Consider the following 55,509-nt stretch of genomic DNA (forward strand, 5'->3'; position numbering starts at 1 on the left):
GCGCGGCCGCGCGGCCATCGTGGGCGAAGCCGATGCCGCGCTCGAGGGCGTGGTGCCGAACAACCCGCCGGTGCTGCTGAACGCCCTGCACTACCAGCGCGGCTTCAAGACCGCCTACGAACTCGACCGCATGCGCCGCGCCCAGCGCCGGGCGGTGAAGGGCCACCGCGCCGCCGAGGCCGCGTTCCGCGCCGGCGGTTCGGAGCGGGAGATCCACCGCGCCTACCTCGAGGCCACCGGGCACAGCGATCTTGATCTGCCTTACACCAACATCATCGGTCTTAACCAGCATGCCGCGGTGCTGCACTACCAGTACCAGTCGCCCGAGCGCCCGGCAACGCCGCTCAGCTTCCTGATCGATGCCGGCGCGGAGGTGGACGGCTACGCCTCCGACATCACCCGCACCTACGCCATGCACGAAGGCGCCTTCGCCGACCTGATCGCCGCCGTGGATGCCGAGCAGCAGGCCCTGTGCCGCCGGGTGCGCAGCGGCGTCGATTACCGCGACCTGCACCTCGAATGCCACCTCCGGCTGGGCGGCGTGCTGCGCAGCGCCGGCATCGTGGACATGGACCCCGGCGAGATGGTGGCCGAAGGCGTGACCAGCGCGTTCTTCCCGCACGGCCTCGGCCACCCCATCGGCCTGCAGGTGCACGACGTGGCCGGCCGCCACGACGAGGAGGGCAACGAGATCCCGCGCCCCGCCGGCCACCCCTACCTGCGCACCACCCGCCCCCTGGCCCCGGGCATGGTCGTCACCATCGAACCCGGCCTGTACTTCATTCCCCTGCTGCTGGAGCGGCTGAAGGCCGGCCCGCAGGCGAAACACGTGGACTGGGCCGCCATCGAGGCCCTGCTGCCCTACGGCGGCATCCGCATCGAGGACGAAGTGGCCTGCACCGACGGCGAGCCGGAGAACCTGACGCGGGAGGCGTTCGCGCAAGCATGAAACCACAGCGCAAGAACAGGCGCGGCGAAACCCCGCAGGGCAGTGCCCTTGGCTTCGAGGCCGAGCTCTTCAAAGCCGCCGACAAACTGCGCGGCAACATGGAGCCCTCCGACTACAAGCATGTCGTGCTGGGACTGATCTTCCTGAAATACATCTCCGATGCCTTCGAAACGAAGCATCGGTCTTTGCTGGCCGAGGCCCCCGAGGCCGCGGAAGACCGCGACGAATACCTCGCCGACAATGTGTTCTGGGTACCGAAAGAAGCACGCTGGTCGCAGCTGCAGGCCAATGCCCGGCTACCCAGCATCGGCAGCCTGATCGATGACGCCATGCGCGCCATCGAAAAAGAGAACGAAGCACTCAAAGGCGTGCTGCCCAAGGACTACGCCCGCCCCGCGCTCAACAAGGTGATGCTGGGCGAACTGATCGACCTGATCTCGGGCATCGCCATTGGCGAGGCCGAGGCACGCTCGAAAGACATCCTGGGCCGGGTATACGAGTATTTCCTGAGCGAGTTCGCCGGAGCGGAAGGCAAGCGCGGCGGTGAGTTCTATACCCCCCGCTGTGTCGTGCGGGTGCTGGTGGAAATGCTTGAGCCCTACTCAGGGCGCGTCTACGACCCCTGCTGCGGCTCGGGCGGCATGTTCGTGCAGAGCGAAAAGTTCGTCGAGGAACACGGCGGGCGCATCGGCGACATCGCCATCTACGGGCAGGAGAGCAACTACACCACCTGGCGGCTGTGCAAGATGAACCTTGCCGTGCGCGGCATCGACGCCGACATCCGCTGGAACAACGAAGGCAGCTTCCACAAGGACGAGCTGCGCGACCTCAAGGCCGACTACATCCTCGCCAACCCACCGTTCAACATCTCCGACTGGGGCGGCGAGCGCCTGCGCGAAGACGCGCGCTGGAAGTTCGGCGTGCCGCCCGTGGGCAATGCCAACTACGCCTGGCTGCAACACATCTATCACCACCTCGCCCCCAACGGCACCGCGGGCGTGGTGCTGGCCAACGGCTCGATGTCCTCGCAGCAGTCCGGCGAGGGCGAGATCCGCAAAGCCATGCTGGAAGCCGACGTGGTGGACTGCATGGTGGCGCTGCCCGGGCAGCTCTTCTACTCCACGCAGATCCCCGCCTGCCTGTGGTTTCTGGCCCGCAACAAGAACCCCGGCAAGGGCTGGCGCGACCGTAGAGGTCAGGTGCTCTTCATCGACGCGCGCAAGCTGGGCGTGCTGGTGGACCGCACCCGGCGCGAACTCACCGACGAGGAAATCCAGAAGATCGCCGACACCTACCACGCCTGGCGCGGCGAACCCGGTGCGGGCGAGTACACCGACGTGGCGGGTTTCTGCAAATCCGCCACGCTGGAGGAAATCCGCAAGCACGGCTACGTGCTCACCCCCGGCCGCTACGTGGGCGCGGCGGAACAGGAGGATGACGGCGAACCGTTCGAGGAGAAGATGGCGCGGCTTGCGGCCCAGTGGCGCGAACAACGCGCGGAAGCGGCGCGGCTGGATGCGGCGATCGAGGCCAACCTGAAAACGCTCGGGTTTTAACGCTGCGTTGCACACAGCAGGGAGTGCTGCTTCATAATAAACGAAGCGTTTAGCAAGGGAAGGAGAAGCCGCTGTAATGAACGCAGATGAAAACAAGCCCACCCGTGCCGGGCGGTATTTGCGCCAGCCCACGGGCTACCGCGCCTTCATCCCCGCGCCCTTGCCGCCCAACCCGCCGCTGGACCTGAGCGGCCCCCTGCGCGAGAAGCTCTCGCAGGCCGATTACGCGCTCGGCCGCCTCGACGGCGCGGTGCTGACGCTACCCAACCCCGACCTCTTCGTCTTCATGTACGTGCGCAAGGAGGCGGTGCTCTCCAGCCAGATCGAGGGCACGCAGTCCTCGCTGCAAAACCTGCTCGCGGCCGAAGCGCAACTGTTCGACCCCGACACCCCCAGGGACGTGAACGAGGTCGCCAACTATGTACGGGCCATGAACCATGGCCTGGCGCGGCTCGCGGAACTCCCCGTCTCGGTGCGCCTGATCCGCGAAATCCATGCGGAGCTGATGCAGGGCGTACGCGGCGGCCGGCTCACGCCGGGCGAGCTGCGCACCAGCCAGAACTGGATCGGCCCCGCCGGCTGCACGCTCGCCACGGCAACCTTCGTGCCCCCGCCGCCCCATGAAGTGTCGCAGGCGCTCTCCGACCTGGAGCGCTTCCTCCACGACGGTGCCGGCCTGCCGCCGCTCGTCCAGGTGGGGCTCGCGCACGCCCAGTTCGAGACCATCCACCCCTTCCTCGACGGCAACGGCCGCATCGGCCGGCTGCTGATTGCCTTCCTGCTCACCGAAAAGCGGCTCCTGTCCAGGCCGGTGCTGTATCTGTCGTACTATTTCAGACAGCGCCGCAGCGAATACTACGAACGCCTGCAAGCCGTGCGCGACGCGGACGACTGGGAAGGCTGGCTCGCCTTCTTCCTCGACGGCGTGATAGAGGTGAGCCAGCAGGCCACGCACACCGCCGCCGCCATCCTGCGGATGCGCGAAGACTACCGCGCCAAGATCACCGAGCACCTCGGCCGCGCCGCCGCCAACGGCCAGCGCGTGATGGATCGGCTCTTCGACCACCCCATCGTCAGCGTCGCCACCGTGCGCGAGTGGCTCGGCATCACCCCGGCGGGCGCCAACCAGATCGTCGGGCGGCTCGAAGGCGTGGGGCTCTTGCGCGAGATCACCGGCTATGCCAGGAACCGGCGCTTTCGTTTCGAGCCCTACCTGCGGCTGTTCGAGGAGGGCGGCGAATGAGAAAGTCCTTCGAGAAAACGACAGCGCGACTGGCGCAGTGGCGCGAGCTACCTTTCAGTCAAGCCGTGACAGTGAACCCGCGGGTCCAGCTTACCCGTGGCGCGGCTTACCCGTTTGTCGACATGGGAGCGGTTAGCTCAGGCTCGCGTTCAGCATACGCAAGCGAGCATCGGCAGTTCGACGGTGGCGGTTCTCGCTTTGCGGTCGGCGACACGCTAATGGCGCGGATTACGCCATGTCTCGAGAACGGGAAGATCGCCCGTTTCGCTGGACGTTCGGGCGAGATCGGCCACGGGTCGACCGAGTTCATCGTAATTCGTGGCCGAGAGGGTGTTAGTGATACGGACTACGCCTACTACCTGACGAAGTGGGAAGGCGTCAGCGGGTATGCGATCAGCCAGATGACGGGTACGTCCGGCCGCCAGCGCGTGCCGTCTGAAGCGTTCGACCATCTGAAAGTGTCGCTTCCACCCTTGCCCGAACAACGAGCCATCGCCCACATCCTCGGCACGCTGGACGACAAGATCGAACTCAACCGCCGCCAGAACGAAACGCTGGAGGCGATGGCCCGCGCGCTGTTCCGCGCGTGGTTCGTAGACTTCGAGCCGGTGCGAGCCAAGAAGGAGGGCCGCTGGCGGCGCGGCGAATCCCTGCCGGGCCTGCCCGCCGACCTCTACGACCTCTTCCCCGAGCGCCTCGTTGAATCGGAATGGGGGGAGATTCCGGAGGGGTGGCGTGCGTTCTCTTTGGACGATGTGGCACAACAAGAAAAGGGGTGCATAACCCCAGGAAACTCACCCGAGGAAACGTTTACACATTACAGTCTGCCCGCTTTCGATTCTTCGAAAATTCCGGTCATCGAGCCAGGAGCAGAAATAAAGAGCAACAAAACACCCGTGCCTGATGGCTCAGTGCTGGTTTCGAAGCTCAATCCTCACATTCCACGCATATGGCACGTCGGCAAGGCCGGTTCAAATGCCGTATGCTCAACCGAATTCATCGTATTCACGCCCAAAGCACCAGCAAACGGCGCTTTTCTTTATTGCTTAACATCTTCAACAGAATTCAATGGCGCGATGCGTCAACTCGTGACAGGCACTTCGAATAGTCATCAACGTGTCAAGCCGGATCAACTACGTGGCATTCGTGTATTTTGCGCCAGCGAGGTAGCAATCGGAGAATCTTCAAAGCAGCTCGAGGAATTGATTGAGCAGGTTCTGCAAAACGCGCAGCAATCCCGCACCCTCGCCCAACTGCGCGACACCCTGCTGCCCAGGCTGATCTCCGGCGAACTGCGCATACCGGATGTCGAAGCGTTTTTCAGGGAGAGAAAACCATGACCACGCCAACCTCGCTCGTCATCTTCGAGTCGAGCGGACAGCCGGTGCAGGTGCGATTGGCGGGCGAATCCGTCTGGATGACGCAACGCCAGATGGCCGAAGTGTTTGCCACCACAACCGAAAACGTGCTCATGCACCTGAAGAACATCTTCCGCGATGGCGAGCTGGAGGAGACGGCAACCACTAAGGATTTCTTAGCAGTTCAAACCGAAGGCCGGCGGCAGGTTCAGCGACGGCTCAAGCACTACAACCTCGATGCCATCATCTCCGTCGGCTACCGGGTGAACTCCGCCCGCGCCACGCGCTTTCGCCAGTGGGCCACGCGGGTGCTGCGCGAGCACCTGACGCGGGGGTTCACGCTGGACCGCCAGCGCTTCGAGCAGAACGCCGCCGAGCTGGAGGCGGCGCTCTCCCTGGTGAGAAAGGCCGCCGCGGGCGAGGCGCTCACCGCCGAGGTGGGCCGCGGGCTGGTAGACGTGATCGCCCGTTACACCCAGACCTTCCTCTGGCTGCAACGCTACGACGAGGGGCGGCTCGCCGCCCCGGTGGGCAGCCCGGGCGGGGTGCTGCCCACGCTCACCGAGGCACGCGCGGCCATCGCGCGCCTGAAGGCCGATCTGATGGCGCGCGGCGAGGCGTCCGACCTCTTCGGCCGCGAGCGCGGCGAGGCCTTCGCGGCGATTCTGGGCAACCTGGAGCAAACCGTCTTCGGCGAGCCGGCCTACCCGACGGTGGAGACCAGGGCCGCGCACCTGTTGTACTTCGTCATCAAGAACCATCCCTTCGCCGACGGCAACAAGCGCAGCGGGGCGTTCCTGTTCGTGGACTTCCTCGCCCGCAACGGCCGCCTGCTACGCGATGGTGAGCCGGTCATCAACGACGTGGGGCTCGCGGCACTCGCCCTGCTCGTGGCCGAGTCGGATGCCAAGAACAAGGACGTGATGATCCGCTTGATCGAGAACATGCTGGCCCTTCCGGGGGCGAACAGGGAGGGATGAGGCATGGCGTTTCTGTCGGAGGCCGAAGTCGAGCGCGCCCTCTTGGACCAGCTTCACGCGCTCGGTTATCGCATCGAGCGCGAGGAGGACATCGGCCCCGATGGCCACCGACCTGAGCGCGAGAGCCACGATGAGGTGGTGCTGAAAAAGCGGCTTGAGGACGCCGTGGCACGCCTGAACCCCACCCTGCCCGTGGAGGCCCGCCAGGATGCCATCCGCAGGGTGACGCAGTCGGAACTGCCCGTCTTGCTCGAAGAAAACCGGCGGCTGCACAAGCTGCTGACGGAAGGCGTGGATGTCGAGTATTTCGCCGCCGATGGCACGCTCACCGCAGGCAAGGTGCGGCTGATCGATTTCGAGGACCCTGCGCAGAACGACTGGCTGGCGGTGGGCCAGTTCGTGGTGATCAACGGCCAGAACAAGCGCCGGCCCGATGTGGTGCTGTTCGTCAACGGCCTGCCGCTGGCGGTGATCGAGCTGAAAGCGCCGGGCAGCGCGGGGGCGCATTTGGCGGGCGCATTCAACCAGCTGCAGACCTACAAGCGGGAGATCGCCCCGCTTTTTCGCACCAACGCGCTGCTGGTGACTTCCGATGGCATCACCGCCCGGGTGGGGTCGCTCTCGGCCGACCTGGAGCGCTTCATGCCCTGGCGCACCACCGACGGCAAGCAGGTGGCGCCGAAAGGCGCGCCGGAACTCTCAACGCTGATCGAGGGCGTGTTCGAGCAGCAGCGGCTGCTGGAGCTGCTCGCACACTTCACGGTGTTTGGCGAGACCGGCTCGGGGCTCGTCAAGATCATCGCCGGCTACCACCAGTTCCATGCCGTGCGGCACGCGGTCACCTCGACGATCCGCGCGGCAAGTCCGCATCCGGAGGCGGGAGAAGAACCCGCGGCCTACGGCCTGCCCAGCGTGAAAAGCCAGCGCGCGGGCGACCGGCGCGCGGGCGTGATCTGGCACACCCAGGGCTCGGGCAAGAGCCTCTTGATGGCGTTCTATGCCGGTCTTCTGGTCAAGCACCCGGCCATGGCCAACCCGACGCTGGTGGTGCTGACCGACCGCAACGACCTGGACGACCAGCTCTTTGCCACCTTCTCGATGTGCCAAGACCTGATCCGCCAGACGCCGGTGCAGGCGGAAAGCCGCGAGCATTTGCAGGCGCTGCTCAACCGGGCATCGGGCGGGGTGATCTTCACGACCTTGCAGAAGTTCGGCGAGAGTGCAGAGCCACTCACGACCCGACGCAACGTGGTGGTCATCGCCGACGAGGCGCACCGCAGCCAGTACGGCTTCAAGGCCAAGGTGGATGCCAAGACCGGCGAGATTTCCTACGGCTTTGCCAAGTACCTGCGCGATGCGCTGCCGAACGCCTCGTTCATCGGCTTTACCGGCACGCCCATCGAGGCCGACGACGTCAACACCCCGGCGGTGTTCGGCCACTACATCGACATCTACGACATCAGCCGCGCGGTGGAGGATGGCGCGACGGTGCCGATCTACTACGAATCCCGGCTCGCGCGCATCGAACTGGATGAAAACGAAAAGCCGAAGATCGACGCCGAGATCGAGGCGATGCTGGAGGACGAGGAGGAGCCCACCCGCGAGCGCGTGAAGCAGAAGTGGGCGACGGTGGAGGCGCTGGTGGGCAGCGACAGGCGCCTCAGGCAGGTGGCAGAGGACATCGTGCAGCACTTCGAGGCGCGTGTGCAGGCGCTCTCGGGCAAGGCGATGGTCGTCTGCATGAGCCGGCGCATCTGCGTGGCGCTCTACGACGAAATCGTCCGGCTTCGCCCCGACTGGCACAGCGACGACGACACCCAGGGCGCGATCAAGATCGTGATGACCGGCGCCGCTTCCGACCCACCCGAGTGGCAGCCGCACATCGGCAACAAGGCGCGGCGCGATCTGCTCGCCAAACGCGCCCGCGACCCGAATGACCCCTTGAAGCTCGTGATCGTGCGCGACATGTGGCTCACGGGCTTTGATGCGCCGTGCATGCACACCATGTACGTGGACAAGCCCATGCGCGGCCACGGCCTCATGCAGGCCATCGCGCGGGTGAACCGCGTGTTCCGCGACAAGCCGGCGGGGCTGATCGTGGACTACATCGGCATCGCGCAGAACCTGAAAAACGCACTCGCCCAGTACTCGCCGCGCGACCGCGAGCAGACCGGCATCGATGAGGCCGAAGCCATCGCGGTGATGCTGGAAAAACTCGAGATCGTGCGCGATATGTTCCACGGCTTCGATTACCGCGGCGCGCTCCATGGCTCGCCCCAGGAGCGGCTCTCGATGATGGCCGGCGCCATCGAGTGGATTCTGGAGCGGCAACAGCAATGGGCGGCGCAGGAGTCAAGCCCGGAGGGCAGGAAGGCCGCGCACCGGCGCTTTCCCGATGCGGTGCTGGCCTTGTCCAAGGCGTTCGCGCTGGCCTCGGCGTCCGACGAGGCACGCGCCGTGCGTGAGGAAATCGGCTTCTTCCAGGCCATCCGGGCCGCACTCATCAAGAGCGGCACGGGCTCGGGTCTGCCCCGGCAGGAGCGCGAGCTGGCGATCCAGCAGATCGTCAGCCGCGCGGTGGTCTCCACCGAGATCGTGGACATTCTCAAGGCGGCAGGCATCCAGAGCCCGGACATCTCCATCCTCTCCGACGAGTTCCTTGCCGAAGTGCAGCAGATGGAGAAGAAGAACCTGGCGCTGGAAGCCTTGAGAAAGCTCTTGGGCGACGGGATTCGCTCGCGAGCCAAGGCCAACATCGTCGAGACGCGGGCGTTTTCCGAACGGCTGGAAGCTGCCGTGGCGCGCTACCACGCCAACGCCATCACCACCGCCGAGGTGCTGCAGGAGCTGATCCAGCTGGCCCGCGACATCCGAGCCGCCCGCCAGCGCGGCGAGGAATCGGGCCTGTCAGACGAGGAAATTGCCTTCTACGATGCGCTCGCCGAGAACGAAAGCGCGGTGCAGGTGATGGGCGACGACAAGCTGCGCGTCATCGCCCACGAACTGCTGATGAGCCTGCGCGAGAATGTGACCGTAGACTGGGCACACCGTGAATCGGCCCGCGCCCGGATGCGGGTGCTGGTCAAGCGCATCCTGCGCAAGTACGGCTACCCGCCCGATCTCCAGGATGCGGCCGTGCAGACCGTCCTGGCCCAGGCCGAGGCGCTTTCCGCCAGCTGGTCGCTGCCAGGGCCTCCGGCCTCAATCCTCGCCTAGCGCCGCGAGCACTGCGGCCACCGAGGCCTCGACACTGGTGGCATCGGTGCTGACATGCACCTCGGGCGCCAGCGGCGGCTCGTAGCCGGTGCCGATGCCGATGGCATGCCCGAGCTCTCCGGCGCGGGCGCGGGCGTAGAGGCCCTTGGGGTCGCGGGCGGCGCAGGTCTCGGGCGAGGCATCGACGAAGACCTCGATGAACTCGCCGGGGGCGAAGCGGGCGCGCACGGCCTCGCGGTCGGCGCGGTAGGGCGAGATGGCGCTGACGATCACGATGAGGCCGGCCTCCACCATCAGCCGCGCCACTTCGCCCAGCCGGCGCACGTGCTCGCGGCGATCCCCGGGCGCGAAGCCGAGGTCTTTCGACAGCCCGGTGCGGGTGTTGTCGCCATCGAGCAGCATGGTGTGGCGGCCGCGGGCGGCGAGGTGGCGTTCCAGCGCATCGGCGAGCGTGCTCTTGCCGGCCCCGGACAGGCCGGTGAGCCAGAGGCAGCGGGCCTGCTGGCCCTTGGCGGCGGCGCGTTCGGCAGGCCCCAGGCTGAAGGCCTGGGCATAGGCGCGCCCACTGCCCTCGGCGATCGCCTCCACCACGGTGCCGGCACCGGCCGTGGCATGGCTGGCGCGGTCGATGAGGATGAAGGCGCCCAGCGCCCGCTCGTCCTCGAAGCGTGCCAGCGGCAGGCGCTCCTCCAGTTCGAGCTCGACGCGGCCGATGGCATTGAGCGGCAGCGCGCCGGCGGCATGCGTGGCGCCGGTATGGATGTCGCATTGATGCTCGATGGCCACCACCTGTGCCGGCACGGTCTTCGGCCCCACGCGCAGCAGGTAGCGTCGGCCCGGAACGAGGGGCGCCTCGTCGAGCCAGACGAGGTCGGCGCGCAGGCGGCGGGCCAGCACGGGCGCGCTGCCGGGGGCCACCACGAGATCGCCGCGCGAGACATCGAGATCCTCGTGGAAGACCAGGGTCACTGGCTGGCCGGCCTCGGCGGCGGCGAGCTCGCGCCCCGGGCCGATCACCCGGGCCACGGTGGCGCGGGTGCCGGCGGGCAGCACCTGCACGGTATCGCCCACCGCCACGCGGCCGGCGGCCACGGTGCCGGCCACGCCGCGGAAGTCCTGGTGCGGGCGGTTGATCCACTGCACCGGCAGGCGGAAGGCCGCCGCGGCCGGGGGCTCGAGCGCCGGCAGCGCCTCCAGGGTGGGCAGCAGGGGCTGGCCTGTGAACCAGGGGCTGTGTTCCGAAGCCACGAGCAGGTTGTCGCCATGCAGGGCGGAGAGCGGGATGGCATGCACCTCCTCGATGCCGAGCGCCTGCGCCAGCGCGCGGTAATCGTCGTGGATGGCGCGGAAGCGGGCCTCGCTCCAGCCCACGAGGTCCATCTTGTTCACCGCCAGCACCACCCGCTTCAGGCCCAGCAGGCGCACGATGCGGCTGTGGCGGCGGGTCTGCGGCAGCACGCCCTTGCGGGCGTCCACCAGCACCACGGCGAGATCGGCGCCCGAGGCGCCGGTGGCCATGTTGCGGGTGTACTGCTCGTGGCCCGGGCAGTCGGCCACGATGAAGCGGCGGCGCGCGGTGCCGAAGTAGCGGTAGGCCACGTCGATGGTGATGCCCTGCTCGCGCTCGGCCTCGAGGCCGTCCACCAGCAGGGCGAAATCCAGCGCGCCGCCCTGGGTGCCGAGCCGGGCGCTGTCGCGGGCCAGGGCCTCGCGCTGATCCAGCGCGAGGCTGCCGCTGTCGTGCAGCAGGCGGCCGATCAGGGTGCTCTTGCCGTCGTCCACGCTGCCGCAGGTGATGAAGCGCAGCAGCGGCAGGGCCTCGTGGTGGCGCAGGGCACGGTGGGCGCCGTGGCGCGACGCGCCCTCGTCGTCGGGAAGGCGGTAGGCGGGGGTGCCGTCCATCAGAAATAGCCCTCGAGTTTCTTCAGTTCCATCGAGCTTGCGGGGTCGTGGTCGATCACCCGGCCCTGGCGCTCGGAGACGGTGGCCACCAGCAGTTCCTCGACGATGGCCTCCACCGTATCGGCGGTGGATTCGATACCGCCGGTGAGCGGGTAGCAGCCCAGGGTGCGGAAGCGCACCGGGCGCCATGCGGGCTGCTCGCCAGGCTTCAACGGCAGGCGCTCGTCGTCGACCATGATCAGGGTGCCCTCGCGCTCCACCACCGGACGGGGGGCGGCGAAATAGAGCGCCGGCAGTTCGATGCCCTCGCGCAGGATGTACAGCCACACGTCCAGCTCGGTCCAGTTCGAGAGCGGGAACACGCGCACGCTCTCGCCGCGGTGGATGCGGCCGTTGTAGAGGTTCCAGAACTCCGGGCGCTGGCGCTTGGGGTCCCAGCGCTGGTGGGCGTCGCGGAAGGAGAACAGGCGCTCCTTGGCCCGCGATTTCTCCTCGTCGCGGCGCGCCCCGCCGATGGCGCAGTCGTAGCCGCCGCGGGCCAGGGCCTGCTTGAGGCCCTGGGTGCGCATCACGTCGGTATGCACCGCCGCCCCATGCACGAAAGGATCGATGCCGGCTGCCAGCCCCTCCTCGTTCACATGCACCCGCAGTTCCACGCCATGCTTCGCCGGCACGGCATCGCGGAAGGCATAGGCCTCGCGGAACTCGAAGGTGCTGTCGATGTGCAGCAGCGGGATCGGCGGCGGCGCCGGGTAGAAGGCCTTCTTCATCAGGTGCAGCAGCACCGTGCTGTCCTTGCCGATGGAATAAAGCAGCACCGGGTTGCGGAACTGCGCGGCGACCTCGCGCAGCAGGTACAGGCTCTCGGCTTCGAGGCGGTCGAGGTGGGACAGGGCCATGGCGGTCAACGGGAGAGGTTGTAGAGGCTGAGCAGCACCACCAGCACGCCGACCGCGGCCATCAGCGGGCGGGCCGGCAGGCGGCGGGTGAGCCAGGCGGCGAAGGGCGCGGCCACCACGCCGCCCACCAGCAGGCCGGCCACCACGTGCACATGGCTGATGCCCAAGGTGGCGACGAAGACCGCCGAGATGGCGGCGCTGACGAAGAACTCGGCGGCATTGGCGGTGCCGATGGCGAAGCGCGGCTCGATGTGCCGGGCCATCAGGTGCGGGGTGATCATCGAGCCCCAGCCGCCGCCGCCCACGGCATCGAGGAAGCCGGCGCCGAAGCCCAGCGGCAGGGCCGTGCCGCGCCGCGCCTCGGCGCGCCGGCCGCGGAAGGCGCGCAGCACCAGCAGCAGGCCCAGCAGCAGCAGGTAGGCCGCCACCAACGGCCGCAGCCAGGCGAGGTCCACACTGCCGAGGAACCAGGCGCCCAGTGCCCCGCCCGCCACGCCCGGCAGAGCCAGCTGCCAGAGCAGGCCGCGGTCGATGTTGCCGAACAGGCCATGGCTCAGACCGGAGACTCCGGTGGTGGCCACCTCGGCGGCATGCACGCTGGCGCTGGCAAGGGCGGGCGGCAGGCCGAAAGCCAGCAGCAGACTGGAGCTGGTGACGCCATAGGCCATGCCCAGCGCGCCATCCACGGTCTGGGCGGCAAGGCCGATGGCAACGAAGACGAAGAACTCGGGCGGGATGTCCATGCGCGGCGGAAGCTCGGGGAGTGCGCATCCTCGGCAGCCGCCGCGCCAGCGGGAAATGCCGCCCCCGCATAGGCAGATAACCGCGGCCGGCACATTCGCCGGGGTTATCTGCCTATGCCGGCTGCTGCTTTCCGGCAGGGCCGCGGGCGGCGGGAGACTGCCCGCCTGCCCCGCCCCTGCCCGCCATGACGCTTCCCCCGCCGCTGCCCTCCGCTCCGCCGCTGCCGCTCGATGCCGAGCGCCGCACCCTGCTCGAGCGCCTCACCCGCGACCTCGATGCCGCCACGCTGTGGTGGCTCTCCGGGTTCCTCGCCGGGCTTGCCTCCCCCGCTGCCGGCGCGGCCTCGACGCCGGCGAGCAGCGCCGAAACCCCGCCCGCCCCGGCAAGGCCCGAGGCCGCGGCCGAGACCCTGACCGTGGTCTATGGCAGCCAGACCGGCAATGCCCGCCGCGTGGCCGAGGCCCTGTTCGCCGCGGCCGGCGAGCGCGGACTCAAGGCCCGCCTGCTGCGTGCCGATGCCTATCCGCTCGTGGAACTGAAACGCGAGACCCGGCTGCTCATCGTCATCAGCACCCAGGGCGATGGCGACCCGCCGGACGATGCCCGCGGCTTCGTGGAGCACCTCGGCGGCCGCCGCGCGCCGCGACTCGAGGGCCTGCACTACGCGGTGCTCGGCCTCGGCGACTCGAGCTATCCCAGGTTCTGCGAGGTCGGCCGCATGCTGGATGCGCGCCTGGCCGAGCTCGGCGGCACGCGCCTCGCGCCACTCGGCGAAGCCGATGTCGATATCGATACCGTGGCCCGGCCCTGGCAGGCCGGGGTGCTGCAGGCGCTGGAGGCGCTGCGGCCAGCACTCGCCGCGCAGGCCGGAGGCGCTGCACCGCAGGCGGGCCGGAACGCGGTGGCCGCGCCCTCCGGGACCGGCCTGGCGGCAAGCCGCGAGCACCCGGCCGGGGCCGAACTGCTCGCCAACCTGCGGCTCACCGGCCGTGGCAGCGACCGCGACATCCGCCACCTCGAGTTCGCCATCGACCCCGTCCGCCTCGACTACCTGCCGGGCGATGCCGCCGGCGTCTGGCCGCGGCAGGACCCGGCCCTGGTAGCCGCGGTGCTCGAGGCCGCCGGCCTCGATGGCGATACCGAGCTCACGCTGGACGGCGAGACCCTGCCCCTGCACCGCTGGCTTGGCGAACGCCGCGAACTCACCCGCCTGCACCGCCCGCTGCTGAAGGCCCAGGCCGAGCGCAGCGGCAGCGCAGCGCTTGCCCGCCTGCTGGCCGATGCCGATGCCAGCGCCGCCCTGCTCAGGGGCAGCTCCCTGCTCGACCTGCTGCTCGACCATCCCGCTCCCTGGTCGGCCGAGGACTTCCTGCGCCAGCTGCGGCCGCTCGCCCCACGCCTCTACTCCATTGCCTCCAGCCGCGCCGCGGTGGGGGATGAGCTGCACCTCACCGTGCGGCATGAGGTCTTCGAGCATCCCCGAGGACTTCGCCATGGCGCCGCCTCGCACCATCTCGCCACCCTGGCCGAGGGCGACAGCGCCCGGCTCTTCATCGAACGCAACGAACGCTTCCGCCTGCCTGCCGACGGCTCGCGCGACCTGGTGATGATCGGCCCTGGCACCGGCATCGCTCCCTTCCGCGCCTTCGTGCAGCACCGCGTGGCCGCCGGAGCCCGGGGTCGGCACTGGCTGTTCTTCGGCAACCCGCGCTTCCGCACCGACTTCCTCTACCAGACCGAGTGGCAGAAGGCCCTGAAGGCAGGAGCGCTGCACCGCCTCGACCTCGCCTTCTCCCGCGATGGCGCGGAGAAGGTGTACATGCAGCACCGGCTGGCCGAACAGGGCGCCGGGCTCTGGCGCTGGCTGCAGGAGGGCGCGCACCTCTATGTCTGCGGCGATGCCTCGCGCATGGCGAAGGACGTGCACGCCGCCCTGCTCGCCATCGCCCAACAGCACGGCGGGCTCGAGCCCGATGCCGCCACCGATTACCTCGCCGGCCTGGAACGCGCCGGCCGCTACGCCCGGGACGTCTACTGATGAGCAGCCATTCCGTCGAAGACATCAAGCGCCGGAGCGCCGGCCTGCGCGGCACGCTCGCGGCCAGCCTCGCCGACCCCGTGACCGGGGCGCTGCGCGAGGAGGACCAGATCCTCATCAAGTACCACGGCAGCTACCAGCAGGACGACCGCGACCTGCGCGAGGAACGCCGCCTCTCGAAGCTGGAGCCGGCCTACGGCTTCATGATCCGCACCCGCACCCCGGGCGGCGTGCTCACGCCCACGCAGTGGCTCAGGCTCGATGCCATCGCGAGCACCTATGCCGAGCGCGGGCTGCGCCTCACCACCCGCCAGGCCGTGCAGTTCCATGGCGTGATCAAGCGCGAGCTGAAGGCCACGATGCAGGCCATCAATGCCGCCCTGATCGACACCCTCGCCGCCTGCGGCGACGTGAACCGCAATGTGGCGGTGGCAGCCAACCCGCTGGTCTCGCCGGTGCATGCCATGGTCCATGCCCAGGCGGCGGCGCTCTCCGAGCACCTGCTGCCCAATACCCGCGCCTACTACGAGCTGTGGCTGGACGAGGAGCGGGTGGCCGGCGGCGATCCGGCCGAGGAGCCGATCTATGGCCCCACCTACCTGCCGCGCAAGTTCAAGATCGGCTTCGCCATCCCGCCCATCAACGATGTCGATGTCTTCTCGCAGGACCTCGGTTTCGTCGCCCAGCTCGAGGGAGGCGTGCTCACCGGCTACACCGTGCTGGTGGGCGGCGGCATGGGCAGCACCCATGGCGATGCCGAAACCTATCCGCGGCTCGCCGATCCCCTCGGCTTCATCCGACCAGAGCAGCTGATCCCGGTGGCCACCGCCGTCGTCACCGCGCAACGCGACCTCGGCAACCGCGAGGTGCGCAAGCATGCGCGGCTCAAGTACACCATCGACCGCATCGGCCTCGACGCCTTCCGCCGCGAAGTGGAAGCCCGCAGCGGCATCTCCCTCGCGCCGCCAAAGCCGCTCGCCTTCGAGCACAACGGCGACCGCTTCGGCTGGGTGCAGGGCGAGGACGGCAAGCACCATCTCACCCTGCGCATCCCCGCCGGGCGCGTGCAGGATTCGGAGGACATTCCCTGGCAGCGCGGCCTGCGCGCCGTGGCCCGGGCGCTCGAGGCCGCGGGCGAGGGGCAGTTCCGTCTCACCCCGAACCAGAACCTCGTCATCGCCGGGCTCTCCGCCCCCCTGCGCGAGGCGGTGGATGCCCTGGTGGCCGGGCACCGCCTCGATCTCTTCCGCCGCGCCTCGCCGCTCGCCCTGAATGCCCTGGCCTGCGTGGCCCTGCCCACCTGCGGGCTCGCCATGGCCGAGGCCGAACGCTACCTGCCGGCCCTGCTCGCCACGCTCGAAGCAAAGCTCGCGCAGCACGGCCTTTCGGAGGCAGACATCCACCTGCGCATCAGCGGCTGCCCGAACGGCTGCTCGCGGCCCTACCTCGGCGAGATCGCCCTCGTCGGCAAGGCCCCGGGGCGCTACAACCTGATGCTCGGCGCCGACCACCGCGGCGCGCGGCTCAATGCCCTGTACCGCGAGAACGTGGACGAGGCCCAGCTGCTGGCCGCACTCGACCCGCTGCTCGCCGACTACGCTGCCCGGCGCGGCGTGGGCGAGCGCTTCGGCGATTTCCTCGTCCGCACCGGCGTGGTGCGACCGAAGCCCGGGCCGATCCCGCTGGTGCTGGCATGAGCGCCGGCCACGCCCCCGAACGCCCCGGCGACGGCGAAGCGCCCGCCACGCTGGCCGAGGCCTGGGACGATGACGCCGCCCTCGCGGCGCTCAATGCCTGGCTCGAAGCGCAGGAGGCCGAGACCCGCCTCGACTGGGCCCTCGCCCACTGCCAGGGTCCTGCCGTGCTCTCCACCAGTTTCGGCGCCCAGTCGGCCGCCCTGCTGCACCTCGCCACCCGGCGGGCTCCGGAACTGCCGGTGGTGCTGGTGGACACCGGCTACCTCTTCCCCGAGACCTACCGCTTCGCCGACGGCCTCACGGCCCGCCTCGGCCTCAGGCTGCACGTGGCCCAGGCCGAGGAATCGGCGGCCTGGTTCGAAGCCCGGCATGGCCGGCTCTGGGAACAGGGCCTCGCAGGCATCGAGCGTTACAACCGCCTGCGCAAGATCGAGCCGATGCAGCGCGCCCTCGACGGCCTCGGGGCCCGGCTGTGGATCGCCGGGCTGCGCCGCAGCCAGTCGCCGGAGCGCGCCCGCCGCCAGGTGCTGGAGCGCGCCGGCCCACGCTGGAAGCTGCACCCTCTGCTGGACTGGAGCGACCGCCGGATCGGCGCCTACCTCGCCCGCCACGGCCTGCCCTACCACCCGCTCTGGGAGCGCGGCTATGTCTCGATCGGCGACTGGCACACCACCCGCCCGCTCGCCGAGGCCGGAGATCTTGCCGGCACCCGCTTCTTCGGCCTGAAACGCGAATGCGGCCTGCACGAGCCGGCGAGCTGAGGCCCGCCACGCGCGGGCCGCATCACGCCGGGTTCAGTTGGTGATGGCCTGGCTCAGCTCGGCCCAGCCCGGCGGCGTCGGCCAGGCCGCCTCCTGATGGCCTGCCAGCACCCGCTGCAGGTCGTGGCGGTCGAGCTGCGGGGCGATCTGGCGCAGCAGGTCGAAGGCATAGCGGCGCAGCACCCGCTCCTTCGGCACCACCGCCCAGGCCGTGCACTCGGGCAGCACGGGCGGGGCCGGCAGGGCCACCAGGTCGGCATCGGCCACCGCGCTCACCGCCATCTCGGCGAGGATGCCCACGCCGAGGCCGGCACGCACATAGGTCTTGATGAGGTCGGCGTCGTGGGCGGTCATGGCCACCTTGGGCGCCAGCCCGGCCTCGCTGAATACCCGGCGCAGCGAGCTCTCGGGATGGCTGGTGCTGTGGTAGCTCACCAGCGGATGGGCGGCGAGTTCGGCGAGTGTCGGCGCCCGGCCAAGGCCGGCCAGCGGATGCGCCTTCGGCACCAGCACCAGCCGCCGCCAGCGGTAGAGCGGGATGGCATGGCCGCCGGCCGGCACCGTGCCCACGCTGCTGACGATGGCGATGTCGGCCTCGCCGCGGGCGAGCTGCGGCAGTACCTCGTTGTCGGCCAGCGACTGCAGCTGCACGCCCACCCTCGGGTACTGGCGGTTGAGCGCGGCGATCGCGGCCGGCAGCACGAAGCGCGCCTGGGTGTGGGTGGTGGCGAGCTGCAGGGTGCCCACCGCCTCGCCGCGCTGGTTGGCGGCGAAGGCGCGGATGTTCCCGGCCTCGGCCACGGCGCGGCGGGCATGGGCCAGCACCACCGTGCCGGCCTCGGTGAGCGATTCCAGGCTGCGGCCCTTGCGCTGGAACAGCAGGAAGCCCAGCTCGTCCTCCAGTGCCTTGAGCTGCTTGGAGATGCCGGGCTGGGTGGCATGCACCTTCTCGGCCGCCTGGGTGATGTTCAGGCCGGCATCGACGATGGCGATGAAGTAGCGGAGCTGGGTGAGGGTCATGGCGGGAGAAGGGGGAAGCGGACGTAAGACCGGCGTCGCCGGCCTTGATTCATCTATTCATCTCGATGAAACGATAAATATCGCCCGGCGTCCAGTCCTTCCTGATAACCGGAGGGCATGATGAGGGGCCGAGCGGGCATTTCCGGCCCCGGCCCGCCCCGGCCTAGCGTGGAGCCCGGCCCCTTCCGCCCGTCCTGCCGCCTCATGCCCGCCCCGCTCTTCCCCGTCTTCCTCGATCTTGCCGGCCGCCGCGTACTGCTGGTGGGCGGCGGCGCGGTGGCACGGCGCAAGGCCGAGGCCCTGCTGGAGGCCGGCGCCCGGCTCGTGGTGGGCGCACCGGCCCTCGAGCCCTGGCTGGCCCGGGCCGCCGCCGAAGGCCGGCTGGAACACCGCGCCGGGCACTTCGACCCCGACTGGCTGGAGGGCGTCTGGCTCGCCATCGCCGCCACCGACGATGCCGCGGTGAATGCCGCCGTGGCCCGGGAGGCCGGGGCGCGGCGGATCTGGGTGAACGTGGTGGACGAGGCCCCGCGCTGCAGCTTCCAGGTGCCCGCGCGCATCGAGCGCGGCCCGCTGCAGATCGCCATCAGCAGCCGTGGCGAGGCGCCGATGCTGGCGCGCTGGCTGCGCGAGAAACTCGAAACCGAGCTCGATCCCGGGCTGGGTCGGTTCGCCGAATGGCTGGGCAGCAAGCGCGCGGCCCTGCGGGCCCGCTTCCCCGATCCGGTGCGCCGGCGCCAGGTACTGGAGGCCCTGCTGCGCGGCCCGGCCAGCGATGCCCTGCGCCGCGGCGATACGGCCACGGCCGAGCAGGCCCTCGACGCCGCCCTCGCCGAAGCGCCGGCGGCGCAGGGCCGGGTGATCCTGGTCGGCGCCGGCCCGGGCGATCCTGGCCTGCTCACCCTGCGCGGCCTGCGTGCGCTCAACCAGGCCGACGTGATCCTGCACGACCGCCTCGTCAGCCCCGAGGTGCTGGCCCTGGCCCGCCGCGATGCCGAGCGCATCGAAGTGGCGAAGGAGGCCGGCACCCATCACGTCACCCAGCAGCGCATCCACGAGCTGCTCGTGGAGCACGCCCGCGCCGGCCGCACCGTGGTGCGGCTCAAGGGCGGCGATCCCTTCGTGTTCGGCCGCGGCGGCGAGGAGCTGGAGGCCCTGCGTGCGGCCGGCATCCCCTACGAGGTGGTGCCCGGCATCACCGCCGCCCTCGCCTGCGGCGCCTACAGCGGCATCCCGCTCACCCACCGCGGGCACGCACAGTCGGTGCGCTTCGTCACCGCCCACTGCCGCGACTCCATCGACACCCTCGACTGGGCCGCGCTGGCGCAGGAGCGCCAGACCCTCGCCGTCTACATGGGCGTGCAGGGCCTCGCCACCCTGCGCGAACGCCTGCTGGCCCATGGCCGCGCCGCCAGCACCCCCTTCGCCCTGGTGGAGAATGGCAGCCGCCCGGAACAGCGCGTGCTGCTCGGCACCCTGGGCGAGCTGCCCGAGCGCGCCGCCGCTGCCGGAATCCGCTCGCCCGCCCTGCTGATCCTCGGCGAGGTGGCTGCCCTCGGCGCCCGCCTGCACTGGTTCGGCGCGGCACCGATCACGCACCGCCTCGCCCCCGGCGCCGAAGCCCCTGCCGCAGCGGCGCGCTCCACGCTCGCCGCCTAGGGCGCACGCGGCCCCGTTCTCCTCACTCCCGCCAATCCTTCCCCTCCGTTCCAGCGAGACCCGCCATGGCCCTCTACGACAGCCTCCTCGACACCATCGGCCGCACGCCCATCGTCCGCCTGCACCGCCTGCCGCCGAAGCACGTCGAGCTCTACGTGAAGCTGGAAGCCTTCAATCCCGGCGGCTCGGTGAAGGACCGCCTCGCGCTTGCCATCGTGCTCGATGCCGAACGGCGCGGCCTGCTGAAGCCCGGCGACACCATCGTCGAGGCCACCTCGGGCAATACCGGCGTGGCGCTTGCCATGGTGGCCGCGGCCCGCGGCTACAAGTTCGTGGCGGTGATGACCGAGACCTTCTCGGTGGAGCGCCGCAAGCTGATGCGCGCCTACGGCGCGAAAGTCATCCTCACCCCGGCCGCCGAGCGCGGCAGCGGCATGGTGCGCAAGGCCGAGGAACTGGCGAGGAAGCACGGCTGGTTCCTCGCCCGGCAGTTCGAGAACGAGGCCAACCCGGCCTGGCACCGCAGCACCACCGGGCCCGAGATCCTGCAGGACTTCGTGGGCCGGCGGCTCGACTACTTCGTCTCCGGCTGGGGCACCGGTGGCACCCTCACCGGCGTGGGCCAGACCCTCAAGCTCGCCCGCCCCGAGGTGAAGATCATCAGCAGCGAACCCGCCGGCGCCCAGCTGCTCGGCGGCAAAGACTGGCAGCCGCACAAGATCCAGGGCTGGACCCCGGACTTCGTGCCCGCCGTGCTCGACCGCTCGGTGGTGGATGCCATCAAGCCGGTGGACGACCTGCTGGCCCGCGACACTGCCCGCCGCCTCGCCACCGAGGAAGGGATCTTCGTCGGCCTCTCCGCCGGCGCCACCCTGGCCGCCGCGCTGGAAGTGGCGAAGGAAGCGAAAGAAGGCTCGGTCATCCTCGCCATGCTGCCCGACACCGGCGAGCGCTACCTCAGCACGATCCTGTTCGAGGGGATCAGCGAGGGCTCGGACGACGAGTGGCTGGCGGCGCTGGACGCCGGAACGGCCCCGGGGAAGGCAGCCTGAGCGGGGCGCGGCGTGATGCCGAAAAATCATATCTTTTCATCGCGATAAAGGGATGACACGAGGCGGCGCCAGGGCTATCGTGGCCCCACTTCCCATCCAGACCGGCTGAGGGACAGGCCCGAAGACGCCGGGGCAAGCACCGCCACCCACCGAGGCGGAACGCTGCCAATGCCTGCGGCGGGGCCCTCGGGCCATGCCGGCCGATGGGTCGCCCGGTGCCTGTCCCCCAGGCACCCGCGCGGCCCCATGCCGGCCGCCGCAGGGGATGGGCCACCGGAGCCCCGCCATGCCCCTCGCCGCCCTCGATTCCCCCGCCCAGGTTTCGCCCTCCCCGCCCGCATCGCCTCCCGACGCCCCCCGGCGCGAAGGCGTGCTCGCCACCCGACTCGCCCTGCGCCGGGCCGGCGTACAGCGCCTGCACCTGCGCTGGCGGCTCATCGGCGCCGAGGGCGCACCGGTGCATGCCGTGCTCGGCGGCATCTCGGCCACCCGCCATGTCGCCGCCGTGGCGAAGGACGAACCCGCCGGCTGGTGGCAGGCGCAGGTGGGGCCGGGCCGGCCCTTCGACCTCGCGCGCTGCCGGGTGCTCAGCTTCGACTGGGTGGGCCGCGACGGCAGCCTCGACGCCCCCATCGCCACCCAGGACCAGGCCGATGCACTGGCCGTGCTGCTCGACCACCTCGGCCTTGCCCGCCTGGCCTCCGTCGTCGGCAGCAGCTATGGGGCGATGGTGGCGCTCGCCTTCGCCGAGCGCTACCCGGCCCTGGTCGAGCGCCTGGTGCTGATCAGCGGCGGCGACCGCGCCGACCCCTATGCCGCGGCCTGGCGAGCCCTGCAGCGCAGGGTGCTGGAGCTGGGCCAGGACCGCCCCGAGGCGGTGGCGCTCGCCCGCCAGTTCGCCATGCTGAGCTACCGCACGCCGGAGGAGTTCGCCCAGCGCTTCGATGCGGAACCCCGCTGGCAGGACGGCCGCCTGCGCTGCGCCGCCGAGGACTACCTCGAGGCCGCCGGCGCGCGCTTCGCCGCGGTGTTCAGCCCGATCGCGTTGCGCCGCCTCTCCGAATCGATCGACCAGCACCGGGTCGATCCGGCGCGCATCCGCACCCCGGCCACGGTGATCGCCGTCGAGGAAGACCGGCTGGTGCCCCTGCCAAGCCTGCGCCGGCTGGCCCTTGCGCTTGGCGGCCCTGCCGAGTTCGCGGTGATCCGCTCGCTCTACGGCCACGACGCCTTCCTGAAGGAGCCCGAGCAGATCGCCCGCCTGCTTTCCCGGGCACTCGCTCCACGGGCCGGCGCGACCATGCCGCCCTCCGTTCCCCATTCTTCCCCGCTCCTCTCGCCGCCCGAGGCCTTTGCATGAGCCGCTTCGAACCCGCCACCCGCGCCGTGCGCGCCGGCATCGACACCGACACCGCCCACGGCGCGGTGGTGCCGCCGATCGTGCTGTCCTCCAACTTCAGCTTCGCGGCCTTCGGCGAGAAGCGGCGCTACGACTACACCCGCAGCGGCAACCCCACCCGCGACCTGCTGGGCGAGGCGCTCGCCGGACTCGAGGGCGGAGCGGGCGGCATCGTCACCGCCACCGGCATGGCGGCGATCACCCTGGTGCTGAGCCTGCTCGAGCCGGGCCAGCGCCTCGTCGTGCCGCACGATGCCTACGGCGGCAGCTGGCGCCTGTTCAATGCGCTGGCGAAGAAGGGCGCCTTCGAGCTCCTCACCATCGACTTCACCTGTCCGCGCCAGCTCAGCCAGGCGCTCGACCCGGCCCCGGCCCTGGTCTGGATCGAGACGCCCTCGAACCCGCTGCTGCGCATCACCGATCTGCGCTTCGTCGCCGAAGCGGCGAAGCGCGTGGGCGCCCTCGTGGTGGTCGACAACACCTTCCTCTCGCCGGCCCTGCAAACCCCCCTCGACTTCGGCGCCGACCTCGTGGTGCATTCGACCACGAAGTACATCAACGGCCACAGCGACGTGGTGGGCGGCGCGGTGGTGGCCAGAACGCCGGAACTGCACGAACGCCTCACCTGGTGGGCCAATGCCCTCGGGCTCACCGGCTCGCCCTTCGACGCCTTCCTCACCCTGCGCGGGCTGCGCACCCTCGATGCCCGCCTGCGGGTGCACCAGGAGAACGCCGGGGCGCTGGTGGTGCGGCTCGTCGGCCACGAGGCGGTGGCCGCGGTGCATTACCCGGGCCTTCCCAGCCACCCCGGGCATGCGCTGGCGGCCCGGCAGCAGCGCGGCTTCGGCGCCATGCTGAGCTTCGAGCTGCGCGGCGGCGCGGCGGCCGCCCGGGCCTTCTGCGAGGGCCTGCGCCACTTCACCCTCGCCGAATCGCTGGGCGGCGTGGAGAGCCTCGTCGCCCATCCCGCCACCATGACCCATGCCGCCATGAGCCCCGAGGCCCGCGCCGCCGCCGGCATCGGCGAGGGCCTGCTGCGGCTCTCGGTGGGCATCGAGCACCACCGCGACCTCGAGGCCGACCTCGCGGCCGGGCTGGCGCGGGCGGCCCGGGTGGCCGCGGCGGCCGGGCGCGAAGCGGCCTCGGGCTGAGGCGGCGCCACGCGGGGCCTGCGCCGCCCCCGAGCCGGGGCCCGGCGCGGATTTGCTAGGCTTGGCGCCCCTTTACGAGACCTTCCGACCGGCCCAGGGGCCGGTCGCGCGCCGCATGGACAAGAGCTTCGAGCCCAGCACCTTCGAATCGAAGTGGTACGCCCACTGGGAAGCCACCGGCCTGTTCAAGCCCTCCGGCGATGCCTCGAAGCCGGCCTACAGCATCCTGCTGCCGCCGCCGAACGTCACCGGCACCCTGCACATGGGGCATGCCTTCCAGCACACCCTGATGGACACGCTCATCCGCTACCACCGGATGCGCGGCTTCGACACCCTCTGGCAGCTCGGCACCGACCATGCCGGCATCGCCACCGAGATGGTGGTCTCGCGCAACCTGCACCTCGCGGGCAAGGGCGAGACCCGCGACGGCCTCGGCCGCGAGAAGTTCATCGAGAAGGTCTGGGAGTGGAAGCAGGAGTCCGGCGGCACCATCGAGCGGCAGATGCGCCGCCTCGGCAGCTCCGGCGACTGGTCGCGCAGCGTGTTCACCATGGACCCGATGCCCTCGAAGGCCGTAATCGAGACCTTCGTGCGCCTGTACGAGCAGGGCTACATCTACCGCGGCAAGAAGCTGGTCAACTGGGACCCGGTGCTGAAGACCGCGATCTCCGATCTCGAGGTAGTGAGCGAGGAGGAGAACGGCCACCTGTGGTCGATCCGCTACCCGCTGGTCGACGCCACCTACGAGCACGTCGAGCGCGATGCCGAGGGCAACGTGACCCTGCGCGAGACCCGCGACTACCTCGTGGTCGCTACCACCCGCCCGGAGACGATGCTCGGCGACGTCGCCGTGATGGTGCACCCCGAGGACCCGCGCTATGCCCACCTCGTCGGAAAGCAGGTGCGCCTGCCGCTCTGCGGCCGCACGATCCCGGTGATCGCCGATGCCTACGTCGACCGCGCCTTCGGCACCGGCGTGGTGAAGGTGACCCCGGCGCACGATTTCAACGACTATGCGGTGGGGCAGCGGCACGGCCTGCCGATGATCAACCTGTTCACCGACACGGCACACCTCAACGACGCTGCACCGGAACGCTTCCGAGGTCTCGACCGCTTCGAGGCGCGCAAAGCCGTGCTGGCGGAACTGGAAACCGAGGGCCTGCTGGTCGAGGCCAGGCCGCACAAGCTGATGGTGCCGCGCGGCGACCGCACCGGGCAGGTGATCGAACCCTACCTCACCGACCAGTGGTTCGTGAGGATGGACGAATTCGCGAAGAAGGGCCTCGAGGCGGTGGAAAGCGGCCGCGTGCGTTTCGTGCCCGACACCTGGACCAGCACCTACCGGCACTGGCTGGAGAACATCCAGGACTGGTGCATCAGCCGCCAGCTCTGGTGGGGCCACCGCATCCCGGCCTGGTACGACGAGGCCGGCCGGGTCTACGTCGGCCGCGACGAGGCCGAGGTGCGGGCAAAGCATGGCCTCGGAGAAAACGTGGCCCTGCGCCAGGACAGCGACGTGCTGGAGACCTGGTTCAGCTCGGCCCTCTGGCCACATGCCACCATGGGCTGGCCCGATCCCGAGGCCATGGCCGCGCGCGGCTTCGACCGCTACCTGCCCTCCTCGGTGCTGGTCACCGGCTTCGACATCATCTTCTTCTGGGTGGCCCGGATGATCATGATGACCGGGCACTTCACGGGCGAGGTGCCGTTCAAGGACGTCTACATCACCGGCCTCGTCCGCGACAAGGACGGCCAGAAGATGTCGAAGTCGAAGGGCAATGTGCTCGACCCCATCGACCTCATCGATGGCATCAGCCTCGAGGCGCTGGTCGCCAAGCGCACCAGCGGCCTGATGAAACCGAGCGACGCGCCGAAGATCGAGAAGGCCACACGCAAGGAATTCCCGAACGGCATCCCGGCCTTTGGCGCCGATGCCCTGCGCTTCACCTTCGCTTCGCTCGCCACCCATGGCCGCGACATCAAGTTCGACCTCGCCCGCTGCGAGGGCTACAAGAACTTCTGCAACAAGCTGTGGAACGCGGCGCGCTTCGTGCTGATGAACACCGAGGGCTTTACGGCCTCGGGTGTGCCCACCCCGACCACGGACGCCGAGCGCTGGATCCTCGACCGCCTGCAGCAGCTGCTGCGCGAGGTGGAGGTGCAGTTTACCGCCTACCGCTTCGACCTCGCTTCGCAGGCCATGTACGAGTTCGTGTGGAACGAGGTCTGCGACTGGTTCCTCGAGCTCGCCAAACCCGCCCTGCAAGGCGGTGATGCCGCCGCCATCGCCTCGACCCGCCATACCCTGCTCTACGTTCTCGAGCAGAGCCTGCGCGTGCTGCACCCGCTGATGCCCTTCATCACCGAGGAGATCTGGTCGCACGTCGCGCCGAAGCTCGGCCTCGGCGGCGGTTCGATCAGCGTGCAGGCCTACCCCGCCTTCGATGCCGCGCTCACCGACGCCCGTGCCGCGGCCGACATCGAGTGGCTCAAGTCCGTCATCAGCGCCCTGCGCTCGATCCGCAGCCAGCTCGGCGTGCCGCCGGGCAAGGCCGTGCCCCTGCTGCTCTCGGGCAAGGGCGATGCGGCGCAGATCGAGCGCCATTCGGGCGGTCTCAAGTTCCTCGCCCGGCTCGAGTCGATCGGCTGGGTGCAGGGCGACCCGCCGCCGGCCGCCGCCGCGGTGCTCGGCGAACTCACCCTGCTGGTGCCGCTCGAAGGCCTCGTCGATCTGGAGGCCGAGCGCGCCCGGCTCGACAAGGAGATCAGGCGCGTCGAGGGCGAGATCGCCAAGTGCCAGGGCAAGCTGGGCTCCGGGACCTTCGTGGCCAATGCGCCGGCGGCCGTGGTCGAGCAGGAGCGCCGCCGCCTCGCCGAATGGACGACGATGCTGGAGGGCCTGAAGGCCAACCGCGGGCGCCTGTAACCCCCGACGGGCGCCGGGCTGAACGGCCCCCTCCGCCGCCCCTCGGCCGCACTGGCGGACCCGCTCCGTTTCGGGCAGGGTGCGCGCCATGACCGACCTCAACCTCCATGGCCTGGCCCACGCCCTGCGCGACGAGCGCTGGAGCGCGATCACCCATGGCGCGGGAGCGGTGCTCTCGGTGGCCGGGGCGGCGGTGCTGATCACCCTCGCCGCCCTCTGGGGCGATGGCTGGCAGCTCGCCAGTGCGATCGTCTTCAGCACCACCCTGGTGCTGCTCTATACCGCCTCCACCCTGTACCACGCCGCGCCCTTCAAGACCGCGCTGAAGGCCCGCCTCAAGCTGCTGGACCACTGCGCGATCTACCTGCTGATCGCCGGCACCTACACCCCGGTCACCCTGGTCGGCCTGCGCGAGCACGGCACGGGCTGGTGGCTGTTCGGCGCGATCTGGACCCTGGCCATCGGCGGCGTGGTGTTCAAGCTGCTGACCCGGGGGCGATTCAGGCTGCTCTCCACCCTGATCTACATCGCCATGGGCTGGCTCGCCATCGTCGCCATCAAGCCGATGACCGAGCAGCTCAGCAGCTGGGCCCTGCTGTGGATCTTCTCCGGCGGCGTGGCCTACACGCTCGGCACCCTGTTCTACCTGAGCCGGCGCATCCGCTACACCCACACCATCTGGCATGGCTTCGTGCTGGCCGGCAGCGGCCTGCACTTCGCGGCGGTGGCGACGCAGGTCTGGGGGCACTGAGCCGCGCGCATATCTCGTGCAGACGGCGGTCGCGGGCGAGCCTGCCTGCCGCGTGCGGCATTTCGCTCTTCCCTCGGTCGGGGCACTCCTGCCCCGACTCGGGCGCTCGCCATCCATGGCTCGCTTGCCGCGAAACGCCACCCGCGGCGTCGCGGCTCGCGGCGGAACACCCGGAGCGCCGCGCCCGAATCCGCGCCATGCCGCCTAGCGCTCCGGCGGAAGCAGCTCCATCGCCATCACGATCGCATCCTCCCGCCCGTCCTTGGCCGGGTAGTAGCGCGGCCGCTGGCCGATCTCGTTGAAGCCCTCGCTGGCATAGAGCGCGATCGCGGCCGGGTTCGAGGGCCGCACCTCGAGGAAGACCCGGTCGGCCATGTGCCAGCGGGCAAGGTCGATCATCCGCCGGAGCAGCCGCCGGCCAAGCCCCCGGCCCTGCCAGGCCGGGTCCACGCAGAGGTTCAGCAGATGCGCCTCGTCGGCGCCGATGCTGAGCACGCCATAGCCCAGTACCCCCTCGGCCGACTCCGCCACCCAGCACTGGTAACCCGCGCCCAGGCAATCGCGGAAGATGCCCGGTGTCCAGGGGAAGGCATAGGCCCGCGCCTCGATCGCGGCCACCAGCGGCACGTCGACCTGCCGCATCGGCCGGAACTGCACCGCCTCCTGCAGCCGCGCGGCGGCCATGCGCCTTCAGCCTCCACGCCGCCAGTCGCGCACGCGGCGCCAGAGCGCCCGCTTGAAGGCAGCGTCCCGTGGCGTGCCCTCGGGCGCCGGCCACTCCTGCCAGAGAGCCCCCACCCAGCGCTCCAGCCGGGCCCGCAGGGCCGGCGGCAGCCCGCGATCGGCCAGCCGCGGGGGCGCCACGGGCGCGGCCCCGCGCCGCACCCAGAGCCGGTAGCCCATGGCCTCGAGGCTGCGGCGGGCAAGCGGCCCGGGGTTCATGGCGCGCCTGCTCCCGGCGGCGTGGCCGGGCGGCGGCGCTGCCACAGCCAGAGCGCAGGGCCGCTCAGCACATAGGCCATGGCGACCACGAACACCACCTTGGCGGCATCGATCAGCAGGGCCACCAGCACCGCCACCACCAGCAGCATGAACCAGAACGGCACCCGGTCGCCGGGCCAGGCCTTGAAGCTGAAGAAGCGGATGCGGCTGACCATCAGCAGGGCGCAGGCCACGGTGACCGCCAGCGCCACCCAGCGCATCTCGTCCCCGGTATAGCCAAGGCTGGTGAGGCACCAGACCACGCTGATCATGGCGCCGGCCGAGGCCGGACTGGCCAGGCCGATGAACCAGCGCTTGTCGGCCGAACCGGCGGAGACATTGAAGCGGGCAAGCCGCAGGGCGGCGCAGGCCACGTAGAGGAAGGCCGCGGCCCAGCCCACCTTGGCCAGGGTGCCGCCGTCGAGGGTGAACTGCACCAGGGCCCAGTGGAACATGACGAGCGCCGGGGCCATGCCGAAGCTGATGAGGTCGGAGAGCGAGTCGTACTGCACCCCGAACTCGCTGGTGGTGCCGGTCATCCGCGCCACCCGGCCATCCACGCCATCGAACAGCCCGGCCACCAGCACGGCGATGCAGGCCGCCTCGAAACGGCCATTGGCCGCGGCGAGGATGGCGTAGAAGCCGGCGAACATGTTCGCCGTGGTGAGCAGATTGGGCAGCAGGTAGATGTGCCGGCTGCGCGGCCGCCGGGCCGCGGCGTCGTGGGGCAGGTCGTCCATCCCGCGAGTGTAGCCGCTGGCGGCCGCCCCCGGCCTGCACGCCCGGCCGGGATGGCGCTACCATGCCCCCATCCCCCTTCCGGAGCCACTCCATGCGCTGCCTCGTCCTCGCCCTCGGCATGGCCCTGGCCACCCCCCTGCTGGCCCAGGACCCGGTCTACACCTGGGTCGATGCCAATGGCGTGCGCCATTACGCCCAGACCCCGCCCACCGGGGTGAAGTACGAGGTACGGGGGGTGCGCAGCCAGACGGTGGGCACCGATTCGCCCAAGCCGGCTGAAACCGCCGATGCCCAGCGCCCGGAAGACAGGGCGGCCTGTGAGCGTGCCCGGCTGGCGCTGGAGCAGCTGAACTCAGGAGCACCGCTGGAGATGGACAAGGATGGCAGCGGAAAGCTGCAGCGCCTCACCGAAGAAGACCGCGCCACCCAGCGTCGTCTCGCCGAGCAGGCCATTCGCGCCTATTGCGTTGGCGGCTGAAGCAGCGCCCCCGGGCCGGGGCTAGAATGGCGGCTTTGCTGCCTTTCGCCTGCCCATGCGCCTGTCCTGCTTCCACCTCTCCACCACCAAGGAAACCCCGGCCGACGCCGAGATCGTCAGCCACCGCCTGATGCTGCGCGCCGGCATGGTGCGCAGGCTCGGTGCCGGCCTCTACACCTGGACTCCACTGGGCCTGCGGGTGCTGCGCAAGGTGGAGGGCGTGGTGCGCGAGGAGATGGAGCGCGCCGGGGCCATCGAGGTACTGATGCCGGCGGTGCAGCCGCGCGAGCTGTGGGAGGAGACCGGGCGCTGGGCCCGCTTCGGCGGCCAGCTGCTGAAGATCACCGACCGCAAGGGGCAGGAGTACTGCTTCGGCCCCACCCATGAGGAAGTGATCACCGACTTCGCGCGCAGCGAGCTGTCCAGCTACCGTCAGCTGCCGAAGAACTTCTTCCAGATCCAGACCAAGTTCCGCGACGAGATCCGCCCGCGCTTCGGTGTGATGCGGGCCCGCGAGTTCCTGATGAAGGACGCCTACTCCTTCCACCTCACGCCGGAATGCCTGGCGAAGGAGTACGCGAACATGTACGAGGCCTACGGGCGCATCTTCACCCGGCTCGGCCTGCGCTTCCGCGCCGTGGCCGCCGACACCGGCGCCATCGGCGGCAGCGCCTCGCACGAGTTCCACGTGCTGGCCGAATCCGGCGAGGATGCCATCGCTTTCTCCGACGCGTCCGACTACGCTGCCAACGTGGAGCTGGCCGAGGCCCTGGCCCCGGCCACGCCGCGCCCGGCCCCGGCAGAGGCCCTGCGCAAGGTCGCCACGCCGACCCAGCGCACCTGCGAAGCGGTGGCGGCCCTGCTCGGCCTGCCGCTCGAGCGCACGGTGAAGTCGGTGGCCCTCATGGGCGATCCTGCCGCGCTCGGCGGCAGCGGCTTCGTGCTGGCCCTGCTGCGTGGCGACCACACGCTCAACGAAATCAAGCTCTCCAAGCTCCCTGGGCTGGCCGAGCACCGCCTGGCCACCGAGGAGGAGATCCGCGAGCACCTCGGTGCCGCCCCGGGCTTCCTCGGGCCGGTGGCCCCGCGCCGGCCACTGACGGTGATCGCCGACCGCAGCGTGGCCGTCATGGCCGATTTCGTGGTGGGCGCCAACGAGGATGGCTTCCATCTCGCCGGCGTGAACTTCGGCCGCGACCTGCCGGAGCCTGCCCTGGTGGCCGACCTGCGCAATGTGGTGGAGGGCGACCCCTCGCCCGACGGCCAGGGCCGGCTGCGCATCGCCCGCGGCATCGAGGTGGGCCACGTGTTCCAGCTCGGACGCAAATATGCCGAGGCCATGGGAGCCACCGTGCTGGATGCCGAGGGCAAGGCGCAGGTGATGTCCATGGGCTGCTATGGCATCGGCGTGTCGCGCATCGTGGCCGCTGCCATCGAGCAGAACCACGACGAAAACGGCATCCGCTGGCCGGAGGCGATGGCCCCGTGGCGGGTGGCGGTCTGCATCATCAACCCGAAGCAGGATCCGGCGGTGACCGCGGCGGCCGAGGCCCTCTATGGCGAGCTTTCGGCCCGCGGCGTGGAGGTGCTGCTCGATGACCGCGGCCTGCGGCCAGGACAGATGTTCGCCGACATCGAACTGATCGGCATCCCGCACCGGGTGGTGGTGTCGGAACGCGGGCTGGCCGCGGGCACCTTCGAATACCGCGCCCGCACGGCCGAGGCCGCGGAGAACCTCGGCCGCGAGCAGGTATTGGCCCGCCTCGGCGCCTGAAGACGGACGAAAGTCTCCGGCCCGGAGCCGGGGCCGCGGCGGCGCGCCCCGGCGAATGAATCCTTCGGGGAAACCCCGGCCATTTCCCATGCCCGGCCCGGGCGATTACCATGGGCGGAATTTCCGGATACCCCCCGGACATTCCACACCCACGAGGAGCCCGATATGCCCGTGAACCTGGAAGGACTCTCCCCGAAGGAGCTGGATGCCCTGATCTCGAAAGCCAAGCAGCGCAAGCAGAAACTGCAGAAGCGCCCACCGCTCGCCGAGGTGCGCAAGGCCCTGGCGGCGCTGGCGAAGAAGCATGGCTATACCCTGGCCGAAGTGCTCGGCGGCAAGGCCGCGGCGGGCGGCCGCAAACCCGGCAGGAAGGCAGGGGCAAAACCCCGCAAATCTCCGGCCAAGGGGAGCAAGGTGCCGCCGAAATACCGCCATCCGGAAACCGGCGAGACCTGGTCGGGCCGCGGCATCATGCCGAAGTGGCTGGCCGCGGAAATCGCACGGGGCCGCACCCGCGAGGAATTCGCGATCTGATGCCGCAACCACCGCCGTCCCGGCCCAGCGGCCGGGGCGGCGTTTTCGTTTCACGGCGCCCTACAGATGCCGCCGCGGCGGCACCAGCAGATTGCCGAACAGCAGCCCGGCCACCAGGGCGGTGAGCGCCGCGAGCACCGCCACCGCGGTATCCAGCCCCAGGGCCACGTCGCGCTCCAGCACCGAGGTGAGGCTGCGGAAGCCCACGCTGCCGGGCACCAAGAGGATGATGCCGGACACCCTGAGGAGGGCGCCGGGGCGGCGGAAAATCCGTCCGTACGCATTCGAAATCGCCGCCACGCCGAGACCGGCGAAGAACACACCGCCGGCGAAATGCCCGGAGGCAAGGCCGAGGTACTCGCCGCCGATACGGGTGAGGCCATAGCCGATCCAGGCTCCCGCCATCACCACCGGCACGTCGCGCCGGGCAGCCCCGAACAGCACGGCAAAGGCGCCGGAACCCACCAGCAGGCCCAGCCATTCCCAGTACGGGGCGAGACTGGCCCCGGTGGCGAGGCGCGGCTGCCAGCCGATGGCATGCACGAGCTGGGTGGCGGCGATGGTGCCGAAGGTGAGCTTGAGCAGCACCACGCTGGCGCCGGCGAAGCGCGCCGTGCCCGAGGCCCAGTTGCCGCTGGAAAGCTCGGCCACCGCGGTGGTCAGCATCAGGCCGGGCATCAGCACGATCAGCGAGGCGATCACCACGGTCTGCAGCGAGAGCGGGACGAGGAAGGCCGCGATCGCCGAGGCCACGAAGGTGGCGATCATCGCGGCCAGGGCCTCGCTGGCCTCGTTGAGCCGCGGGCGCTTGGCGGCCGGCACGGCGATCAGCCCGATCAGGAGGCCGATCAGGGCCGAGGCCAGCACGTCGGCCACGCTGGTGCGCAGCAGGGCGGCCACCGAGCCGGAAGCGAGGCCGAAGGCCAGCACCGTGGCCGCGAGTCGCTTCCGGGTCGGCGGGCGGTCGAGCACGGTGAGGGCCTGGAGACCGGCCTCGACCTCCAGCGTGCCGGCCATCACCCGCTCGGCGATGTCGTCGACCATGGCCATGGCCCTGAGGTCGATGTCGCCCGGCGAGAGCCGCAGCACGCGGGTGATCTCCGCGCCGTCGCTGTTCTGCGGCGTGGAGAAGGACAGGATGATGCCGGTGGGATTGCTCCAGATCTCGGTATGCACCCCGAGCCGCTGCGAGACCACGCGGATGGCGCCCTCGAGACGCGGCGTGGAAGTGCCGCAGGCGTGCAGGCGCCGCGCCAGCTCGACGATGAAGTTGCAACGGTGGCGGAACGGGCTGGCGGCGATGGTCATGGCCGGGAAAGCATGGCAGAAAGCCCCCGGCATCGCGGACAATCGCCGCCTCCCGCCGGCCGGCCCGGCATCCGTCCCGCTCCGCATGGGCCTCGGTGAACTGTTCTCCCTGCTCTCGGCGGCCGCCTGGGCCGTGGGCGTCATCCTCTACCGCCAGCTCGGCGCGAGCCTGCCGCCCCTGCAGCTCAACCTGGTGAAGAACCTGCTGGTGCTGGGCATGGTGGCGCTCGCCATCCCGCTGCTACACGGCCCGGCCCTGCCCGCCTTCGATGCCGGCTCGGTCGCCATCGCGCTCGCCAGCGGCTTTGTCGGCATCGCCGTGGCCGACACCCTGTACTTCCGCGCGCTCAACCAGCTCGGCGCCGGGCGCATGGGCATCCTCGGCAATGTCTACAGCCCGGCGGTCATCCTGCTCAGCTTCCTGTTCCTCGACGAGCGCCTGACACTGCTGCAGTTCCTCGGCTTCGGCCTGGTGAGCCTCGGCGTCTTCCTGGTGGCCGAACGCCGCGCCGGCGATGCCGGCGGCGGCCCGGCCCTGCTGCGCGGCCTCGCCATCGGCCTTGCCGCCATCCTGCTGATGGCGGTGGCCATCGTGATGGTGAAGCGCACTCTGGAATCGCAGCCCCTGCTCTGGGTCACCGGCCTGCGCATGCTCGGGGCGGTGGGCGGCCTGCTGCTGGTGGGCGGCCTCATGGCCCGGCACCGCGGCACGCCCCTGCTGCCGCCGCTGCGGGGCCTGCCTTGGCGCAAGCTGGTGCTGGCGGCCTTCGTCGGCCAGTTCCTCTCGATGGTGTTCTGGCTGGGCGGCTACAAGTTCACCTCGGCCTCGGTGGCGGCTATCCTCAACGAGAGCTCGTCGGTCTTCATCCTGCTGCTCGCCTGGGCCTGGCTGAAGGAGCCGCTCACCCGCCGCGCCATCGCCGGCGTGGTGTGCACGCTGGCCGGCGTCGGCTGCATGTTGATCCCCGCCTGAAAGGAGCCGAATGGCCGAGACGCCGCTGCTGCGCGAGGACCCGGGCCAGCCCGGCCAGTGGCTCGCCGCCGGCGACTGGACGCTCGCCCATGCCCGGCAGCTCGAGGCCTTCGCCGGATCGGGCGCGGCCGGTGCGCAGCGCCTCGACGCCCGCGGCATCGGCCAGCTCGATGCCAGCGGCGCCATGCTGCTCTGGCGCCTCGCGCGCCGCCTCGGGCTGGCGGTGGACGCCCTCGCCCTGCGCCCGGAGCATGCGCCGCTGTTCGCGGCGGTGCAGGACATCTGCACCAGCCCGGCGCGCCGGGTGGAGAAGGACTACGGCTTCCGCGCCCTGCTCGCCCGCGCCGGCTTCACGGTGGAGGACTACGCGAAGGAGGTGCTGGCGCTGGTCGCCTTCACCGGCGAGGCTCTGCTCACCGCGCTCAAGGTGGCCGGCAACCCGCGGCGCTGGCGCTTCACCGCCACCGTGGCGCACATGGAGAGCGTAGGCCTCGATGCCGTGCCCCTGGTGCTGCTGCTCAGCTTCATGGTGGGCGCGGTGGTGGCCTTCCTCGGGGCCGAGGTGCTGGCCGAGTTCGGTGCCGAGATCTTCGTCGTCGAGCTGATCGGCATCGCCTTCCTGCGCGAGTTCGGCGTGCTGCTCACCGCGGTGCTGCTGGCCGGGCGCACCGCCAGCGCCTTCACCGCACAGATCGGCGCCATGCAGAGCGGCGAGGAGATCGACGCCATCCGCACCCTCGGCCTCGACCCGATGGAACTGCTGGTGCTGCCCCGGCTGGTGGCCCTGCTGCTGATGCTGCCCCTGCTCAGCTTCCTCGCGATGCTGGCCGGCATCGGCGGCGGCATCACCATCGGCGCTTCCATGCTCGGCATCTCGCCCGACATGTTCATCGCCCGCCTGCACGAGACCATCGAGGTGCGGCATTTCCTCGTCGGCATGGCCAAGGCCCCGGTGTTCGCCCTGGTCATCGGCCTCATTGGCTGCCTCGAGGGCATGCAGGTGCAGGGCACGGCGCAGTCGGTGGGCGAGCGCACCACCTCCAGCGTGGTGCAGACCATCTCGCTGGTGATCGTGATCGACGCGCTCGCCGCGCTCTGGTTCATGGAGATGGGCTTCTAGGCATGGAGGAGCTGCGCATCCCGCCCTGCGAGCCCGACCCCGGCGCCCCGGCCATCGAGGTGCGCGGACTCACCAATGCCTTCGGCGCCCAGGTAGTGCACGAGGGCCTCGACCTCACCGTGCGGCGCGGCGAGATCGTCGGCGTGGTGGGCGGTTCCGGTTCGGGGAAATCGGTGCTGATGCGCAGCATCCTCGGCCTGCGCCGGCCCCAGGCGGGCAGCGTGCGGGTGTTCGGCATCGATGCCCTGAGCGATGATCCGGCGAAGCGGCTCGCCATCGAGCGCCAGACCGGGGTGCTGTTCCAGGGCGGCGCGCTGTTCTCCTCGCTCACCGTGCTCGAGAACATCATGGTGCCGGTGCGCGAGCACCACGGCCTGCCCGAGGACCTGATGCACGCCCTGTGCTGGATGAAGATGCGTCTTGCCGGCCTTGGGCCGGAGGCAGCGCACAAGCTGCCGGCGCAGCTCTCCGGGGGCATGCGCAAGCGCGCCGGGCTGGCGCGTGCCCTGGCACTCGATCCGCCTTTGCTGTTCCTCGACGAGCCCACCGCCGGCCTCGATCCGATCGCCGCCGCCGCCTTCGACCAGCTGATCCTCGACCTCAAGCAGGCGCTGGGGCTCACCGTCTTCCTCATCACCCACGACCTCGACACCCTGTACGCGATCTGCGACCGGGTGGCCGTGCTGGCCGACCGCAGGGTGGTCTGCTGCGCCCCGGTGGCCGAGGTCGAGGCATTCCCGCACCCCTGGGTGCAGGCGTATTTCCACGGACCGCGCGGCCGTTCCGCGCGACGCGAGGCCTGAGATGGAAACCAAAGCGCACCATGTGCTGGTCGGCGCCTTCACCCTGGCGGTGGCGGTGCTGGCCCTGCTGTTCGCCCTGTGGACGGCGAAGGTGGTCTCCGACCGCAGCTGGGACGAGTACGAAGTGGTATTCACCGAGGCGGTGACCGGTCTCAGCCGCGGCGGCGTGGTGCAGTACAACGGCATCGCCGTGGGCGAGGTGCGCGAACTGTTCCTCGACCGCAAGGACCCGAGCCGGGTGATCGCCCGCATCCGCGTGGTCGCCGACACACCGGTGAAGACCGACACCACGGCCCGGCTGGCCTTCGTCGGCCTGACCGGCGTCACCCAGATCCAGCTCTCCGGCGGCAGCCCGGGCAGCCCCATGCTGAAGGACCGCCTCGAGGGCGGAGGCCTGCCGCGCATCACCGCCCAGGAATCGGCTCTGGCCAAGCTGCTGGCCTCCTCCGAGGACATCACCACCACTGCGAGCGATGTGCTCTTGCGGATCAACCGCATGCTCGACGACCAGACGGTGGCCAATGTCTCCCGCACCATGGCCCATCTGGAGCAGGTGACGGGCACGCTGGCGGCCGAGCGGGAGGAGATCGCCGGGATGCTGCGCGACGCCCGCAGCGCGGCGGAACGGCTCGACCGCGTGCTGGCCAAGGCGGAAGGCACGCTGGGCGGGCTCGACCGCAGCGTGGCGGCGATCGACCGGGATCTCCCTGGCATCCTGCAGAAGCTGGACCGCAGTCTCGTCGAGTTCGAGGCGCTCTCGAAGAACGCCAACCTGCTGGTCGAGGAGAACCGCGGTGCGGTCGAGCAGTTCAGCCGCAGCGGGCTTACCCAGGTCGGGCCGACGCTTGCCGAGCTGCGCAGCCTACTGCGGCAGCTCAACCGCGCCACCGCCCGCATCGAGGAGAGCCCCTCGCGGGCCCTGCTGGGCGGCCCCGTCCCCGAGGAGTTCAAGCCATGAGCCCCACGACCCCTGCGTCCCGCCGCGTGGCGGCCCTCCTGCCCTGGCTGCTGGCGCCGCTGCTGGCGGGCTGCGTCTCGCTCGGCGACAAGCCGGTGCTCACGGTGTACGCACCGCAGGTGGCCCTGCCCGCCGACGAGGACCTGCCGAGGCTCGATGCCAGCCTGGCCATCGCCGAGCCGAACGCCAGCACCCTGCTCGACAGCAACCGCATCGCCGTGCGCCCGGAACCGAGCCGCCTGCAGGTCTATGCCGGCGCGGTCTGGGCCGATGCCGCCCCGGCCCTGGTGCAGGCGGTGCTGGTGGATGCCCTAGGCGAGGGGGAGCATTTCCGCGCCGTGGTGCGGCCCAGCGACAACGTGGGCACCGAGTACCTGCTGCGCCTCGATCTCCGGCACTTCGAGGTGGCCTTCCCGGAGAGCCGCAAGGCCAGTGTGGCGCAGGTGGAACTGCAGGCCACCCTGGTGGAGCAGCGGCGCCAGCGGGTGCTGGCCAGCCGCCGCTTCCGCGCCGAAGCCCCGGCCGGCCGCGGCAGGCTGCCCGAGGCCGTGCCCGCCTTCGAGGCCGCGCTCAGCGAACTGGCGGGCGAGCTACGGGTCTGGGTGCTGGAGACGGCGCAGGCCGGATCCAGCGGAAGGTGAGGTTGATCCGTTCCTCCCCCAGCCCGGCCATGCGCGGCAGGGCGTGCTGGGCGAGGCGCTGGCACTCCCCTCGCATCAGCAGAAGATCGCCGTGCCCCAGCCGCCACTCCCGCCTGGTGGCGTGATCGGCCTTCAATCGCATCAGGAAGCGGCGCGGCGCCCCGAGGCTCAGCGAGGCGATCACCGGCGCCGGGCCGAGCTCCGGCTCATCGTCGCTGTGCCAGCCCATGGCGTCGCGGCCGTCGCGGTAGCGGTTCAGGAGCACGCTGTTGAAGCGCGCTCCGCAGGCGGCCTCGAGCCGCGGCAGCAGGGCCTCGATCGCCGGGTGCCAGGGTTCGGGCTCGAACACGGCGCCGGAATAGCGGTAGCTCGCCCCTGGCTCGCCCATCCAGCAGCTGAGCCGCGGCGAATCCACCCAGCGGCCGAACATGCGGATGCGGTGCACGCTCCAAAGCACCTCGGCGCGCAGCGCATCGGCGAGCGCCGAGGCCTTGCTGGCCGGCAGCCAGCCGCGATGCCAGACCACCCAGTCCGCAAAGGGCAGGGGCTTCGCAGGATCGGCTTCGAACAGGCTGCCCTGGACCATCCCGTATTGTCGCCAGCGGCGCGGTGAATACGCCGCGAGCCGGCCCGGCGGCGGCTTGCCATGACTTTCCTCCCTCCCCCGGCCACAATACGGGGCTGCATGGCCCAGCGCCCCACGGAAATCCCAAGGTCCCGCTTATGTCCGAACGCGATGTGATGGAGTACGACGTGGTCGTCGTCGGCGCTGGCCCCGCCGGCCTCGCCTTCGCCATCCGCCTGAAGCAGAAGTCGCCCGAGACTTCGGTCTGCGTGATCGAGAAGGCCTCGACCATCGGCGCCCAGATCCTCTCCGGCGCGGTGATCGAGCCAGGACCGCTGGACGAACTGCTGCCCGGCTGGCGCGAGAACCCGCCGCCGATCTGCGTGCCGGCCACCGAGGACGAGTTCTGGTTCCTCACCAAGACCGGCGGCTTCAAGTTCCCCGTCGTGCCGCCGCAGATGGCGAACCACGGCAATTTCATCGTCTCGCTCGGCGCCACCTGCGCCTGGCTGGCGCCGCAGGCCGAGGCCCTGGGCGTCGAGCTCTACCCCGGCTTCGCCGCCGCGGAGACGCTGATCGAAGACGGCCGGGTGGTAGGGGTTCGCATCGGCGACATGGGCGTGGCAAAGGATGGCTCACCCAAACCCACCTACACCCAGGGCATCGACATCCGCGCCAGGCTCACCGTGCTGGCCGAAGGCGCGCGCGGGCATCTCGCCAAGCGCCTGATCCGGCACTACGCGCTGGACAAGGACTGCGACCCGCAGAGCTATTCCATCGGCATCAAGGAGCTCTGGCAGGTGCCGGAAGGCCGCGTCACGCCCGGCAAGATCGTGCACAGCCTCGGCTGGCCGGCCGACTCGCGTACCTATGGCGGCAGCTTCCTCTACCACCTGACGGAGAACCGCATCGCCCTCGGCTACGTCTCGGGCCTCGACTACCGCGATCCGAACTACCAGCCCTACGAAGCCTTCCAGCAGTGGAAGCACCATCCCACGGTGAAGCCCCTGCTCGAGGGTGGCAGCCTCCTCTCGGCCGGCGCGCGGGCCATCGTGACGGGCGGCTACCAGAGCCTGCCGAAGGTGGAGATGCCCGGCGCCATCCTGATCGGCTGCGATGCCGGCCTCGTCAACGTGCCGAAGATCAAGGGCGTGCACCAGGCCATCCGCAGCGGCATGCTGGCCGCCGACCACGTGGCGGCGAAGGGCCCGGTGGCGGAGGGCTTCGATGCCGCCCTGCGCGCCTCGCCGGTGGTGGCCGAACTGCGCCGGGTACGCAACTTCAAGCCGGGCTTCAAGAAGGGCCTGTGGTTCGGCCTGCTGAACTCGGGCTGGGAGACCCTCACCGGCGGCGCTTCGCCCTGGACGCTCAAGGTCTCGCCCGACTGGAGCGCGCTGACCAAACTTTCCGAGCAGGAATCGCCGAAGCGCGACTACGTCGAACGCTCCCTGCCGCCGCGCGACCGCCTCGCCGGCGTGTATTTCGCCGCCACCGAGCACGACGAGGACCAGCCGGTGCACCTGCGCGTGGCCGACACCAGCGTCTGCGTGACGAAATGCGCGGAGGAGTATGGCAATCCCTGCACCCGCTTCTGCCCTGCCGGCGTCTACGAGATCGTCAGGGACGAGGCCGGCACGCGCCTGCAGATCAATGCCGCCAACTGCGTGCACTGCAAGACCTGCGACATCAAGGACCCGTACCAGCTCATCGACTGGGTGACGCCGGAGGGCGGCGCCGGCCCGAACTACCAGAACCTCTGATCCCCCCATGGGGCCGCCGGACGCGGCCCGACACACCAAGGAGCGAACTCCATGCAGACCTGGCTGGTCACCGGCGGTGCCGGTTTCATCGGCGGCAACTTCGTGCTCGAGGCGCGGCAGAAGAAGCTCGCCCGCATCGTGAACCTCGATGCCCTCACCTATGCCGGCAACCGCGAGACCCTGGCCTCGCTGGAAGGCGACCCCGACCACGTCTTCGTGCACGGCAGCATCGGCGATCGCGCCCTGGTCTCGCACCTGCTGGCGGAGCACGGCGTCGATGCGGTGATCAACTTCGCCGCCGAGAGCCATGTCGACCGTTCGATCGACGGCCCGGCCGCCTTCATCGAGACCAATGTCGTCGGCACCCTCGCCCTGCTCGAGGCCGCCCGCGACTACTGGAAGGGACTGCCGCCCGACAAGGCCGCGGCCTTCCGCTTCCTGCACGTCTCCACCGACGAGGTCTATGGATCGCTCGGCGACACCGGCCATTTCACCGAAGAGACGCCCTACGCCCCGAACTCGCCCTACTCGGCCTCCAAGGCGGCGTCCGACCACCTCGTCCGCGCCTTCCACCACACCTACGGGCTGCCGGTGCTGACGACCAACTGCTCGAACAACTACGGGCCCTACCAGTTCCCCGAGAAGCTGATCCCGCTGATGATCCAGAAGCTGGTGAAGGGCGAGCCGCTGCCGGTGTACGGCGACGGCAGCAATGTACGCGACTGGCTCTACGTGGGCGACCACTGCGCGGCGATCCGTGCCGTGCTCGCGCGCGGCCGCGTCGGCGAGACCTACAACGTCGGAGGCGACGCCGAACGCCGCAACCTCGAGGTGGTGCACGCCCTCTGCGATGCCATCGACCAGCGCCGCCCGCGCAGCGACGGCCAGTCGCGGCGGGTGCAGATCACCTTCGTGAAGGACCGCCCCGGCCACGACAAGCGTTACGCCATCGACGCCTCCAAGCTCAAGCGCGAACTCGGCTGGGCGCCCACGGTGAGCTTCGAGGAAGGGCTTTCCCGTACCGTCGACTGGTACCTCGCCAACGAGGCCTGGGTGAACAACATCCTCGACGGCAGCTACCGCCTCGAGCGCATCGGCACGGCGGCCTGAGGAGAGCGCCATGACCCAGCGCAAGGGCATCATCCTCGCCGGCGGTTCCGGCACCCGGCTCTACCCGATCACCAAGGGCGTGAGCAAGCAGCTGCTGCCGGTATACGACAAGCCGATGATCTACTACCCGCTCTCGGTGCTGATGCTGGCCGGCATCCGCGAGGTGCTGGTCATCAACACCCCGCACGAGCAGCCCCTGTTCCAGGCCCTGCTGGGCGATGGCGCGCAGTGGGGCATGCGCTTCGAGTACGTGGCGCAGCCCAGCCCCGACGGCCTCGCCCAGGCCCTGATCCTCGGCCGTGACTTCCTCGACGGCGCGCCCTCCTGCCTCGTGCTGGGCGACAACATCTTCTACGGCAGTGGCTTCACCGAACTGTTGAACCGGGCCGACGCCCGCACCACCGGCGCCACCGTGTTCGGCTACTGGGTGAAGGATGCGAAGGCCTACGGCGTGGCCGAGTTCGATGCGCAGGGCCGCGTCGTCGGCCTCGAGGAAAAGCCAGCGCAGCCGAAATCGAACTACGCCGTCACCGGCCTCTACTTCTACGATGGCCGGGCCCCGGAGTTCGCGGCCGGGCTCAGGCCCTCGCCGCGTGGCGAGCTCGAGATCACCGACCTCAACCGCCGCTACCTCGAGGACGGCTCCCTGCACCTCGAGAAAATGGGACGCGGCTACGCCTGGCTGGATACCGGCACCCACGAGTCCCTGCTGCAGGCCGGCAACTTCATCGAGACCATCGAGCAGCGCCAGGGCCTGCGCGTGGCCTGCCCGGAGGAGATCGCCTACACCCAGGGCTGGATCGACGCCGCCCAGCTCGAAGCCCTCGCCAGGCCCCTGGCGAAGAACGGCTACGGCCAGTACCTGCTCTCGCTGCTCACCCACGACCCGGTGGCCTGAGGACATGACATGAAGTTCATCGAGGCCGCCCTGCCCGGCTGCACGATCATCGAACCTGCTGTGTTCGGTGATGCCCGCGGTGCCTTCTTCGAACACTGGAACGCGGCGAAGTTCGCCGCGGCCGGCATCCACGCCAGCTTCGCGCAGGCGAACGTCTCCATCTCCAGCCGCGGCGTGCTGCGCGGCCTGCATTACCAGTGGCCGAACCCGCAGGGCAAGCTGGTGCAGGTGCTGGAGGGCGAGGTCTGGGACGTGGCGGTGGACATCCGCCGAGGCTCGCCACATTTCGGGCGCTGGACGGCAGCCGTGCTGAGCGCCGAGAACCGCCGGCAGTTCTGGATCCCGGAGGGCTTCGCCCACGGCTTCGTGGTGCTGAGCGAACGCGCCACCTTCACCTACCTCTGCACCGCGCTCTACGACCGCGAGGCCGATGCCGGCGTGCGCTGGAACGACGGCCAGCTGGCCATCGACTGGCCGGTCTCCGATCCCCTGCTCTCGGAAAAGGACGCCAAGACCCCCTTCCTTGCCGACATCCCGGCCGAACGCCTGCCGGTCTACGCGCCATGAGTGCCACGCTCCTGGACCGCGGCCCGGTGCTGCTGGTGGGGGCCGACGGCCAGCTCGGCACCGAATTGAGGAAGGCGCTGGCCGCGCGCGGCGTGGTGCCGCTGATGAGCGCGCTGCATGGCCGCCTGCCCGATGGCGGCAGCGCGCGCGCCTGCGATCTCTCGGTGCCCGGCGCGCTCGCCGCCCTCGTGGCGGAACTGAAGCCTGCCGTGGTGCTCAATGCCGCCGCCTACACCGCGGTGGACCGGGCCGAATCCGAACCGGCGCTCGCCCGGCGCATCAATGCCGACGCCGTGGGGGAGCTCGGGGCCGTGGCCAGGGCGGTCGGCGCGGTGGTGGTGCACTACTCCACCGACTACGTCTTCGCCGGCGACGGCAGCCGCCCCTACCGCGAGGACGACGCCCCGGGCCCGGTGTCGGTCTATGGCCGCACCAAGCTCGAGGGGGAACAGGCGCTCGCCGCCAGCGGCGCCGAGGCCGTGACCTTCCGCCTCGCCTGGGTGTACGCCGCGCACAGCGCCAACTTCCTGCGCACCATGCTGCGCGTGGGCGCCGAGCGCGAGCACCTGCGCGTGGTGGCCGACCAGATCGGCGCTCCCACCCCGGCGCACTGGATCGCCGATGCCTCGCTGCGGGCCCTCGAGGCCGGCGCGCGCGGCCTCTACCATCTCGCACCGCAGGGCGAGACGAGCTGGCATGCCTATGCCGAAGCGATTTTCGCTGGAGCGGTGTCCCGCGGACTGTTGCCAAGGGCGCCGGTGGTCGAGGCGATCGCCTCGACCGAATATCCGACGCCCGCGGCTCGCCCGGCCTGGTCGGTGCTGGATTCCGGCAAGCTGGCCCGTGATGCCGGCCTGCGCCTCGGCCATTGGCGCAAGGGCCTCGACGAGGTACTGGACCAGCTCGCTACCGCCTCCTGAAACACCCGGACGCCTGCCTTCCATGCGCATCGCGCTCGCCACCGCCATCGCTGCCTTCACCCTCGACGAGGACCTGCCACCCCTGCGTGCAGCGCTGGAGGCCCGCGGCCATCACGCCGAGCCGGTGGCCTGGGACGACCCCACGGTATCTTGGGCGCGCTTCGATCTCGTGCTGCTGCGATCCACCTGGAACTACACCCAGCAGCCGGACGCCTTCCTGCGCTGGTGCGAGGCCGTGGCCGACCGGACCCGGCTACTGAACCCGCCCGCTCTCGTGCGCTGGAACACCGACAAGCGCTACCTCGGCGAGCTGGCCCAGGCCGGCCTGCCGGTGGTGCCCAGCCACTATCTCGCGCCCGGCGAGGACCCGGCCGGCTTCCCGGCCTTCGACGAGTTCGTGGTGAAGCCCTGCATCGGCGCCGGCTCGCGCGACACCCAGCGTTACACCGCGCCGAACCGCGCCGCCGCCGTGGCCCATGTCCGGCGCCTGCTCGAGGCCGGCCGCCATGTGCTCGTCCAGCCCTATCTCGAGGCGGTGGACACGCAGGGCGAGACCGCGCTGCTGTTCTTCAACGGCCACTACTCGCACGCCATCCGCAAGGGCCCGCTGCTGGCCCGCGACGGCGAGGCCACCCGCGCCCTGTTCGCCCCCGAGGCGATCACGCCGCGCGAGCCCAGCGCAGCGGAGTTCGAGGTGGCGCACCGGGTGCTGGCCGCCATTCCCGGCGGTCTCCCGCTCTACGCCCGCGTCGATCTGCTGCCCGGGGCCGACGGCCCGCGGCTGCTGGAACTGGAGCTCACCGAGCCCTCGCTGTTCTTCCCCTTCGCGCCCGGCTCGGCCGAGCGCTTCGCCGCCGCCCTCGACACCGTCCTCGCCACGCCATGATCTACACCCCCATCGTCGGCACCCTCGGCTACGTGCTCTCGCCCGACGGCCACCACGTGCTGATGGTCCACCGCAACGCCCGGCCGGAGGACCAGCACCTCGGCAAGTACAACGGTCTCGGTGGCAAGCTCGAGGCCGACGAGGACGTGGCCGCCGGCATGGCGCGCGAGCTGCACGAGGAGGCCGGCATCACCGTCACCGCCATGGAGCTGCGCGGCACCGTGAGCTGGCCGGGCTTCGGCAAGCAGGGCGAGGACTGGCTGGGCTTCATCTTCCTCATTACCGCCTTCGAGGGCGAGCCGCCGCCGGCCAACGAGGAGGGCACGCTGGAATGGGTGCCGCTCGAGCGCCTGATGGACCTGCCGATGTGGGAAGGCGACCGCCACTTCCTGCCGCTGGTCTTCGACGGCGACCGCCGTCCCTTCCACGGCGTGATGCCCTACCGCGATGGACGCCCGGTGCGCTGGGCCTACTCGCGCTTCTGAGCCGTGCTACCCGCGGGCGCGGCGACGCGCCGCAGCCAGGCCGCCCGCACCCGCGTGCCCTCGGGGCCCGGTTCGGTCCAGGCCAGCAGGGCCTGATCACCCGCAGCCGCAAGCCGCGGGTGGCCGATCTGCCGCCCCGGCGGCAGGCGCACCACGTCCTGCCGCGCGCGCACCCGGCCGCGATGATCGAGCTCGGCCACCCGCAGCACCGCCGCCTCGCCCTCGCGCCCGATCCAGCTGGCAAGAAAGCCGCCGCCGAAGGCCGCGAGATCGACGCGACCCAGCACGCCCTCCCCCGCCTCCAGCACCGAGGCCGGGCCGAAGCCGGCGCCCTCGCGCGGGCTCAGGGCCAGCTTCACCTCCAGCGGGCCTTTGGCCATGGTCGGCCAGGCCACCGCCGCCACCGCACCATTCGCCGCCGCCGCCGGCCCGTTCACCGGGCAGCCCGGCATGCGCCAGCCATCGGCGGCCACCGCCTCCGGCGCCCGCCAGCGGCCGTCCGCCCCGCGTCGCACCACGGCGATGTCGCGGATGCCCTCGGCATGGTCGCGGTACACCGCCAGCACCTCGCGGCCCCGGCGCACCAGATCGGTCTGGCAGCAGGAACAGGTGTCGGCGTCCAGACGCGCCGGCTGGCGCGGCACGCCGTCGCGGCCCAGCACGGCGGCGCGCAGGCTCATCGGGCCCTCCTCGTGCCCGTGGGCCGGTGCCACGCCGTGGCCGGCGCCGTGTCCATGCCCCGGCGCCGGAGCGGCATGGGGCTCCTGCCGCCCGTCCAGCCAGACCAGCAGCACGCGATCCTCGCCATCGGGCAGCAGGGAGACGAAGCCGTGCTGCACCGCCTGCCCGTCGTCGTTCACCCGCGTGGGCGCGCTCCAGCTCTGGCCGCCATCGGTGCTGCGCAGCAGGTGGATGTCGTAGGCATAGGGCGAGGCCGCCGAGGTCCGCAGCACGAACCCCACCCAGTCGCCGTTGTCGAGCACGGCCAGCGCCGGGAAGTCGGCCCAGTTCACGAACCAGTCGCGGCCCCGCGCCACCTCGCCGCGCTGCACCGGCGCCGTGGCACCGGCGGGGAAGCGGGCGAACTCCAGCCGGGTGTCCTCGCCCTCGCGGCGCTGCCAGCCGAGCAGCAGCTCGCCCGAAGGCAGGGCAAGCACGCTGGGCTGGGCGCTGCCCGGGCCCGGCGTCCAGTCGAGCCCCTGCACCTGCAAGGCCGAGGGCGGCGACGCGGCCGGCAGCCCCATCGACAGGAGCAGCAGCCCGGCAGCGAGCAGCGCCCGCCCCCGGCCCATGCTGCCCGGGCGCACGGCCGCGCTCATGCCGCCACGCCCTCTTCCCAGCGCGCCAGCACCGCCGGCACCGCGCTGGCGTGCTCGACGCTGGCGAAGCGCGGATGCGCGGGATCGACCTCGGCCCGCTCCAGGGCCCAGACCAGCGGATAGGGCACGTGGATGCCCCAGCCACCGAGCGCCAGCACCGGGGCGATGTCCGACTTCAGCGAATTGCCGACCATGGCAAAGCCTCCGGCCTCGACCTCGAACTCGCGCAGCAGCCGGGCATAGCTCGCCTCGTCCTTCTCGCTGACGATCTCGATGCGCTGGAACAGGTCCGAAAGTCCGGAGGCCGCCACCTTGCGCTCCTGGTGGAACAGGTCGCCCTTGGTGATGAGCACCACGCGGTGCGTCGCCGCCACCGCCGCCACCGCCTCGCGCACCCCCGGCAGCAGTTCCACCGGGTGCTGGAGGATGGACTTGCCCAGGGCCACGATGCGGTGCAGGTCGGCGGCGCTGATGCGCTCGCCGCTCAGGGCGATGGCGGTCTCGATCATCGACAGGGTCATGCCCTTGGCGCCGTAGCCGAACAGGCGGATGTTCTCGCGCTCGGTGGCGAGCAGGCGCTCGTGCACCCCGGCATCGGCCAGGTCCACGTAGCGCCCGACGATGCGCTCGAACTCGGCATGCGCCGCCTGGAAATAGGTCTCGCTGTGCCAGAGGGTGTCGTCGGCATCGAAGCCGACCATGCGGATCGTGGGCATCGGTGCAGTGTAACCGCCCATCCCTGACCTCCGGCGCATCCCGTTTTCACCCGCGACAAGGCAGGATGCGCCCTCCCCCGGCCCTTCCGGATCCCCATGTCCGCATCCCGTTGCCTCCGTCTCCTGCTCCCGAGCCTGCTGCTCGCCACCACCGCCGCCTGGGCGGCGCTGCCACCGGCCATCCCGTCCAGCGCAGGCGCCCCGGCGGAGGCCGGCGCCGCTCCCGCCCCGGCCTCCGATGCCCCCACCACCGATGCCGGAGGTCTTACCACGCTCGCGCCCGTGGTGGTCACCGGCATCCAGCCCGGCCCTGGCCTCTGGCAGGTGCGTCGCCATGGCAACACCCTCTGGATCGTGGCCACCTTGAGCCCGCTGCCCAAGCGCATCGACTGGGAGCCACGCGAACTCGACGCCCTGGTGGCCCGCGCCGACCGCGTGCTCACCCCGCCGCGTTTCGAGATCGACGCCGAGATCGGCTTCTTCGGCCGGCTGCGCCTGGTGCCCAGCGCCCTGCGCGCCCGCAACAATCCGGAGGACCGTCGCCTCGCCGAGATCCTGCCCCCCGAGCTCTATGCCCGCTGGGAAGTACAGAAGGCGAAGTATCTCGGCCGCGACCGCAGCATCGAGCGGCGCCGCCCCTTCATCGCCGCCTACGAGCTCACCGAGGCGGCCTACCGCGAGCTCGACCTGCGCCGCGACAACATCGTCTGGAAGCGCGTCGAACGGCAGGCCAGGCGCCATCAGCGCGAGATCGTGCCGGTATCGGTGCAGCTGAAGCTCGAAGACCCGCGCGAGGCCCTGCGCGAGTTCGAACGCAGCGGCCTTGACGACATCGCCTGCCTCGAGGCCACCCTGGCCCGGCTGGAGAACGACACCCGCAACATGGTGCTGCGTGCCAATGCCTGGGCGGTGGGCGACCTTGCCGCCCTGCGTGAACTGCCCTTCGAGAGCGAACTGCGCGCCTGCGCCCTCGCCCTGCTCGGCAGCGAAAGCCTGAAGAAGCGCGGCTTCGCCGAGCTGCCGCGGCGCAGCGTGGAGGAGTGGGTACGGGTGGCCGAGGAGAGTCTCGCCCGGCATGCCACCACCGTGGCCGTGGCCGATTTCCAGCTGCTCACCAATGACGACGGCCTGCTCGCCGCGCTGCGCGCCCGCGGCTACGAGATCATCGAACCCGGCACGGACGCGACGGCCAGCCCCACGGACGGGCCCGCGCCGCCCCTTGAATCGGCGGAGTGACGCCCCTATCCCTCGCCTCGCGGAAGGGCCGGGCCCCGATGCCCGTCCTTCCGGCCCACCGCCAACGAGGGAGGAGAGGACGATGCTCCACCGCAACCTGTTCCCACGCGATGTCTTCGCCGAGCTGGACCGCCTGCAGCGCGACGTACAGGACCTGTTCGGGCTCAGCCCGAGCATCCGCGGCAGCGCCCGCGGCGGCTTCCCGGCGCTGAACATCGGCAGCACGCCGCGCTCGGTCGAGGTCTATGCCTTCGCCCCGGGCATCGATCCGGCCACGCTGGAACTCACGCTCGACCGCACGGTGCTCACCCTCTCGGGCGAGCGCAAGCCCGCCGAGCCGCCCACCGAGGGCAGCACCACCCACGTGCAGGAACGCTTCGCCGGCCGCTTCCGCCGGGTGGTGAACCTGCCCGACGACATCGACCCCGACGCGGTCACGGCCGACTACCGCGACGGCGTACTGCACGTGAGCGTGCAGCGCCGCGCCACCGCCCTGCCGCGCCGTATCGATGTGCAATGAGCCCGGAGGAGACCGCCATGAACGCCGTGACCCATTCCACGTCCCCGCAGGACAGCCCCGCCGAAGCCCGCGAGGCGCCCGCGCTGCGCCCCCGCGTCGACATCCGCGAGGACGGCACCGGCATCACCCTGGTGGCCGACCTGCCGGGAGTGCCGAAAGACCGGCTCGAGCTGCGCGTCGAGGGCGACCAGCTCGCCATCGACGCCGAAATGGCCATCCCGGCACCGGACGACATGGAATCCGTGCACGGAGAGGTCTCCGTGCCGCGCTACCGCCGGGTGTTCACCCTCAGCAAGGAACTCGACCCGGAGGGCATCAGCGCCGATCTGCAGCAGGGCGTGCTGACGATCCGCATTCCCAAGGCGCGCCACGCCCAGCCGCGGCGGATCGCCGTGCGGGTGGGCTGAAACGCCCCCCGCCCGGGGCCCTTAGCCGCACTTCGAATAGCCGCAGTTCAGGCAGGTCTGGCAGCCGTCCATCAGCACCAGGGCCTTGGTATTGCACTTGGCGCAGAGGGTGGCCGAGGGCGGGAAGCTGGTGCCCTCGCCGGTCACGGCGATGTCGCTGCCGGCCGCTCCTTCGCCCTTCCTCAGGCCCTGCTCGTAGACTGCGCGCTTCTCGGCGATCAGGGCGCGCTGCTCGTCGCTGATCGCCGGGTCCTTGATCAGGCCGATCGACTTCATGTGCTCCTCGATCACGCTGCCGATCTCGGCGATGATCGAGGGCATGTACACGCCGCCGGCCTTGAAATAGCCGCCGCGCGGATCGAACACGGCCTTCATCTCCTCGGCGAGGAAGGTCACGTCACCGCCCTTGCGGAACACCGCCGAGACGATGCGGGTGATGGCGACGATCCACTGGAAGTGCTCCATGTTCTTCGAGTTGATGAACAGCTCGAAGGGGCGGCGCAACTCGTGCTCGGTGCCCGGGTTCAGCACGATGTCATTGATGGTGACGTAGAGCGCGTGCTCGAACAGCGGCGATTTGATCTTGTAGGTGGCGCCGACCAGGACCTCCGGGCGCTCGAGCTTCTCGTGCATCTGGATGATCTCGGCGCTGGGCGCCGGGGCCGGCGTGGCGGCGGGAACGGGGCTGGCGGCCTTGGCGGCGTCCTCCGGAGTAGCGACGCTGTACGCCTTGATTTTCTTGGTGATCTTGATGGCCATGCGGGCGCTCCTGCGCGCGGGACGGGTATTGCGTGGGGTGTTGCAGGGAAATCGGGATCGACGGGAAAGCCCCGCCCCACCCCGCCGTGAGGCGGGGCGGGAACGGGCCGCCCGGCCTCAGCGGCGGGCGGTCTTCTTCGCGGCTTTCTTCGCCGTCTTCTTTGGTGCCGCCTTCTTCGCGGCGGCCTTCTTCGGTGCCACTTTCTTTGCGGCAGCCTTGGCCGCCGTCTTCGGCGTGGCCTTCTTCGCCACAGCCTTCTTCGGTGCCGCCTTCTTTGCCGCAACCTTCTTTGCCGCGGCCTTCTTCGGCGCCGCTTTCTTCGCCGCTGCCTTCTTCTTGCCGAGGCTGGCCTTGACCTTCTTCGCCGCGGCGTCGAGCTCGCGCTTGGCCGCCGCCACCTTCTTGCGGGCATCGCCCGCCACCTTGGTGACGGCCTTGCCCGCCTTCGAGGCACGCGCCTGCTTCAGCTTCGCCTTGGCGGCCTTCTTCACCTTGGCCACTTCGGCCTTGGCGGCCTTCTCCACCCTGGCCACCTCGGCCCTGGCCTTCTCCACCACCGGCGCCGCCTTCGCCTTCACCTGCTCGACGACCTCGCTGGCCTTCTCGCCGACCGCCTCGACGGCCTGCGCAAGGGTGGTGGTCACACCGTTGCCATTGCTCATGGAACACTCCCGTAGGGTGCTGCGCTCACGCGTGCGTCGGGGCCGGGGCACGCTTTCCGGTCGGGCCCGCCTCGCCGGGGCAGGTCGGACGGGCCTCGATGTCCGGGCCGCGGCGGGCTGCCGCGGCCCCGGTCAGAACTTGCCGTAATACCCCTCTTTCAATGCGTCGAACAGGTTGGCCGCGGTGTGCAGTTCGCCGTCGTACTCGATCTGCTCGTTGCCCCGGGCCTCCACCACCGTGCCGTCCTCCAGCTCGAAGCGGTAGACGGTGTTCTCGAGGTCCTTCTCCTTCACCAGCACGCCCTGGAAGGCCGCCGGGTTGAAGCGGAAGGTAGTGCAGCCTTTGAGGCCCTTCTCGTGGGCGTAACGGTAGATGTCCTTGAAATCCTCGTAGGGGAAGTCGGTGGGGACGTTCGCCGTCTTCGAGATCGAGGAATCGACCCAGAGCTGCGCGGCGGCCTGGATGTCGACGTGTTCCTTCGGCGTGATGTCGTCGGCGGCCACGAAGTAGTCGGGCAGCCGGGCCTCGGGATCCTCGCTGTAGGGCATGGCCTTCGGGTTCACCAGCTCGCGGTAGGCCAGCAGCTCGAAGCTGTAGACATCCACCTTCTCCTTGGTCTTCCTGCCCTCGCGGATCACGTTGCGCGAGTAGTGGTGGGCAAACGAAGGCTCGATGCCATTGCTGGCGTTGTTGGCCAGCGAGAGCGAGATGGTGCCGGTGGGTGCGATCGAGCTGTGGTGGGTGAAGCGCGCGCCGACCTCGGCGAGCTTCTGCACCAGCTCCGGCGCCACCGAGGCGATGCGCTGCATGTAGCGGCTGTATTTCGCGTGCAGCACCCGGCCCTTGATGGTATCGCCCACCTTCCAGCCGTCCTGCGCCATCTCCGGGCGCTTCCTCAGCATCGCCGCGGTGACGGTGAAGTCCTCGTCCATGATCGGGGCCGGCCCCTTCTCCTCGGACAGCGAGAGCGCCACCTCCCAGCCGGCCAGCGCCATCTCGCGGGCCACGGCCTCGGTGAAGGCGCAGCTCTCGGGCGAGCCGTACTTCATCCGCAGCATGGTCATCGCGGAGCCAAGGCCGAGGAAGCCCATGCCATGGCGGCGCTTGCGCATGATCTCCTGACGCTGCTGCTCGAGCGGCAGGCCGTTCACCTCGACCACGTTGTCGAGCATGCGGGTGAAGACGCGCACCACCTCCTTGTACTCCTCCCAGTCGAAGCGCGCCTTCTCGGTGAAGGGATCGCGCACGAACTTGGTGAGGTTCACCGAGCCCAGCAGGCAGGCGCCATAGGGCGGCAGCGGCTGCTCGCCGCAGGGGTTGGTGGCGCGGATCGACTCGCACCACCAGTTGTTGTTCATCTCGTTGACGCGGTCGATGAGGATGAAGCCCGGCTCGGCGAAGTCGTAGGTGGAGGTCATGATCATGTCCCACAGCCCGCGGGCGCGGACGTGGCTGTAGACCTTGCACGCCACGAGGCCATCGTCGCGGGTCACGTAGCCCGCCGTGGCCGGCCACTCGCGCCACACCACCTGCTTCGGATCGGAGAAGTCGAGGTCACCGGCCTCCTTCTCGCTCACCGGGAACACCAGCGGCCATTCGGCGTCGCGGGCCACGGCGTCCATGAACTCGTCGGTGATCAGCAGCGAGAGGTTGAACTGGCGGAGGCGGCCATCCTCGCGCTTGGCGCGGATGAACTCCTTCACGTCGGGGTGGCTGATCTCGAAGGTGCCCATCTGCGCGCCGCGCCGGCCGCCGGCCGAGGAGACGGTGAAGCACATCTTGTCGTAGATGTCCATGAAGGACAGCGGGCCCGAGGTGTAGGCCCCGGCGCCGGCCACGAAGGCGCCGCGCGGGCGCAGGGTGGAGAACTCGTAGCCGATGCCGCAGCCGGCCTTCAGGGTGAGGCCGGCCTCGTGCACTTTCTCGAGGATGCCGTCCATCGAGTCGGGGATGGTGCCCGAGACGGTGCAGTTGATGGTCGAGGTGGCCGGCTTGTGCTCGAGCGCGCCGGCATTCGAGGTGATGCGGCCGGCAGGGATGGCGCCGCGGCGCAGCGCCCAGAGGAAACGCTCGTACCAGTACTTCTGCTTCTCGGGCGTGGGCTCGGCCTCGGCCAGCGCCTTGGCCACGCGCCGGTAGGTGGCGTCGATGTCGGCATCGACCGGTTCGCCCTTCTTGGTCTTGAGGCGGTACTTCTTGTCCCAGATGTCCCAGGAGGCCGGCTGCATCGGGATTTCCACCGGGCCTTCCGTCTTGACCGCCTCCAGGCGAACCGTACTCATGCCTCGTCTCTCCTTGCGCCCGGGGGCGTCGTCATCGACCGGGGATCGGGCGGAGCAGGGATGGCAATGCGCCGCCGGAAGGCGCGGATAGCGCCGGCGGAACCGCGTTGTGCCTCGCCCTGCCCCATGACGAACCGTCCGGCCTGCGTCATCAGCTGCGTTCAGACCCCAAATCTTGGGGCCCCTCCCCGTGCTCACCCCAAGATGTTGTGAGCAACGGAAGGCAACGGTACGCCCCGCCCCTGCCCCTGTCAACGCCGGGAACCGCATCGCCCCCGGGGCCGGCAGGCGGAGAAAAGCCGTTCGCAATCAATGATTTGTGAAGAGCCCTCGGGCATGATGCGGGCGCATTCATGCAGACCGCGCCACCCTTGTGGCGGCCAAGACCGCCCGCATCTCGCGGAAGGCCGCCAAGACCGATTCACGGAGGAGCCCGAGGACCCATGCGCCCCCTGCCGCTGTTCGCCTGCCTGCTCGCCGCCGCCCTGCTCGGCGGCCTCGTGGCCCGCGGGGCCGACGATGCCACGCCGGTGCCCGCCGCCCGGGCGGCGGCCGAGCCTGCCGCCCCCGCCCCGCTGCCACCGGTGCCGGCCGGCGGCGAGCCGGCGCGCACGGTGGCCGCCCTGCCGGCCCTGCCCTCGCTGGCGCCGATGCTGGAGAACGTGACCCCGGCGGTGGTGAACATCTACACCCGGCAGGTGGTGGAGGTGCAAAGCCCGCTGGCCGCCGACCCCTTCTTCCGCCGCTTCTTCGGCCTGCCCGACATGCCGCTGCGGCGCGAGAGCCAGTCGCTCGGCTCGGGCGTGATCGTCGATGCCGAGCGCGGCTACGTGCTCACCAACCACCACGTGGTGGAGAACGCCACCGAGGTGAGCGTGCAGCTGCAGGACGGCCGCACCCTGGAGGCCGAGTTCATCGGCAGCGATCCTGGCACCGACGTGGCCCTGATCCGCATTCCCGCCGGCAACCTGCGCGCCCTGCCGCTCGCCGATTCGCAGAGCCTGCGCGTCGGCGATTTCGTGGTGGCGGTGGGCAATCCCTTCGGCCTTGGCCAGACCGTCACTTCCGGCATCGTCTCGGCAGTGGGCCGCAGCGGGCTTACCGGCCTCGGCTTCCAGGACTTCATCCAGACCGACGCCTCGATCAACCCCGGCAACTCCGGCGGCGCCCTGGTCAACCTGCGCGGCGAACTGGTGGGCATCAACACCGCCAGCTTCAATCCGCGCGGCTCGGCGGCCGGCAACATCGGCCTCGGCTTCGCCATTCCCTCCAACCTGGCCCGCGAGGTGATGCGCCAGCTGCTGGTCTATGGCGAGGTGAAGCGCGGCTCGCTGGGGGTGGAACTCACCGACCTCACTCCGCGCTTCGCCCGCGAGCTGGGGCTCGAGCCCACGCTGCGCGGCGCCATCGTCACCCGTGTCTACCGCAATGCGCCCGGCGAGGCCGCCGGCCTGCGCCCGGGCGACGTGGTCACCGCCATCAACCGCCAGCGGGTGGACGGCGCCCAGGCCCTGCGCAATGCCGAGGGACTGCTGCCGGTGAACCGGCCGGTGACCCTGGAAGTGCGCCGCGGAGCACAGACGCTCTCGCTCTCCGCCACCCTGCGCGAGCAGCCGCGGCAGCTGCCCGGCGCCGACATCGATCCGCGCCTCGAGGGCGCCCTGCTCGGCGAGGTGGCGGAACGCTTCCGCAATGCCGGCCTGCTCGGCGTGGCGGTGGCCGAGGTCGATCCGCGCTCGCGCGCGGCGCTGAACGGCCTGCGCCCGGGCGACCGCATCTATGGCGTCAACGGCCGCCGGGTGGACGATCTCGCCGCCCTGCGCAGCGCCCTGGCCCAGCCGCCGGGCCGGCTCGTGCTGCGGGTGCAGCGCGGCGCCCAGCAGGGCGACCTCGAACTGCGCTGAGGGCGTGGGCCGGCGGGGTTTCGGCGAGAATGCGCGGATGCACGCCATCCGCGCCCTCAGCTTCGACCTCGACGACACCCTCTGGCCGATCTGGCCGGTCATCGAACGCGCCGAGTCGGCCTTGCATGCCTATCTCGCGGCGCACTGCCCGCGCACTGCCGCCGCCTTCCCGGTGCCGGCGATGCGCGCCCTGCGCGAGCAGGTGGCGCGCGAATACCCGGCGCTGGCCCACGACTTCACCGCCCAGCGCCTGATCTGCCTCGAGCGGGCGCTGCAGGCCAGCGGCGAAGACCCGGCCCACGCCCGCCCGGCCTTCGAGGCCCTGTACGCCGAGCGCAACCGCGTCACCTTCTTCGACGACGCCCTGCCGGCCCTCGACGCCCTCGGCGCCCGCTACCCGCTGGCGGCGCTCACCAATGGCAATGCCGATCTCGCGCGGATCGGCATCGCCCCGCGCTTCTCGGTGATCGTGGCGGCCCGCGACATGGGCATCGCCAAGCCGGAGCGGGCGATCTTCGTGCACACCACGGCCCGGCTGGGCTTCGAGCCGCACGAGGTGCTGCACGTGGGCGACGATCCCTGGCTCGACATCGCCGGCGCTGCCCGCGCCGGCCTGCGTACCTGCTGGGTGAACCGCCAGGGCAGCCCCTGGCCGGCCGAGCTGCCGCCGCCCGACCTCGAGGTGCCCTGCCTCGCCCGGCTGGCCGAGCGGCTGTGCGCGGTGCCCCCGCCTTCCCGCACCGCGCTGTGATGCCGCGCATGGCATGCCGCCAGGGCTTGGCGCATGCTTGCTCCGTTCCCCTGCCGGCCACGCCCGGCCCCGACCCCGGATCCACGCGTCCATGACCCTGCCCAACGGATTGGCCCCGCCCCGCCCCGACACCCTGCCCCTCTGTCTG

General features: G+C 70.5%; 50 protein-coding genes and 1 riboswitch (2 of these 51 cut by a window edge). Of the genes, 36 read left to right on the top strand and 14 right to left on the bottom strand.

What is annotated here, in order from left to right; translation table 11 throughout:
• From pepQ to G408_RS0103655, 6 genes are all read left to right on the top strand, one after another.
• A protein-coding gene (gene pepQ, locus G408_RS0103635) for a Xaa-Pro dipeptidase (protein ID WP_028769983.1) crosses the window boundary here: on the top strand, positions 1–949 show its 3' portion. Its footprint begins 350 nt before the window's first position; 949 of the gene's 1,299 nt are visible here — the last part of the coding sequence; its start codon lies off the left edge, out of view; it ends in the stop codon at positions 947–949.
• Entirely contained in the window at positions 946–2,505 is a 1,560-nt protein-coding gene (locus G408_RS0103640; protein WP_028769984.1) for a class I SAM-dependent DNA methyltransferase, read from the top strand. The genes pepQ and G408_RS0103640 overlap by 4 nt, the downstream gene beginning before the upstream one ends.
• A gap of 118 nt (positions 2,506–2,623) precedes the next feature.
• A complete protein-coding gene (locus G408_RS0103645) occupies positions 2,624–3,748 on the top strand; it encodes a Fic family protein (RefSeq protein WP_245584250.1) in 1,125 nt (374 codons plus the stop codon).
• Entirely contained in the window at positions 3,745–5,088 is a 1,344-nt protein-coding gene (locus G408_RS15010) for a restriction endonuclease subunit S (RefSeq protein ID WP_211226643.1), read from the top strand. Before G408_RS0103645 ends, G408_RS15010 begins: the two co-directional genes overlap by 4 nt.
• Positions 5,085–6,086: a virulence RhuM family protein/type II toxin-antitoxin system death-on-curing family toxin gene (locus G408_RS0103650; protein WP_028769986.1), complete on the top strand. Its 1,002-nt coding sequence runs from the start codon at positions 5,085–5,087 to the stop codon at positions 6,084–6,086. Before G408_RS15010 ends, G408_RS0103650 begins: the two co-directional genes overlap by 4 nt.
• A gap of 3 nt (positions 6,087–6,089) precedes the next feature.
• The gene (locus G408_RS0103655; protein WP_028769987.1) at positions 6,090–9,302 is read left to right on the top strand and encodes a type I restriction endonuclease subunit R; all 3,213 of its coding nucleotides are present in this window, start codon (positions 6,090–6,092) and stop codon (positions 9,300–9,302) included.
• Here the strand turns inward: G408_RS0103655 and cysC are convergent.
• Genes cysC through G408_RS15545 form a run of 3 tightly spaced genes read right to left on the bottom strand, consistent with a single transcriptional unit; the run spans position 9,288 to position 12,846 of the window.
• Positions 9,288–11,204, bottom strand: coding sequence for an adenylyl-sulfate kinase (gene cysC / locus G408_RS13010; RefSeq protein ID WP_084628046.1), 1,917 nt, complete (start codon positions 11,202–11,204; stop codon positions 9,288–9,290). The genes G408_RS0103655 and cysC overlap by 15 nt on opposite strands.
• Positions 11,204–12,103 (bottom strand): sulfate adenylyltransferase subunit CysD, encoded by a 900-nt coding sequence (gene cysD / locus G408_RS15540; RefSeq protein ID WP_051282574.1) that lies wholly within the window; start codon positions 12,101–12,103, stop codon positions 11,204–11,206. The genes cysC and cysD overlap by 1 nt, the downstream gene beginning before the upstream one ends.
• Positions 12,104–12,108: 5 nt before the next feature.
• A complete protein-coding gene (locus G408_RS15545) occupies positions 12,109–12,846 on the bottom strand; it encodes a sulfite exporter TauE/SafE family protein (RefSeq protein WP_028769989.1) in 738 nt (245 codons plus the stop codon).
• Between the two features lie 185 nt (positions 12,847–13,031).
• Here G408_RS15545 and G408_RS0103675 point away from each other — a divergent pair, with 185 nt between their 5' ends.
• From G408_RS0103675 to G408_RS0103685, 3 genes are read left to right on the top strand one after another with little or no spacing between them, the layout of a single operon-like run.
• The gene (locus G408_RS0103675) at positions 13,032–14,885 is read left to right on the top strand and encodes an assimilatory sulfite reductase (NADPH) flavoprotein subunit (protein WP_037412085.1); all 1,854 of its coding nucleotides are present in this window, start codon (positions 13,032–13,034) and stop codon (positions 14,883–14,885) included.
• Positions 14,885–16,582, top strand: coding sequence for an assimilatory sulfite reductase (NADPH) hemoprotein subunit (gene cysI / locus G408_RS0103680; RefSeq protein WP_028769991.1), 1,698 nt, complete (start codon positions 14,885–14,887; stop codon positions 16,580–16,582). The genes G408_RS0103675 and cysI overlap by 1 nt, the downstream gene beginning before the upstream one ends.
• Complete coding sequence (locus tag G408_RS0103685) at positions 16,579–17,343, top strand: phosphoadenylyl-sulfate reductase (RefSeq protein WP_051282575.1); 765 nt, start codon at positions 16,579–16,581, stop codon at positions 17,341–17,343. Before cysI ends, G408_RS0103685 begins: the two co-directional genes overlap by 4 nt.
• Positions 17,344–17,376: 33 nt before the next feature.
• On the opposite strand, the gene G408_RS0103690 is transcribed toward G408_RS0103685, so the two are convergent.
• On the bottom strand, positions 17,377–18,363 hold the full coding sequence (locus G408_RS0103690; RefSeq protein ID WP_028769993.1) for a LysR substrate-binding domain-containing protein: 987 nt from the start codon (positions 18,361–18,363) through the stop codon (positions 17,377–17,379).
• A 204-nt stretch (positions 18,364–18,567) separates the two neighbouring features.
• Here G408_RS0103690 and cysG point away from each other — a divergent pair, with 204 nt between their 5' ends.
• The 6 genes from cysG to trhA all read left to right on the top strand — a co-directional run bounded on the left by cysG (position 18,568) and on the right by trhA (position 27,301).
• Positions 18,568–20,022: a siroheme synthase CysG gene (gene cysG / locus G408_RS13015; protein WP_037412086.1), complete on the top strand. Its 1,455-nt coding sequence runs from the start codon at positions 18,568–18,570 to the stop codon at positions 20,020–20,022.
• 65 nt (positions 20,023–20,087) lie between these two features.
• Positions 20,088–21,074, top strand: coding sequence for a cysteine synthase A (gene cysK, locus G408_RS0103700; protein WP_028769994.1), 987 nt, complete (start codon positions 20,088–20,090; stop codon positions 21,072–21,074).
• 89 nt (positions 21,075–21,163) lie between these two features.
• Positions 21,164–21,284, top strand: a riboswitch (SAM riboswitch).
• A 76-nt stretch (positions 21,285–21,360) separates the two neighbouring features.
• Positions 21,361–22,434, top strand: coding sequence for a homoserine O-succinyltransferase MetX (gene metX / locus G408_RS13020; RefSeq protein WP_051282605.1), 1,074 nt, complete (start codon positions 21,361–21,363; stop codon positions 22,432–22,434).
• Positions 22,431–23,624 carry a cystathionine gamma-synthase gene (gene metB, locus G408_RS0103710; protein ID WP_028769995.1) on the top strand — a complete coding sequence of 398 codons (1,194 nt, stop codon included), beginning with the start codon at positions 22,431–22,433 and terminating at the stop codon, positions 23,622–23,624. The genes metX and metB overlap by 4 nt, the downstream gene beginning before the upstream one ends.
• A 115-nt stretch (positions 23,625–23,739) precedes the next feature.
• The gene (locus tag G408_RS0103715) at positions 23,740–26,550 is read left to right on the top strand and encodes a valine--tRNA ligase (RefSeq protein WP_028769996.1); all 2,811 of its coding nucleotides are present in this window, start codon (positions 23,740–23,742) and stop codon (positions 26,548–26,550) included.
• Positions 26,551–26,638: 88 nt separating this feature from the next.
• Entirely contained in the window at positions 26,639–27,301 is a 663-nt protein-coding gene (trhA, locus tag G408_RS0103720) for a PAQR family membrane homeostasis protein TrhA (RefSeq protein WP_051282576.1), read from the top strand.
• A gap of 204 nt (positions 27,302–27,505) precedes the next feature.
• Here the strand turns inward: trhA and rimI are convergent, their stop codons facing one another.
• From rimI to pssA, 3 genes are read right to left on the bottom strand one after another with little or no spacing between them, the layout of a single operon-like run.
• Positions 27,506–27,985 (bottom strand): ribosomal protein S18-alanine N-acetyltransferase, encoded by a 480-nt coding sequence (gene rimI / locus G408_RS0103725; RefSeq protein WP_028769998.1) that lies wholly within the window; start codon positions 27,983–27,985, stop codon positions 27,506–27,508.
• 6 nt (positions 27,986–27,991) lie between these two features.
• Complete coding sequence (locus G408_RS0103730; RefSeq protein WP_028769999.1) at positions 27,992–28,243, bottom strand: hypothetical protein; 252 nt, start codon at positions 28,241–28,243, stop codon at positions 27,992–27,994.
• Positions 28,240–29,022 carry a CDP-diacylglycerol--serine O-phosphatidyltransferase gene (gene pssA / locus G408_RS0103735; protein ID WP_051282577.1) on the bottom strand — a complete coding sequence of 261 codons (783 nt, stop codon included), beginning with the start codon at positions 29,020–29,022 and terminating at the stop codon, positions 28,240–28,242. Before pssA ends, G408_RS0103730 begins: the two co-directional genes overlap by 4 nt.
• 92 nt (positions 29,023–29,114) lie before the next feature.
• Between pssA and G408_RS0103740 the strand changes: the two genes are divergently transcribed.
• From G408_RS0103740 to G408_RS13025, 3 genes are all read left to right on the top strand, one after another.
• The gene (locus G408_RS0103740) at positions 29,115–29,501 is read left to right on the top strand and encodes a DUF4124 domain-containing protein (RefSeq protein WP_028770001.1); all 387 of its coding nucleotides are present in this window, start codon (positions 29,115–29,117) and stop codon (positions 29,499–29,501) included.
• Between the two features lie 55 nt (positions 29,502–29,556).
• Positions 29,557–31,275: a proline--tRNA ligase gene (locus G408_RS0103745; protein WP_028770002.1), complete on the top strand. Its 1,719-nt coding sequence runs from the start codon at positions 29,557–29,559 to the stop codon at positions 31,273–31,275.
• Positions 31,276–31,440: 165 nt separating this feature from the next.
• Positions 31,441–31,809: an H-NS histone family protein gene (locus G408_RS13025; RefSeq protein ID WP_037412089.1), complete on the top strand. Its 369-nt coding sequence runs from the start codon at positions 31,441–31,443 to the stop codon at positions 31,807–31,809.
• A gap of 60 nt (positions 31,810–31,869) precedes the next feature.
• Here G408_RS13025 and G408_RS0103755 read toward each other — a convergent pair whose 3' ends face one another.
• Positions 31,870–33,117 (bottom strand): threonine/serine exporter family protein, encoded by a 1,248-nt coding sequence (locus G408_RS0103755; RefSeq protein ID WP_051282578.1) that lies wholly within the window; start codon positions 33,115–33,117, stop codon positions 31,870–31,872.
• A gap of 85 nt (positions 33,118–33,202) precedes the next feature.
• Here G408_RS0103755 and G408_RS15225 point away from each other — a divergent pair, with 85 nt between their 5' ends.
• From G408_RS15225 to G408_RS13030, 5 genes are read left to right on the top strand one after another with little or no spacing between them, the layout of a single operon-like run.
• Positions 33,203–34,090, top strand: coding sequence for a DMT family transporter (locus tag G408_RS15225; RefSeq protein WP_028770004.1), 888 nt, complete (start codon positions 33,203–33,205; stop codon positions 34,088–34,090).
• A 10-nt stretch (positions 34,091–34,100) separates the two neighbouring features.
• A complete protein-coding gene (locus G408_RS0103765; protein WP_028770005.1) occupies positions 34,101–35,210 on the top strand; it encodes an MlaE family ABC transporter permease in 1,110 nt (369 codons plus the stop codon).
• A gap of 2 nt (positions 35,211–35,212) precedes the next feature.
• Entirely contained in the window at positions 35,213–36,013 is an 801-nt protein-coding gene (locus tag G408_RS0103770; protein ID WP_051282579.1) for an ABC transporter ATP-binding protein, read from the top strand.
• Position 36,014: 1 nt separating this feature from the next.
• Entirely contained in the window at positions 36,015–36,971 is a 957-nt protein-coding gene (locus G408_RS0103775) for an MlaD family protein (RefSeq protein WP_028770007.1), read from the top strand.
• Positions 36,968–37,612: an ABC-type transport auxiliary lipoprotein family protein gene (locus tag G408_RS13030; RefSeq protein WP_084628048.1), complete on the top strand. Its 645-nt coding sequence runs from the start codon at positions 36,968–36,970 to the stop codon at positions 37,610–37,612. The genes G408_RS0103775 and G408_RS13030 overlap by 4 nt, the downstream gene beginning before the upstream one ends.
• Here the strand turns inward: G408_RS13030 and G408_RS0103785 are convergent.
• Positions 37,542–38,198, bottom strand: a complete 657-nt coding sequence (locus tag G408_RS0103785) for an alpha-ketoglutarate-dependent dioxygenase AlkB family protein (RefSeq protein WP_051282581.1) — start codon at positions 38,196–38,198, stop codon at positions 37,542–37,544. The two genes, G408_RS13030 and G408_RS0103785, sit on opposite strands and share 71 nt — an antisense overlap.
• Before the next feature lie 137 nt (positions 38,199–38,335).
• Between G408_RS0103785 and G408_RS0103790 the strand changes: the two genes are divergently transcribed.
• Genes G408_RS0103790 through G408_RS0103820 form a run of 7 tightly spaced genes read left to right on the top strand, consistent with a single transcriptional unit; the run spans position 38,336 to position 44,803 of the window.
• A complete protein-coding gene (locus G408_RS0103790) occupies positions 38,336–39,937 on the top strand; it encodes an electron transfer flavoprotein-ubiquinone oxidoreductase (RefSeq protein ID WP_028770009.1) in 1,602 nt (533 codons plus the stop codon).
• Positions 39,938–39,988: 51 nt separating this feature from the next.
• Positions 39,989–41,047: a dTDP-glucose 4,6-dehydratase gene (gene rfbB, locus G408_RS0103795; protein WP_028770010.1), complete on the top strand. Its 1,059-nt coding sequence runs from the start codon at positions 39,989–39,991 to the stop codon at positions 41,045–41,047.
• Between the two features lie 10 nt (positions 41,048–41,057).
• Positions 41,058–41,945 carry a glucose-1-phosphate thymidylyltransferase RfbA gene (rfbA, locus tag G408_RS0103800; RefSeq protein ID WP_028770011.1) on the top strand — a complete coding sequence of 296 codons (888 nt, stop codon included), beginning with the start codon at positions 41,058–41,060 and terminating at the stop codon, positions 41,943–41,945.
• A gap of 9 nt (positions 41,946–41,954) precedes the next feature.
• A complete protein-coding gene (rfbC, locus tag G408_RS0103805) occupies positions 41,955–42,512 on the top strand; it encodes a dTDP-4-dehydrorhamnose 3,5-epimerase (RefSeq protein ID WP_028770012.1) in 558 nt (185 codons plus the stop codon).
• Positions 42,509–43,432, top strand: coding sequence for a dTDP-4-dehydrorhamnose reductase (gene rfbD / locus G408_RS0103810; protein WP_037412095.1), 924 nt, complete (start codon positions 42,509–42,511; stop codon positions 43,430–43,432). Before rfbC ends, rfbD begins: the two co-directional genes overlap by 4 nt.
• A 22-nt stretch (positions 43,433–43,454) precedes the next feature.
• Positions 43,455–44,318: an ATP-grasp domain-containing protein gene (locus G408_RS0103815; RefSeq protein ID WP_037412098.1), complete on the top strand. Its 864-nt coding sequence runs from the start codon at positions 43,455–43,457 to the stop codon at positions 44,316–44,318.
• Complete coding sequence (locus tag G408_RS0103820; RefSeq protein WP_028770015.1) at positions 44,315–44,803, top strand: NUDIX hydrolase; 489 nt, start codon at positions 44,315–44,317, stop codon at positions 44,801–44,803. Before G408_RS0103815 ends, G408_RS0103820 begins: the two co-directional genes overlap by 4 nt.
• Here G408_RS0103820 and G408_RS15665 read toward each other — a convergent pair.
• Entirely contained in the window at positions 44,788–46,122 is a 1,335-nt protein-coding gene (locus G408_RS15665) for a sialidase family protein (protein ID WP_051282582.1), read from the bottom strand. The two genes, G408_RS0103820 and G408_RS15665, sit on opposite strands and share 16 nt — an antisense overlap.
• Positions 46,119–46,838 (bottom strand): HAD family hydrolase, encoded by a 720-nt coding sequence (locus tag G408_RS0103830; protein WP_028770016.1) that lies wholly within the window; start codon positions 46,836–46,838, stop codon positions 46,119–46,121. The genes G408_RS15665 and G408_RS0103830 overlap by 4 nt, the downstream gene beginning before the upstream one ends.
• 96 nt (positions 46,839–46,934) lie before the next feature.
• Between G408_RS0103830 and G408_RS13040 the strand changes: the two genes are divergently transcribed.
• The 3 genes from G408_RS13040 (at position 46,935) to G408_RS0103845 (ending at position 49,001) form a co-directional block, all read left to right on the top strand.
• A complete protein-coding gene (locus tag G408_RS13040) occupies positions 46,935–48,074 on the top strand; it encodes a TraB/GumN family protein (RefSeq protein ID WP_051282583.1) in 1,140 nt (379 codons plus the stop codon).
• 82 nt (positions 48,075–48,156) lie between these two features.
• Complete coding sequence (locus G408_RS0103840; RefSeq protein ID WP_028770017.1) at positions 48,157–48,594, top strand: Hsp20/alpha crystallin family protein; 438 nt, start codon at positions 48,157–48,159, stop codon at positions 48,592–48,594.
• A gap of 17 nt (positions 48,595–48,611) precedes the next feature.
• Positions 48,612–49,001 carry an Hsp20/alpha crystallin family protein gene (locus tag G408_RS0103845; protein WP_028770018.1) on the top strand — a complete coding sequence of 130 codons (390 nt, stop codon included), beginning with the start codon at positions 48,612–48,614 and terminating at the stop codon, positions 48,999–49,001.
• 21 nt (positions 49,002–49,022) lie between these two features.
• Here the strand turns inward: G408_RS0103845 and G408_RS0103850 are convergent, their stop codons facing one another.
• From G408_RS0103850 to G408_RS0103860, 3 genes are all read right to left on the bottom strand, one after another.
• Positions 49,023–49,760, bottom strand: coding sequence for a TSCPD domain-containing protein (locus G408_RS0103850; protein ID WP_028770019.1), 738 nt, complete (start codon positions 49,758–49,760; stop codon positions 49,023–49,025).
• Positions 49,761–49,877: 117 nt separating this feature from the next.
• Positions 49,878–50,423 (bottom strand): hypothetical protein, encoded by a 546-nt coding sequence (locus G408_RS13045; protein ID WP_051282584.1) that lies wholly within the window; start codon positions 50,421–50,423, stop codon positions 49,878–49,880.
• Between the two features lie 132 nt (positions 50,424–50,555).
• Entirely contained in the window at positions 50,556–52,706 is a 2,151-nt protein-coding gene (locus tag G408_RS0103860) for an adenosylcobalamin-dependent ribonucleoside-diphosphate reductase (RefSeq protein WP_028770020.1), read from the bottom strand.
• 443 nt (positions 52,707–53,149) lie between these two features.
• Here G408_RS0103860 and G408_RS0103865 point away from each other — a divergent pair, with 443 nt between their 5' ends.
• From G408_RS0103865 to G408_RS0103875, 3 genes are all read left to right on the top strand, one after another.
• Positions 53,150–54,610, top strand: a complete 1,461-nt coding sequence (locus G408_RS0103865; protein ID WP_028770021.1) for a Do family serine endopeptidase — start codon at positions 53,150–53,152, stop codon at positions 54,608–54,610.
• A gap of 37 nt (positions 54,611–54,647) precedes the next feature.
• Positions 54,648–55,361, top strand: coding sequence for an HAD family hydrolase (locus G408_RS0103870; protein ID WP_028770022.1), 714 nt, complete (start codon positions 54,648–54,650; stop codon positions 55,359–55,361).
• Positions 55,362–55,452: 91 nt separating this feature from the next.
• Positions 55,453–55,509, top strand: partial view of a leucyl aminopeptidase family protein gene (locus tag G408_RS0103875; RefSeq protein ID WP_028770023.1) — the start only. The gene runs 1,326 nt beyond the window's last position; the window shows 57 of its 1,383 coding nt (coding positions 1–57); the start codon lies at positions 55,453–55,455; its stop codon lies off the right edge, out of view.

The organism is Silanimonas lenta DSM 16282, from assembly GCF_000429065.1.
In the GTDB taxonomy this organism is placed as follows: Bacteria; Pseudomonadota; Gammaproteobacteria; order Xanthomonadales; family Xanthomonadaceae; genus Silanimonas; species Silanimonas lenta.

Excerpts from the sequence above, each read along its gene's own strand:
- G408_RS0103640 (WP_028769984.1), top strand. The coding sequence starts at position 946 with ATGAAACCACAGCGCAAGAACAGGCGCGGCGAAACCCCGCAGGGCAGT.
- G408_RS15010 (WP_211226643.1), top strand. The coding sequence starts at position 3,745 with ATGAGAAAGTCCTTCGAGAAAACGACAGCGCGACTGGCGCAGTGGCGC.
- G408_RS0103650 (WP_028769986.1), top strand. The coding sequence starts at position 5,085 with ATGACCACGCCAACCTCGCTCGTCATCTTCGAGTCGAGCGGACAGCCG.
- G408_RS0103655 (WP_028769987.1), top strand. The coding sequence starts at position 6,090 with ATGGCGTTTCTGTCGGAGGCCGAAGTCGAGCGCGCCCTCTTGGACCAG.
- cysC (WP_084628046.1), bottom strand. The coding sequence starts at position 11,204 with ATGGACGGCACCCCCGCCTACCGCCTTCCCGACGACGAGGGCGCGTCG.
- cysD (WP_051282574.1), bottom strand. The coding sequence starts at position 12,103 with ATGGCCCTGTCCCACCTCGACCGCCTCGAAGCCGAGAGCCTGTACCTG.
- G408_RS15545 (WP_028769989.1), bottom strand. The coding sequence starts at position 12,846 with ATGGACATCCCGCCCGAGTTCTTCGTCTTCGTTGCCATCGGCCTTGCC.
- G408_RS0103675 (WP_037412085.1), top strand. The coding sequence starts at position 13,032 with ATGACGCTTCCCCCGCCGCTGCCCTCCGCTCCGCCGCTGCCGCTCGAT.
- cysI (WP_028769991.1), top strand. The coding sequence starts at position 14,885 with ATGAGCAGCCATTCCGTCGAAGACATCAAGCGCCGGAGCGCCGGCCTG.
- G408_RS0103685 (WP_051282575.1), top strand. The coding sequence starts at position 16,579 with ATGAGCGCCGGCCACGCCCCCGAACGCCCCGGCGACGGCGAAGCGCCC.
- G408_RS0103690 (WP_028769993.1), bottom strand. The coding sequence starts at position 18,363 with ATGACCCTCACCCAGCTCCGCTACTTCATCGCCATCGTCGATGCCGGC.
- cysG (WP_037412086.1), top strand. The coding sequence starts at position 18,568 with ATGCCCGCCCCGCTCTTCCCCGTCTTCCTCGATCTTGCCGGCCGCCGC.
- cysK (WP_028769994.1), top strand. The coding sequence starts at position 20,088 with ATGGCCCTCTACGACAGCCTCCTCGACACCATCGGCCGCACGCCCATC.
- metX (WP_051282605.1), top strand. The coding sequence starts at position 21,361 with ATGCCCCTCGCCGCCCTCGATTCCCCCGCCCAGGTTTCGCCCTCCCCG.
- metB (WP_028769995.1), top strand. The coding sequence starts at position 22,431 with ATGAGCCGCTTCGAACCCGCCACCCGCGCCGTGCGCGCCGGCATCGAC.
- G408_RS0103715 (WP_028769996.1), top strand. The coding sequence starts at position 23,740 with ATGGACAAGAGCTTCGAGCCCAGCACCTTCGAATCGAAGTGGTACGCC.
- trhA (WP_051282576.1), top strand. The coding sequence starts at position 26,639 with ATGACCGACCTCAACCTCCATGGCCTGGCCCACGCCCTGCGCGACGAG.
- rimI (WP_028769998.1), bottom strand. The coding sequence starts at position 27,985 with ATGGCCGCCGCGCGGCTGCAGGAGGCGGTGCAGTTCCGGCCGATGCGG.
- G408_RS0103730 (WP_028769999.1), bottom strand. The coding sequence starts at position 28,243 with ATGAACCCCGGGCCGCTTGCCCGCCGCAGCCTCGAGGCCATGGGCTAC.
- pssA (WP_051282577.1), bottom strand. The coding sequence starts at position 29,022 with ATGGACGACCTGCCCCACGACGCCGCGGCCCGGCGGCCGCGCAGCCGG.
- G408_RS0103740 (WP_028770001.1), top strand. The coding sequence starts at position 29,115 with ATGCGCTGCCTCGTCCTCGCCCTCGGCATGGCCCTGGCCACCCCCCTG.
- G408_RS0103745 (WP_028770002.1), top strand. The coding sequence starts at position 29,557 with ATGCGCCTGTCCTGCTTCCACCTCTCCACCACCAAGGAAACCCCGGCC.
- G408_RS13025 (WP_037412089.1), top strand. The coding sequence starts at position 31,441 with ATGCCCGTGAACCTGGAAGGACTCTCCCCGAAGGAGCTGGATGCCCTG.
- G408_RS0103755 (WP_051282578.1), bottom strand. The coding sequence starts at position 33,117 with ATGACCATCGCCGCCAGCCCGTTCCGCCACCGTTGCAACTTCATCGTC.
- G408_RS15225 (WP_028770004.1), top strand. The coding sequence starts at position 33,203 with ATGGGCCTCGGTGAACTGTTCTCCCTGCTCTCGGCGGCCGCCTGGGCC.
- G408_RS0103765 (WP_028770005.1), top strand. The coding sequence starts at position 34,101 with ATGGCCGAGACGCCGCTGCTGCGCGAGGACCCGGGCCAGCCCGGCCAG.
- G408_RS0103770 (WP_051282579.1), top strand. The coding sequence starts at position 35,213 with ATGGAGGAGCTGCGCATCCCGCCCTGCGAGCCCGACCCCGGCGCCCCG.
- G408_RS0103775 (WP_028770007.1), top strand. The coding sequence starts at position 36,015 with ATGGAAACCAAAGCGCACCATGTGCTGGTCGGCGCCTTCACCCTGGCG.
- G408_RS13030 (WP_084628048.1), top strand. The coding sequence starts at position 36,968 with ATGAGCCCCACGACCCCTGCGTCCCGCCGCGTGGCGGCCCTCCTGCCC.
- G408_RS0103785 (WP_051282581.1), bottom strand. The coding sequence starts at position 38,198 with ATGGTCCAGGGCAGCCTGTTCGAAGCCGATCCTGCGAAGCCCCTGCCC.
- G408_RS0103790 (WP_028770009.1), top strand. The coding sequence starts at position 38,336 with ATGTCCGAACGCGATGTGATGGAGTACGACGTGGTCGTCGTCGGCGCT.
- rfbB (WP_028770010.1), top strand. The coding sequence starts at position 39,989 with ATGCAGACCTGGCTGGTCACCGGCGGTGCCGGTTTCATCGGCGGCAAC.
- rfbA (WP_028770011.1), top strand. The coding sequence starts at position 41,058 with ATGACCCAGCGCAAGGGCATCATCCTCGCCGGCGGTTCCGGCACCCGG.
- rfbC (WP_028770012.1), top strand. The coding sequence starts at position 41,955 with ATGAAGTTCATCGAGGCCGCCCTGCCCGGCTGCACGATCATCGAACCT.
- rfbD (WP_037412095.1), top strand. The coding sequence starts at position 42,509 with ATGAGTGCCACGCTCCTGGACCGCGGCCCGGTGCTGCTGGTGGGGGCC.
- G408_RS0103815 (WP_037412098.1), top strand. The coding sequence starts at position 43,455 with ATGCGCATCGCGCTCGCCACCGCCATCGCTGCCTTCACCCTCGACGAG.
- G408_RS0103820 (WP_028770015.1), top strand. The coding sequence starts at position 44,315 with ATGATCTACACCCCCATCGTCGGCACCCTCGGCTACGTGCTCTCGCCC.
- G408_RS15665 (WP_051282582.1), bottom strand. The coding sequence starts at position 46,122 with ATGAGCGCGGCCGTGCGCCCGGGCAGCATGGGCCGGGGGCGGGCGCTG.
- G408_RS0103830 (WP_028770016.1), bottom strand. The coding sequence starts at position 46,838 with ATGCCCACGATCCGCATGGTCGGCTTCGATGCCGACGACACCCTCTGG.
- G408_RS13040 (WP_051282583.1), top strand. The coding sequence starts at position 46,935 with ATGTCCGCATCCCGTTGCCTCCGTCTCCTGCTCCCGAGCCTGCTGCTC.
- G408_RS0103840 (WP_028770017.1), top strand. The coding sequence starts at position 48,157 with ATGCTCCACCGCAACCTGTTCCCACGCGATGTCTTCGCCGAGCTGGAC.
- G408_RS0103845 (WP_028770018.1), top strand. The coding sequence starts at position 48,612 with ATGAACGCCGTGACCCATTCCACGTCCCCGCAGGACAGCCCCGCCGAA.
- G408_RS0103850 (WP_028770019.1), bottom strand. The coding sequence starts at position 49,760 with ATGGCCATCAAGATCACCAAGAAAATCAAGGCGTACAGCGTCGCTACT.
- G408_RS13045 (WP_051282584.1), bottom strand. The coding sequence starts at position 50,423 with ATGAGCAATGGCAACGGTGTGACCACCACCCTTGCGCAGGCCGTCGAG.
- G408_RS0103860 (WP_028770020.1), bottom strand. The coding sequence starts at position 52,706 with ATGAGTACGGTTCGCCTGGAGGCGGTCAAGACGGAAGGCCCGGTGGAA.
- G408_RS0103865 (WP_028770021.1), top strand. The coding sequence starts at position 53,150 with ATGCGCCCCCTGCCGCTGTTCGCCTGCCTGCTCGCCGCCGCCCTGCTC.
- G408_RS0103870 (WP_028770022.1), top strand. The coding sequence starts at position 54,648 with ATGCACGCCATCCGCGCCCTCAGCTTCGACCTCGACGACACCCTCTGG.